59 protein-coding genes, 1 tRNA gene, 1 pseudogene and 1 riboswitch are annotated in these 54,997 nt (G+C 60.6%); of the genes and pseudogenes, 30 read left to right on the top strand and 31 right to left on the bottom strand.

Annotation, left to right across the window (positions count from 1 at the left end):
* Window positions 1-71 precede the first annotated feature (71 nt).
* The 3 genes from AAFO92_RS00305 to AAFO92_RS00295 are packed head-to-tail and all read right to left on the bottom strand — an operon-like array spanning window position 72 to window position 2,685.
* Window positions 72-986 carry a phytanoyl-CoA dioxygenase family protein gene (locus AAFO92_RS00305; protein WP_347532432.1) on the bottom strand — a complete coding sequence of 305 codons (915 nt, stop codon included), beginning with the start codon at window positions 984-986 and terminating at the stop codon, window positions 72-74.
* Window positions 987-989: 3 nt separating this feature from the next.
* Window positions 990-1,910: an NAD(P)-dependent oxidoreductase gene (locus AAFO92_RS00300; protein WP_347532431.1), complete on the bottom strand. Its 921-nt coding sequence runs from the start codon at window positions 1,908-1,910 to the stop codon at window positions 990-992.
* Window positions 1,911-1,923: 13 nt separating this feature from the next.
* Window positions 1,924-2,685: an SDR family oxidoreductase gene (locus tag AAFO92_RS00295; protein WP_347533343.1), complete on the bottom strand. Its 762-nt coding sequence runs from the start codon at window positions 2,683-2,685 to the stop codon at window positions 1,924-1,926.
* Between the two features lie 115 nt (window positions 2,686-2,800).
* On the opposite strand from AAFO92_RS00295, the gene AAFO92_RS00290 reads away from it, so the two are divergent.
* Genes AAFO92_RS00290 through denD form a run of 8 tightly spaced genes read left to right on the top strand, consistent with a single transcriptional unit; the run spans window position 2,801 to window position 10,634 of the window.
* The gene (locus tag AAFO92_RS00290) at window positions 2,801-3,838 is read left to right on the top strand and encodes an L-idonate 5-dehydrogenase (RefSeq protein WP_347532430.1); all 1,038 of its coding nucleotides are present in this window, start codon (window positions 2,801-2,803) and stop codon (window positions 3,836-3,838) included.
* Window positions 3,832-4,434: a LysE family translocator gene (locus tag AAFO92_RS00285; RefSeq protein WP_347532429.1), complete on the top strand. Its 603-nt coding sequence runs from the start codon at window positions 3,832-3,834 to the stop codon at window positions 4,432-4,434. The genes AAFO92_RS00290 and AAFO92_RS00285 overlap by 7 nt, the downstream gene beginning before the upstream one ends.
* Window positions 4,435-4,462: 28 nt before the next feature.
* Window positions 4,463-5,380 (top strand): dihydrodipicolinate synthase family protein, encoded by a 918-nt coding sequence (locus AAFO92_RS00280; protein ID WP_347532428.1) that lies wholly within the window; start codon window positions 4,463-4,465, stop codon window positions 5,378-5,380.
* Window positions 5,380-6,768, top strand: coding sequence for an FAD-linked oxidase C-terminal domain-containing protein (locus AAFO92_RS00275; protein WP_347533342.1), 1,389 nt, complete (start codon window positions 5,380-5,382; stop codon window positions 6,766-6,768). The genes AAFO92_RS00280 and AAFO92_RS00275 overlap by 1 nt, the downstream gene beginning before the upstream one ends.
* On the top strand, window positions 6,765-7,907 hold the full coding sequence (locus AAFO92_RS00270) for a fumarylacetoacetate hydrolase family protein (protein ID WP_347532427.1): 1,143 nt from the start codon (window positions 6,765-6,767) through the stop codon (window positions 7,905-7,907). Before AAFO92_RS00275 ends, AAFO92_RS00270 begins: the two co-directional genes overlap by 4 nt.
* Entirely contained in the window at window positions 7,850-8,755 is a 906-nt protein-coding gene (locus AAFO92_RS00265; protein ID WP_347532426.1) for an SMP-30/gluconolactonase/LRE family protein, read from the top strand. The genes AAFO92_RS00270 and AAFO92_RS00265 overlap by 58 nt, the downstream gene beginning before the upstream one ends.
* A 29-nt stretch (window positions 8,756-8,784) precedes the next feature.
* On the top strand, window positions 8,785-9,669 hold the full coding sequence (locus AAFO92_RS00260) for a sugar kinase (RefSeq protein WP_347533341.1): 885 nt from the start codon (window positions 8,785-8,787) through the stop codon (window positions 9,667-9,669).
* Window positions 9,666-10,634 (top strand): D-erythronate dehydrogenase, encoded by a 969-nt coding sequence (denD, locus tag AAFO92_RS00255; protein ID WP_347532425.1) that lies wholly within the window; start codon window positions 9,666-9,668, stop codon window positions 10,632-10,634. The genes AAFO92_RS00260 and denD overlap by 4 nt, the downstream gene beginning before the upstream one ends.
* A 4-nt stretch (window positions 10,635-10,638) precedes the next feature.
* Here the strand turns inward: denD and AAFO92_RS00250 are convergent, their stop codons facing one another.
* The 9 genes from AAFO92_RS00250 to tkt all read right to left on the bottom strand — a co-directional run bounded on the left by AAFO92_RS00250 (window position 10,639) and on the right by tkt (window position 20,745).
* Complete coding sequence (locus AAFO92_RS00250; RefSeq protein WP_347532424.1) at window positions 10,639-11,406, bottom strand: HpcH/HpaI aldolase/citrate lyase family protein; 768 nt, start codon at window positions 11,404-11,406, stop codon at window positions 10,639-10,641.
* 13 nt (window positions 11,407-11,419) lie between these two features.
* Window positions 11,420-12,358 carry a 2-hydroxyacid dehydrogenase gene (locus AAFO92_RS00245; RefSeq protein ID WP_347532423.1) on the bottom strand — a complete coding sequence of 313 codons (939 nt, stop codon included), beginning with the start codon at window positions 12,356-12,358 and terminating at the stop codon, window positions 11,420-11,422.
* A 65-nt stretch (window positions 12,359-12,423) separates the two neighbouring features.
* Window positions 12,424-13,263 (bottom strand): phosphogluconate dehydrogenase C-terminal domain-containing protein, encoded by an 840-nt coding sequence (locus tag AAFO92_RS00240; RefSeq protein WP_347532422.1) that lies wholly within the window; start codon window positions 13,261-13,263, stop codon window positions 12,424-12,426.
* Window positions 13,264-13,284: 21 nt separating this feature from the next.
* The gene (locus AAFO92_RS00235) at window positions 13,285-14,643 is read right to left on the bottom strand and encodes a four-carbon acid sugar kinase family protein (protein ID WP_347532421.1); all 1,359 of its coding nucleotides are present in this window, start codon (window positions 14,641-14,643) and stop codon (window positions 13,285-13,287) included.
* Window positions 14,640-15,887, bottom strand: coding sequence for a ribulose-bisphosphate carboxylase large subunit family protein (locus tag AAFO92_RS00230; RefSeq protein WP_347532420.1), 1,248 nt, complete (start codon window positions 15,885-15,887; stop codon window positions 14,640-14,642). The genes AAFO92_RS00235 and AAFO92_RS00230 overlap by 4 nt, the downstream gene beginning before the upstream one ends.
* Window positions 15,884-16,657: a TIM barrel protein gene (locus tag AAFO92_RS00225; RefSeq protein WP_347532419.1), complete on the bottom strand. Its 774-nt coding sequence runs from the start codon at window positions 16,655-16,657 to the stop codon at window positions 15,884-15,886. Before AAFO92_RS00225 ends, AAFO92_RS00230 begins: the two co-directional genes overlap by 4 nt.
* Window positions 16,654-17,304: an aldolase gene (locus tag AAFO92_RS00220; protein ID WP_347532418.1), complete on the bottom strand. Its 651-nt coding sequence runs from the start codon at window positions 17,302-17,304 to the stop codon at window positions 16,654-16,656. The genes AAFO92_RS00225 and AAFO92_RS00220 overlap by 4 nt, the downstream gene beginning before the upstream one ends.
* Window positions 17,301-18,563: a 3-oxo-tetronate kinase gene (gene otnK / locus AAFO92_RS00215; RefSeq protein WP_347532417.1), complete on the bottom strand. Its 1,263-nt coding sequence runs from the start codon at window positions 18,561-18,563 to the stop codon at window positions 17,301-17,303. The genes AAFO92_RS00220 and otnK overlap by 4 nt, the downstream gene beginning before the upstream one ends.
* 223 nt (window positions 18,564-18,786) lie before the next feature.
* Window positions 18,787-20,745, bottom strand: a complete 1,959-nt coding sequence (gene tkt / locus AAFO92_RS00210) for a transketolase (protein ID WP_347532416.1) — start codon at window positions 20,743-20,745, stop codon at window positions 18,787-18,789.
* A 433-nt stretch (window positions 20,746-21,178) separates the two neighbouring features.
* Here tkt and eda point away from each other — a divergent pair, with 433 nt between their 5' ends.
* On the top strand, window positions 21,179-21,826 hold the full coding sequence (gene eda, locus AAFO92_RS00205) for a bifunctional 4-hydroxy-2-oxoglutarate aldolase/2-dehydro-3-deoxy-phosphogluconate aldolase (RefSeq protein ID WP_347532415.1): 648 nt from the start codon (window positions 21,179-21,181) through the stop codon (window positions 21,824-21,826).
* 74 nt (window positions 21,827-21,900) lie between these two features.
* Here the strand turns inward: eda and AAFO92_RS00200 are convergent, their stop codons facing one another.
* Both AAFO92_RS00200 and AAFO92_RS00195 read right to left on the bottom strand, forming a co-directional pair.
* The gene (locus AAFO92_RS00200; RefSeq protein WP_347532414.1) at window positions 21,901-22,188 is read right to left on the bottom strand and encodes a P-loop NTPase fold protein; all 288 of its coding nucleotides are present in this window, start codon (window positions 22,186-22,188) and stop codon (window positions 21,901-21,903) included.
* A 57-nt stretch (window positions 22,189-22,245) separates the two neighbouring features.
* Entirely contained in the window at window positions 22,246-22,953 is a 708-nt protein-coding gene (locus AAFO92_RS00195) for an IS6 family transposase (RefSeq protein ID WP_347532413.1), read from the bottom strand.
* 204 nt (window positions 22,954-23,157) lie between these two features.
* Between AAFO92_RS00195 and AAFO92_RS00190 the strand changes: the two genes are divergently transcribed.
* From AAFO92_RS00190 to AAFO92_RS00170, 5 genes and pseudogenes are all read left to right on the top strand, one after another.
* Window positions 23,158-23,484, top strand: a complete 327-nt coding sequence (locus AAFO92_RS00190) for a hypothetical protein (protein WP_347532412.1) — start codon at window positions 23,158-23,160, stop codon at window positions 23,482-23,484.
* A 288-nt stretch (window positions 23,485-23,772) separates the two neighbouring features.
* A pseudogene (locus AAFO92_RS00185) lies at window positions 23,773-24,793 on the top strand (IS110 family transposase).
* A 778-nt stretch (window positions 24,794-25,571) separates the two neighbouring features.
* A complete protein-coding gene (locus AAFO92_RS00180; RefSeq protein ID WP_347532411.1) occupies window positions 25,572-25,820 on the top strand; it encodes a ParB N-terminal domain-containing protein in 249 nt (82 codons plus the stop codon).
* A 265-nt stretch (window positions 25,821-26,085) separates the two neighbouring features.
* Window positions 26,086-26,292 carry a cold-shock protein gene (locus AAFO92_RS00175; protein WP_347532410.1) on the top strand — a complete coding sequence of 69 codons (207 nt, stop codon included), beginning with the start codon at window positions 26,086-26,088 and terminating at the stop codon, window positions 26,290-26,292.
* An 815-nt stretch (window positions 26,293-27,107) separates the two neighbouring features.
* A complete protein-coding gene (locus AAFO92_RS00170) occupies window positions 27,108-28,031 on the top strand; it encodes a DMT family transporter (RefSeq protein WP_347532409.1) in 924 nt (307 codons plus the stop codon).
* 84 nt (window positions 28,032-28,115) lie between these two features.
* On the opposite strand, the gene AAFO92_RS00165 is transcribed toward AAFO92_RS00170, so the two are convergent.
* Entirely contained in the window at window positions 28,116-28,292 is a 177-nt protein-coding gene (locus tag AAFO92_RS00165) for a hypothetical protein (protein WP_347532408.1), read from the bottom strand.
* A 486-nt stretch (window positions 28,293-28,778) separates the two neighbouring features.
* On the opposite strand from AAFO92_RS00165, the gene AAFO92_RS00160 reads away from it, so the two are divergent.
* The 6 genes from AAFO92_RS00160 to AAFO92_RS00135 all read left to right on the top strand — a co-directional run bounded on the left by AAFO92_RS00160 (window position 28,779) and on the right by AAFO92_RS00135 (window position 33,982).
* Window positions 28,779-28,916 carry a hypothetical protein gene (locus AAFO92_RS00160; protein WP_347532407.1) on the top strand — a complete coding sequence of 46 codons (138 nt, stop codon included), beginning with the start codon at window positions 28,779-28,781 and terminating at the stop codon, window positions 28,914-28,916.
* Between the two features lie 405 nt (window positions 28,917-29,321).
* Window positions 29,322-29,714: a hypothetical protein gene (locus tag AAFO92_RS00155; RefSeq protein WP_347532406.1), complete on the top strand. Its 393-nt coding sequence runs from the start codon at window positions 29,322-29,324 to the stop codon at window positions 29,712-29,714.
* Between the two features lie 665 nt (window positions 29,715-30,379).
* Window positions 30,380-30,733, top strand: a complete 354-nt coding sequence (locus AAFO92_RS00150; RefSeq protein ID WP_347532405.1) for a hypothetical protein — start codon at window positions 30,380-30,382, stop codon at window positions 30,731-30,733.
* A gap of 49 nt (window positions 30,734-30,782) precedes the next feature.
* A complete protein-coding gene (locus tag AAFO92_RS00145) occupies window positions 30,783-31,574 on the top strand; it encodes a hypothetical protein (RefSeq protein ID WP_347532404.1) in 792 nt (263 codons plus the stop codon).
* A 90-nt stretch (window positions 31,575-31,664) separates the two neighbouring features.
* Window positions 31,665-32,864, top strand: coding sequence for a DUF1611 domain-containing protein (locus AAFO92_RS00140; protein ID WP_347532403.1), 1,200 nt, complete (start codon window positions 31,665-31,667; stop codon window positions 32,862-32,864).
* Window positions 32,861-33,982: an alanine/ornithine racemase family PLP-dependent enzyme gene (locus AAFO92_RS00135; protein ID WP_347532402.1), complete on the top strand. Its 1,122-nt coding sequence runs from the start codon at window positions 32,861-32,863 to the stop codon at window positions 33,980-33,982. Before AAFO92_RS00140 ends, AAFO92_RS00135 begins: the two co-directional genes overlap by 4 nt.
* A 393-nt stretch (window positions 33,983-34,375) precedes the next feature.
* Here AAFO92_RS00135 and AAFO92_RS00130 read toward each other — a convergent pair whose 3' ends face one another.
* From AAFO92_RS00130 to AAFO92_RS00110, 5 genes are all read right to left on the bottom strand, one after another.
* Window positions 34,376-35,008 carry a tyrosine-type recombinase/integrase gene (locus AAFO92_RS00130; RefSeq protein WP_347532401.1) on the bottom strand — a complete coding sequence of 211 codons (633 nt, stop codon included), beginning with the start codon at window positions 35,006-35,008 and terminating at the stop codon, window positions 34,376-34,378.
* A 703-nt stretch (window positions 35,009-35,711) separates the two neighbouring features.
* Entirely contained in the window at window positions 35,712-36,215 is a 504-nt protein-coding gene (locus tag AAFO92_RS00125) for a hypothetical protein (protein WP_347532400.1), read from the bottom strand.
* Between the two features lie 66 nt (window positions 36,216-36,281).
* Window positions 36,282-36,980, bottom strand: a complete 699-nt coding sequence (locus tag AAFO92_RS00120) for a CbtA family protein (RefSeq protein WP_347533340.1) — start codon at window positions 36,978-36,980, stop codon at window positions 36,282-36,284.
* A 4-nt stretch (window positions 36,981-36,984) separates the two neighbouring features.
* Entirely contained in the window at window positions 36,985-37,155 is a 171-nt protein-coding gene (locus AAFO92_RS00115; protein WP_347532399.1) for a CbtB domain-containing protein, read from the bottom strand.
* Between the two features lie 33 nt (window positions 37,156-37,188).
* Window positions 37,189-37,405, bottom strand: a riboswitch (cobalamin riboswitch).
* Window positions 37,406-37,550: 145 nt separating this feature from the next.
* Window positions 37,551-37,883, bottom strand: a complete 333-nt coding sequence (locus AAFO92_RS00110; RefSeq protein ID WP_347532398.1) for a DUF1636 family protein — start codon at window positions 37,881-37,883, stop codon at window positions 37,551-37,553.
* A 529-nt stretch (window positions 37,884-38,412) separates the two neighbouring features.
* Here AAFO92_RS00110 and AAFO92_RS00105 point away from each other — a divergent pair.
* From AAFO92_RS00105 to AAFO92_RS00095, 3 genes are read left to right on the top strand one after another with little or no spacing between them, the layout of a single operon-like run.
* On the top strand, window positions 38,413-38,631 hold the full coding sequence (locus AAFO92_RS00105) for a DUF3489 domain-containing protein (protein WP_347532397.1): 219 nt from the start codon (window positions 38,413-38,415) through the stop codon (window positions 38,629-38,631).
* The gene (locus AAFO92_RS00100; RefSeq protein WP_347532396.1) at window positions 38,631-39,047 is read left to right on the top strand and encodes a DUF2924 domain-containing protein; all 417 of its coding nucleotides are present in this window, start codon (window positions 38,631-38,633) and stop codon (window positions 39,045-39,047) included. Before AAFO92_RS00105 ends, AAFO92_RS00100 begins: the two co-directional genes overlap by 1 nt.
* Window positions 39,002-40,648, top strand: a complete 1,647-nt coding sequence (locus AAFO92_RS00095; RefSeq protein WP_347532395.1) for a recombinase family protein — start codon at window positions 39,002-39,004, stop codon at window positions 40,646-40,648. The genes AAFO92_RS00100 and AAFO92_RS00095 overlap by 46 nt, the downstream gene beginning before the upstream one ends.
* A 167-nt stretch (window positions 40,649-40,815) precedes the next feature.
* Here the strand turns inward: AAFO92_RS00095 and AAFO92_RS00090 are convergent.
* Window positions 40,816-40,890: transfer RNA gene (locus AAFO92_RS00090), tRNA-Gln, on the bottom strand.
* A 104-nt stretch (window positions 40,891-40,994) separates the two neighbouring features.
* Window positions 40,995-41,489, bottom strand: a complete 495-nt coding sequence (locus AAFO92_RS00085) for an SH3 domain-containing protein (protein ID WP_347532394.1) — start codon at window positions 41,487-41,489, stop codon at window positions 40,995-40,997.
* A gap of 113 nt (window positions 41,490-41,602) precedes the next feature.
* On the opposite strand from AAFO92_RS00085, the gene AAFO92_RS00080 reads away from it, so the two are divergent.
* From AAFO92_RS00080 to AAFO92_RS00070, 3 genes are all read left to right on the top strand, one after another.
* Window positions 41,603-42,589, top strand: a complete 987-nt coding sequence (locus AAFO92_RS00080) for a D-glycerate dehydrogenase (protein ID WP_347532393.1) — start codon at window positions 41,603-41,605, stop codon at window positions 42,587-42,589.
* A 60-nt stretch (window positions 42,590-42,649) separates the two neighbouring features.
* Window positions 42,650-44,431, top strand: coding sequence for a gamma-glutamyltransferase (gene ggt, locus AAFO92_RS00075; protein WP_347532392.1), 1,782 nt, complete (start codon window positions 42,650-42,652; stop codon window positions 44,429-44,431).
* Between the two features lie 156 nt (window positions 44,432-44,587).
* Window positions 44,588-45,316, top strand: a complete 729-nt coding sequence (locus AAFO92_RS00070) for an FCD domain-containing protein (protein ID WP_347532391.1) — start codon at window positions 44,588-44,590, stop codon at window positions 45,314-45,316.
* A gap of 90 nt (window positions 45,317-45,406) precedes the next feature.
* Here AAFO92_RS00070 and AAFO92_RS00065 read toward each other — a convergent pair whose 3' ends face one another.
* Window positions 45,407-45,970, bottom strand: a complete 564-nt coding sequence (locus AAFO92_RS00065) for a TetR family transcriptional regulator (RefSeq protein WP_347532390.1) — start codon at window positions 45,968-45,970, stop codon at window positions 45,407-45,409.
* A gap of 160 nt (window positions 45,971-46,130) precedes the next feature.
* Here AAFO92_RS00065 and AAFO92_RS00060 point away from each other — a divergent pair, with 160 nt between their 5' ends.
* Together AAFO92_RS00060 and AAFO92_RS00055 are read left to right on the top strand one after the other, a co-directional pair.
* Window positions 46,131-46,856 (top strand): DMT family transporter, encoded by a 726-nt coding sequence (locus AAFO92_RS00060; protein ID WP_347532389.1) that lies wholly within the window; start codon window positions 46,131-46,133, stop codon window positions 46,854-46,856.
* Window positions 46,850-47,026 carry a hypothetical protein gene (locus AAFO92_RS00055; protein ID WP_347532388.1) on the top strand — a complete coding sequence of 59 codons (177 nt, stop codon included), beginning with the start codon at window positions 46,850-46,852 and terminating at the stop codon, window positions 47,024-47,026. Before AAFO92_RS00060 ends, AAFO92_RS00055 begins: the two co-directional genes overlap by 7 nt.
* Before the next feature lie 146 nt (window positions 47,027-47,172).
* On the opposite strand, the gene AAFO92_RS00050 is transcribed toward AAFO92_RS00055, so the two are convergent.
* The 3 genes from AAFO92_RS00050 to prfA form a co-directional block, all read right to left on the bottom strand.
* Complete coding sequence (locus AAFO92_RS00050; protein WP_347532387.1) at window positions 47,173-47,739, bottom strand: DUF4167 domain-containing protein; 567 nt, start codon at window positions 47,737-47,739, stop codon at window positions 47,173-47,175.
* Window positions 47,740-47,959: 220 nt separating this feature from the next.
* On the bottom strand, window positions 47,960-48,799 hold the full coding sequence (prmC, locus tag AAFO92_RS00045) for a peptide chain release factor N(5)-glutamine methyltransferase (protein ID WP_347532386.1): 840 nt from the start codon (window positions 48,797-48,799) through the stop codon (window positions 47,960-47,962).
* Window positions 48,796-49,845, bottom strand: coding sequence for a peptide chain release factor 1 (gene prfA, locus AAFO92_RS00040; RefSeq protein WP_347532385.1), 1,050 nt, complete (start codon window positions 49,843-49,845; stop codon window positions 48,796-48,798). The genes prmC and prfA overlap by 4 nt, the downstream gene beginning before the upstream one ends.
* A 63-nt stretch (window positions 49,846-49,908) precedes the next feature.
* Between prfA and AAFO92_RS00035 the strand changes: the two genes are divergently transcribed.
* On the top strand, window positions 49,909-50,187 hold the full coding sequence (locus AAFO92_RS00035; RefSeq protein ID WP_347532384.1) for a hypothetical protein: 279 nt from the start codon (window positions 49,909-49,911) through the stop codon (window positions 50,185-50,187).
* Here AAFO92_RS00035 and AAFO92_RS00030 read toward each other — a convergent pair.
* Genes AAFO92_RS00030 through AAFO92_RS00020 form a run of 3 tightly spaced genes read right to left on the bottom strand, consistent with a single transcriptional unit; the run spans window position 50,128 to window position 52,763 of the window.
* On the bottom strand, window positions 50,128-50,550 hold the full coding sequence (locus tag AAFO92_RS00030; protein ID WP_347532383.1) for a DUF1499 domain-containing protein: 423 nt from the start codon (window positions 50,548-50,550) through the stop codon (window positions 50,128-50,130). The genes AAFO92_RS00035 and AAFO92_RS00030 overlap by 60 nt on opposite strands.
* A 29-nt stretch (window positions 50,551-50,579) precedes the next feature.
* Entirely contained in the window at window positions 50,580-51,545 is a 966-nt protein-coding gene (speB, locus tag AAFO92_RS00025; RefSeq protein WP_347532382.1) for an agmatinase, read from the bottom strand.
* Between the two features lie 54 nt (window positions 51,546-51,599).
* Complete coding sequence (locus tag AAFO92_RS00020; RefSeq protein WP_347532381.1) at window positions 51,600-52,763, bottom strand: M20 aminoacylase family protein; 1,164 nt, start codon at window positions 52,761-52,763, stop codon at window positions 51,600-51,602.
* A 62-nt stretch (window positions 52,764-52,825) separates the two neighbouring features.
* Here AAFO92_RS00020 and mazG point away from each other — a divergent pair, with 62 nt between their 5' ends.
* On the top strand, window positions 52,826-53,644 hold the full coding sequence (mazG, locus tag AAFO92_RS00015) for a nucleoside triphosphate pyrophosphohydrolase (RefSeq protein WP_347532380.1): 819 nt from the start codon (window positions 52,826-52,828) through the stop codon (window positions 53,642-53,644).
* Window positions 53,645-53,793: 149 nt separating this feature from the next.
* Here mazG and AAFO92_RS00010 read toward each other — a convergent pair whose 3' ends face one another.
* Together AAFO92_RS00010 and AAFO92_RS00005 are read right to left on the bottom strand one after the other, a co-directional pair.
* Window positions 53,794-54,267 (bottom strand): hypothetical protein, encoded by a 474-nt coding sequence (locus AAFO92_RS00010; protein WP_347532379.1) that lies wholly within the window; start codon window positions 54,265-54,267, stop codon window positions 53,794-53,796.
* Window positions 54,268-54,479: 212 nt separating this feature from the next.
* A complete protein-coding gene (locus AAFO92_RS00005) occupies window positions 54,480-54,755 on the bottom strand; it encodes an I78 family peptidase inhibitor (protein ID WP_347532378.1) in 276 nt (91 codons plus the stop codon).
* Window positions 54,756-54,997: the final 242 nt, after the last annotated feature.

Here is a 54,997-nt window from a genome sequence, read left to right as displayed (position 1 = left end):
GGACGCTGATCGCGATAGATTGTTCTTGTGCAAGCCGGCTTGCAGCACATGACCCCGTGCCGCGGTGATCGTCATGAGGTACGCCCGGATCCGGCGCTGGCAAAGGCGCTTTTGGCACCCGCCGATTCCTGGGTCCGGAAGATCGATCCGGTATCCGGCGCGGGCGGCAAGGGCATGGTGACGGGCACCTGTTCCAGTCGCGGCGCGAGACACGGGACGCCGGTGATCGTGCGGTCCTGCAGATCGTCCCAGAACCGGCGCTGTCCGAGGGCATGAAAATAGGAATTCGACCCCAGGATCGGCCAGGCGTCGGCGCGGGCGCATTCGTAGAACAGGATCATCCGCGCCCGGTCGCTCTTGTTCGGGGCCGAGCCGTGCAGGATGCGTGCATGATGCACCGTCATGCTGCCCGCCTTTCCCGTCAGGGTGACGGCCTTTTCTGGCTCGAACAACGGATCGTCGGGGTTGATGGCCCCGGCGAAAACCCCGTTGGCCGAATGATCGAGGATCGGGCCGCGATGACTGCCCGGGATCACCATCAGGGGGCCGTTCTGTTCGTCGACATCCTCCAGCATCAGGCCGAACGCCAACAGATCGTCATTCGTGTGGGGGTAAAAGGCCCAGTCCTGATGCCATTCCACCGCCCGCCCGCCGCCGGGGGCCTTGGTGTTGAGCTTCGAGGTCAGGAGCGTGGTATCGGGGCCCAGCAAGTCGTTCAGCACCTGTGTCATTGCCGAATTGCGCAACAGGTTCCAGTAGTAGGGATCCTGCTTATGCGGGATCTTGATCCGCGTGAGGCGCGGGCTGTCCGGCCCGTGCCCGGCATCGAGGTCATAGACATCGTTGCTTTCGCTTACCGTGCGCGATGCGTCGATCAGCCGTGCGGTAATCTCGCGCAGGCGGTTCAGCTGCGCGGGCGTCACCGCATTTTCGACCAGCAGATAGCCGTTTCCGGCGTAGAAGTCCCTTTGCGCCTGGCTCAGCATTGTTCAACGCTCCTTTTGCACCTCGTCTTCCATGTTCAGACCGTTAAGGCGGCCGACGTGATCCGACAGCATCGGCACGTAGTCCTGCCCTGCTCCTATCGCCTCGGCATGGGTGAAGTAATGACGCGCGGCGGCGGCCATCACGTTCATCACCCCGGCGTCGGTGGCCATCGCGTTCACGTAACGGATATCCTTGGACATGTTGGCGATGGTGAACTTGTGTGCTTCCCTGTCGCGGTCGCAGACATAGGTCATGAACGTGTCGAAGAAGCCGCTGCCCAGCCGGCTGGGGCCGATCACCTCGCGGAAGGTATGCGGCGAGATGCCGACCTTGGCGCCAAGCGCGGCGGTCTCGGAATAGAGCGCCGCATAGGCCGCGCCAAGGAAATTCATCAGCAGCTTCATCTTGTGACCCGCGCCCGTGGGCCCGACACGGGTGATCGTTCCGGCCCAGCACCCGATGACCGGTGACACCACTTCCAGATCGGCCTCGTCACATCCCACCATGGCGTCAAGCGTGCCGGCCTCGGCCTCTTTCGGGGTACGCCCGAGGGGCGCATCGACCATCTTTACGCCCTTTGCCGCCATTTCCCCGTTCAGGGCCATGGTCGATACCGGATCCGCGGTGGTCGTGTCGATGACGATCAACCCTTCGCGCGCGCCGGCAAGAATGCCGTCGGGGCCACGAATGACCGCCTCGACCTGGGGCGAATTGGACAGGCAGAGATGAATGATATCGCAGGCCGCCGCCATTTCCCTGGCGCTCGTTGCTTCCTTCGCGCCCATCGACACAAGGCTTTCGACCGGCGTGCGGTTGCGGTTGCCCATGACCCACAGATCGTAGCCGCCCTGCAGGATGTTCTTGGCCATGCCGTGCCCCATCAGGCCGACGCCGATGAAGCCGATTACTGGTTTGTCGCTCAATTCCGTTCCTCCTTCAAAGGCTTGCGGTGATGCCGCCATCGACGAAAAGCGTGTGACCGTTGACAAAGCTCGCCGCGTCCGAGGCCAGGAAAACACAGGCGCCCACCAGCTCCGCGACCTCGCCCCAGCGGCCCGCAGGCGTGCGCTTTTCCAACCAGGCTGAGAAATCCGGATCGGCGACCAGCGCGGCATTCAACGGCGTGTCGAAATAGCCCGGTGCGATGGCGTTGCAGTTCAATCCGTATTTCGCCCAGTCCGTCGCCATGCCCTTGGTCAGGTTGGCCACCGCGCCCTTGCTCGAGGTGTAGGGTGCGATCCCCGGCCGGGCGAGCTGTGCCTGCACGCTGGCGATGTTGATGATCTTGCCCGCCCCGCGTCCGATCATGTGCCGCGCCGCCGCCTGACCCACATAGAAGACCGAGTGGACATTCGTGCGCATCAGTCGGTCGAAGTCCTGGGCCTCGAAGGCCTCGAGCGGCGCGCGGTGCTGCATGCCGGCATTGTTGACCAGGATGTGGATCGGGCCGGTCTGCGCCTCGTAGCCGTCGATCGCCGCGCGTGCCGTTTCGGCATCGGTGACATCGAAGGGCAGCGTGTCCACTGCCGCGCCCTCGCGGCGCAGAGCCTTGGCAGCGTCCTCAAGCCGTTCTGCGTTGCGCGCGTTGATTACCAGCCGCGCCCCGGCCTGCGCCAGGCCCCGTGCCAGGGCCAGGCCGATGCCCATCGAAGCACCTGTCACCAGCGCCGTGCGGCCCGTCAGATCAAAGAGTTTCATCATTCCTCCCTGCGCAGGCATCCCCGGGCATTGACATTCGCGGCCGAACCCGCCTTGATAAAATGGTATACCATTTTTGCGGCGATGCAAGGTCAAGCCCGAAGGAGGCGCGGCGATGAAAGCGCTCTATGTCCATGCGGCGCAGGATTTGCGCCTTGAAGAGTGCGACGATACCGCACCCGGTCCGGGCCAGGTGCGCGTGCGGATGATCCGGGGCGGCATCTGCGGCTCGGACCTGCACTATTTCAATCACGGCGGGTTCGGCACCGTGCGCCTACGCGAGCCGATGATCCTCGGGCACGAGGTGGCAGGCGTGATCGACGCCCTTGGCGTCGGCGTTGACGGGCTGTCAGAGGGTGACATGGTGGCGGTATCCCCCTCGCGCCCCTGCGGCAGTTGCGGCGAATGCCTGCGCGGGCTGCCGAACCAGTGCCTGCACATGCGCTTCTACGGCTCGGCCATGCCGTTCCCGCATATCCAGGGGGCATTTCGCCAGACGCTCGTCGCGGACGCGGCGCAATGCGTGCCCGCCCTCGGACTTTCCGCTGCCGAAGCGGCCATGGCGGAACCGCTTTCCGTTGCCCTGCATGCGGTGCGGCGCGGCGGTGAAATGCTGGGCCGGCAGGTTCTGGTGACCGGCTGCGGCCCGATCGGCGTGCTGGTGATCCTGGCGGTACGGCGGGCCGGGGCCGCCCGGATCATCGCCACGGATATCGCCGAGAACGGGCTTGGCTTTGCCCGCGCGGCCGGGGCGGACGTAACCCTGAACACGGCCACGGACCCGGATGCGCTTGCGCCCTATACCAAGGACAAAGGCAGCCTTGACCTGCTGTTCGAATGTTCCGGCGCCGAAGCGGCGCTGGTCGGCGGCATCGCGGCGCTGCGCCCGCGCGGGACAGTGGTGCAGCTGGGCCTGTCGGGCGACATGCGCCTGCCGATGATGCAGATCACCGCCAAGGAATTGTCATTTTGCGGCTCGTTCCGGTTCCATGAGGAATTTGCCGTGGCCATCGCGCTGATGGAAAAGGGGCTGATCGATGTCAAACCCCTGATCACGCACAGCTTTCCCCTGCCGGATTACAACGCCGCCTTCGCCACGGCTTCGGACCGGTCGCAGGCCATGAAGGTGCAACTGGATTTTAGCCAATGCTGACCTTTGCCGCCGCCGTCCTGTTCCTGATCATCACGCCGGGGCCCGGAGTGATGACCACGGCGGGCTTCGGCGCGGCCTATGGTTTCTCACCCTCCCTGCGCTTTGTGCTTGGCCTCTTCATCGGCACCAACATGGTCATGCTGGCGGTGATGACCGGACTTGCGGCGATCATCCTGTCGACACCCTGGCTGCGGACGGTGCTGATGCTGGCCTCGGTGGGCTACCTGCTCTACCTCGCCGCACGGATCGCCTTTGCCGGGGCTCGGGTCGCCTTCATGCGCGCCAGACAGCCGCCCGGCATCACCGGCGGCGTCCTCTTGCAGGCGATCAACCCCAAGGCCTACGCAGTCAACACCTCGCTCATCACCGGGTTCAACTACGCGCCCGACGCCTTCCTGTTCGAGATGGTAACCAAAGCCGCCATCATCAACACGATCTGGATCCCGATTCACCTGGCATGGCTCTGGGCCGGGGTGTCGCTGCACCGGCTCGATTTGGCCGACCGCACGCAGCGGATGATCAATATCTTCATGGCACTGTCGATGCTGGGGGTTGTGGCTCTTGCGCTCTGGTCGGCAACGCGCGGTAGCGGATGAAGAGACCAACACGGAGGATGACGCGCCCATGACCCATTCCACCTATTCCGGCATCTGGCCCGTGGCCCCTACCCCGTTCCGGCCCGACGGCAGGATCGATGAAGAAGGGATGAAGCGTGTGCTCGATTGCATGATCGACCAGCAGGTAGACGGCATCTGCATCCTCGCCAATTTTTCCGAACAGTTCCTGATCTCCGATGACGAGCGCGAAACGCTGACCCGCCTGTCGCTGGAACACGTGGCGGGCCGGGTTCCGGTGATTGTCACCATCAGCCATTTCGCCACGCCGATCGTGGTGGAACGGGCGCAGTTCGCCAAGGATCTGGGGGCTGATTTCGTGATGATGATGCCGCCTTATCACGGTGCACTGCTCAAGGGCACGGCCCAGCAGACCCTTGAACAATTCCGCGCCGTGGGCGAGGTCGGCATTCCGATCATGTTGCAGGACGCGCCGCTGTCAGGTGTCGATTTGCCGGTACCCCTGCTGGTGCGCATGGCACAGGAGATCGAGCAACTGCGCCTCTTCAAGATCGAATGCCCCCAGGCCGCCGCCAAGCTGCGGGCACTGATTGCCGAGGGCGGCGCGGCCATCGAAGGTCCGTTCGATGGCGAAGAAGCGATCACCCTGCTTGCCGATCTCGATGCCGGGGCGACCGGCACGATGACAAGCGCCATGATCCCTGACCTGATCGGCCCGATCGTGCGCGATTTCCTGGCTGGAAAGCGGCAGGCGGCCATGGACGGTTATGCCCGCGTGCTGCCCGCGGTAAACCACGAAAACCGGCAATGCGGTTTCCGCGCGGCCAAGGCGGCCATGGTCGAGGGCGGCGTGATCGCCTCGGATTTCTGCCGCCATCCGATCCCGCCGCTGCATCCGGACACGCGGGCGTTGCTGATGGACCACTTGCAACCGCTCGACCCGTTGGTGCTGAGATGGGGGAAATGATGGTGATCGACGCGGCAATTCACGAATTGCAGGCGCTTCTGGGTGAACGGCTGGTGACGTCCGAGGCGGACCGGACCCAGCACGGGCGCAACGAAACCTATTATCCCGACACACCACCCGATGCGGTGGCCTATCCGGAAACCACGGCAGAGGTCTCGGCCATCTTGCGCATCTGCAACGCGCACCGGATTCCCGTGACGGCCTATGGCGCGGCAAGCAGCCTGGAAGGCCAGCATCTGGCGACAGCTGGCGGTCTCAGCCTCGACATGACAAGGATGAACCGCGTCTTGGGCGTAAGGGCCGAAGACCTCAACGCCACTGTCCAGCCGGGCATCACCCGCAAGCGCCTCAACGAAGAACTGCGGGCCACCGGCCTGTTCTTTCCGGTCGACCCCGGTGCGGATGCCACCCTCGGCGGGATGGCCGCGACGCGCGCCAGCGGCACCACCGCCGTGCGTTACGGTACCATGCGTGAAAATATCCTGGCGCTCGAGGCGGTAATGGCCGACGGCACGGTGATCCGCACCGGCAGCCAGGCGCGCAAGAGCGCCACCGGTTACGACCTGACCCATCTGCTGATCGGCTCCGAAGGCACGCTTGGCATCATCACCGAGCTGACATTGCGCCTGCAGGGCATCCCCGAGGCGATCACCGCCGCAACCTGTCGTTTCGCGTCCGTCGAAGATGCGGTGAACTGCGTCATTCTTACCATCCAATCCGGCCTTCCCATGGCCCGGATCGAGCTTCTGGATGAAATGATGGTCAGGGGGTTCAATGCCTACGCCAAAACCGACCTGCCCGTAATGCCGCATCTTTTCCTCGAATTTCACGGCAGCCCGGCGGCGGTGGCCGAACAGCGCACGGCCTTCGGAGAGATCGCTGCCGAGTTCGGTGCCGAAGGCTGGCAGACCGCCGACAGCACCGAGCACCGCAATGCGCTGTGGGAGGTGCGGCACAAGGCGCATTATGCCAGCGCGGCCTTGGGCACGGGCGGGCATATCTGGCCCACGGATGTCTGCGTGCCGATCTCGCGCCTGGCCGAGGCGGTGCGGCAGGCCCAGTCCGATGCCGTGCAGCGGGGGCTGACCGCCACGATCGTCGGCCATGTGGGCGACGGGAATTTTCACGTGGGCCTCAGCGTCGATCCCGGCAACGCCGCCGAAATGGAACAGGCCGAGGCGTTCACCAGCGCGCTGGCGAAGTCCGCGCTCCGCCTTGGCGGTACCGTTAGCGGCGAGCACGGCGTCGGTCTTGGCAAACAGAAATTCATGGACGATGAACACGGCGCTGCGCTGGACTACATGCGCATGGTCAAGGCCGGGTTCGATCCCAATAACATCCTCAACCCCGGCAAGCTGTTGCCCCCGCAACCCAGGAGCCCGAAATGATCCCTGCCGATGGAAATGCCCTGCTGGTCGGCCGCGTGTGGCGGCCCGGCGTCGGCCCGGCGCTGGTACGGCTGGACGATGACGCGGTGACGGACATCACTCACTGCCGGATACCCACGATGCAGGCGCTGCTGGAGACGGACGATCCCGCCGCCACGGCCCGTGCCGCACCGGGCGAGACTCTCTGCACCCTGGCCACGCTCGAGACCGCTTCAACCGAAACCGCGGGCGGGAATGATCTGCGCCTTCTCGCCCCGCCAGACCTGCAGGCGATCAAGGCCGCAGGTGTCACCTTTGCCGAAAGCATGGTCGAGCGGGTGATCGAGGAACAGGCAGCGGGCGATCCCGACCGGGCCGAGGCAATCCGCGCGCGCGTCAGCGCGGTGATCGGCGACAGCCTCTCGGGAATCGAACCGGGATCAGCGCAGGCGATGCAGGTCAAGACGGTTCTGCAGGAGGAAGGTCTCTGGTCGCAATATCTCGAAGTCGGCATCGGGCCGGATGCCGAAGTGTTCACCAAGTGCCAGCCCATGGCCGCCGTCGGGTCAGGCGCGGCGGTGGGGCTGCACCCGGTCTCCCGCTGGAACAACCCCGAACCCGAAATCGTTCTGGCGGCAAACGCAAAGGGCCGGGTCGTCGGCGCCACGCTTGGCAACGATGTCAACCTGCGCGATGTCGAGGGGCGTTCGGCGCTGTTGCTGGGCAAGGCCAAGGACAACAACGCCTCATGCGCCATCGGCCCGTTTCTGCGCCTGTTCGACAACAACTTCGGCATCAACGACATTCACAGGGCCGAACTGACCATGCAGGTCGTGGGGCAGGATGGCTTCGCACTCGACGGCCATTCCTCGATGACCAAGATCAGCCGCAAGCCCGAGGACATCGTCGGCCAGACCATCGGGCCGCATCACCAATACCCCGACGGCTTCTTTCTGTTTCTTGGCACGATGTTCGCCCCGGTGAAGGATCGCGACGGGGCCGGGCAGGGCTTTACCCATCACCCGGGTGACGTGGTGACAATCAGCGAGCCATCGCTGGGAAGTTTGCGCAATACCGTGCGGCTTTCCACAGAATGCCCACCGTGGGATTTCGGCACGGCCGCGCTGATGCGAAACCTTGCGGGACGGGGGCTCTTGTGAACGCGCCTGCGATCTTCGACGATACCCGGTGTGCCTTGGGGGAAGGCCCGCTGTGGCACCCCGGGCGCGGTCAGTTCTTCTGGTTCGATATAAATGCCCACCGGCTGTACACTCGCACCGGAGAGGACCGACAGATGTGGCAATTCGACGAACATGTCTCGGCCGCCGGGTGGGTTGACGATGACCGGCTCCTGGTCGCCTCGGAAACGGCGCTGATCGACTTCAATCTCGAAACCGGGAAGCGCCGCACGATCTGCGATCTTGAGGCGAAGAACCCGGTGACACGGTCGAATGACGGGCGCGCGGACCCATTTGGCGGGTTCTGGATCGGGACGATGGGCAAGAACAAGGAGCCGGGGGCCGGCGCGATCTATCGCTATTTCCGCGGTGAATTGCGGCGGCTGTTCGCGCCGTGGTCGATCCCCAACGCGATGTGCTTTGCCCCGGATGGTGCTTTTGCCTATCTGGCCGATACCCCGACCGGCCGCATCTGGCGGCAATCGCTGGATGATGAAGGCTGGCCCAAAGGCGAACCGGAACGGTTCCTGGATTTGCCAGCAGACCGCTACCGCCCGGACGGGGCGGTGGTGGATACGGGCGGAAACATGTGGTGCGCGCATTACGGGCATGGCAAGGTTACGGTATTTTCGCCCGCGGGCGAAGAATTGCAGCACTATGATTTTCCGGCGATACGGACCACCTGCCCTGCTTTTGGCGGATCCGACCTGCAGATGCTTTACGTGACCACTGCGCGGCTAGAGATGAACGACCCGACCGGGCAGGACGGGTGCACATACTGCCTGCGCGTCGACGCGAAAGGCCAGGAAGAACATCGGGTGATCTTGTGACCAGATCTTTCCTGGCCATAGGTGAATGCATGGTCGAACTGGCCGATGCGGGTGGCGGGCTTTACCGGCGCGGTTTTGCCGGGGACACGTTCAACACCGCCTGGTACGCCCGCCGCCTTTTGCCTGCCGAGTGGGTCGTGAGCTATGGCAGCTGCATCGGCACCGATGCGGTTTCTGACGAAATGAGCGCCTTCATGGTGGCAGAGGGGATCGACATATCGGCCCTTCGGCGGCACGAAGACCGCACCGTGGGCCTTTACATGATCAGCCTGAACGCGGGCGAGCGCAGCTTTTCCTACTGGCGCGGGCAGTCGGCGGCGCGGATGCTGGCCGACGATCCGGACTGGCTTGCGCAGATCCTCGCGGGGCGCGATTTCATCTATTTTTCCGGCATAACCCTGGCGATCTTGCCGCCACAGGCCCGGCTCAGGTTGTGCGATGCCCTGGCGACGGCACGCGCAAAGGGCGCGCAGGTGGCCTTTGACACCAACCTGCGCCCGCGCCTGTGGGAGGACCGTGATACCATGCAGGCGGGGATGCAGATGGGGGCGCGGGTGGCGGATGTGGTGCTGCCATCCTTTGACGAGGAAAGCTGGCTGTTCGGCGATGTCACGGCGGCGGAGACCATCACGCGGTATCGCGCGTGCGGCGCGCAGATCGTGGCGGTCAAGGATGGCGGCGGCGCGCTGACGCTATCGGATGCGGACGGTACCCGCACGCTGCCCGCGGTGGCGGTGCGCGATGTCGTCGATACCACTGCCGCCGGCGACAGTTTCGGCGCGGCGTTTCTGGCCGGTCTGGCGGGCGGGCAAATCCCCGATGCCGCTGCCCGCAGCGCGATGGAACTGGCGGCAAAGGTCGTTCAATCGCGGGGCGCGCTTGTCCCGGAGATATTTCAAGGAGGAAACCCATGAACATCCTGATCATCGGCGGCGGCGGTGTCATCGGCCAGAAACTGGGCCGGGCGCTGGCAGCACGCGGAGAGTTGCGCGGGAAGGCGATCGCGAAAATCACGCTTGCCGATATCGCCGATCCGGCACCCATCGCCAACAGCCCCGTACCGGTAGAGGCCATGACCTGCAACATCGCCGATCCGGCCTCGGTGGCGGGCTGCGTGACGGCAGAGACAGACGTGATCTACCTGCTGGCCGCAATCGTATCCGCCCATGCCGAGGAAGATTTGGATGCTGGGCTGACGATCAACATGATGGGCACCCTCAACGTGCTTCAGCGCGCCCGCGCGTTGGGAACCAAGCCGGTGCTGGTCTTCACCTCTTCCATCGCGGTCAATGGCGGCGAGGTGCCGCAGCCCTTTACCGATCACACGGGCCTGAACCCGCAGACCTCCTACGGTGCGCAAAAGGCGATCGGCGAGTTGCTGGTCACCGACTTCTCGCGCCGAAACCTGATCGACGGGCGCGGGTTCCGCCTGCCCACGATCTCGGTTCGGCCGGGCAAGCCCAATCGCGCGGCATCGGGCTTCATGTCGTCGATCTTTCGCGAACCGCTGCAGGGGCAAACCGCCAACTGCCCGGTATCCCCGGATTTCAACCATTACTACCTTTCGCCGCGCAAATGCGTCGAAAACCTGATCAAGGGGGCCGAGCTGTCCGCCGAAGACCTGGTCCTGAACCGGTGTATGCCGATGCCCGGCCGGGTCTGGACCATCCAGCAGATGGTCGATGCGATGACCGCGGTTGCCGGGCCGGAACCCGCGCGGCTGATCACCTGGGAAAAGCAACCCGAACTGGACCCCATCCTTGACGGCTGGCGCATGGATATCCGCGCCGCCAAGGCCGAAAATCTGGGGCTGGAAGCCGATGCAAGCTTCGAGGATAATATCCGCTATTTCCTCGAGGACGATCTGCCCGGCGCGTGACGCCCTATTCCCTGAATGCCTTGCACGCCTCCAGCCGCACCATGGCGCTCCGGCGCAGCAGGCCCAGGTCGATATCGACGGCGGTGAACACGCAACCGGCGCTCACGACGTCTTCCAGCAAACCCTGATCCGGCGAGAGGAAGCCCGCAGGCTGTCCCGCCGCGCGGATACGGCGGATACCGTCAAGGATGGCCGCGTGAACCTCCGGATGTTTCGGATTGCCCGGATGACCCAGGCTTGCGGCAAGATCTGCCGGACCGATAAAAAGCCCGTCTATCCCCGGTACCGCCGCGATGTCTTCCAAATTATCCAGCGCCTCACGAGTCTCGATCTGAACGATCAGGCAGATCTGATCCCTTGCCTTGACGAAATAATCCGGCTCGGCCCCGAAACCCGTGGCCCGCGATACGCTGCTTACCCCCCGGATACCACCCGGCGGATAGGTCACCGCAGACACGGCACGTTCGGCCTCCTCGACCGTTTGCACGTATGGAATCAGGATGTTGCGCGCCCCCACATCCAAAAGCCGCTTGATCTCGGCCACGTCGAGGCAACTGGGCCGCACCATCGGTTCGATCTCGCAGGCCGAAAGCGCCTGCAGCATCGCCATCACGCCGGGTTCGTCATTGGGGGTGTGTTCGCAATCCAGCAGGATCCAGTCATACCCCAACTGCCCCAGCATCTCGGTCACCATCGGCTCGCGCATCATGCTCCAGATTCCAATCTGCTGGCGGCCTTCTGCAATGGCGCGTTTGAAACGGTTCTCCTTCATCTGTGGCCCTCCGTCAGTTCACGGCCGTCAGCACGGGTTGACCCGCGTGATGGGCCGCCACATTGTCGCGTTGAAGCTGTCCCATAGCCGCGCGCGTCTCTACTGTGCCCGACCCCTGATGCGGCTGGATCACCACGGTCTCCAGCTTGTAGAAGCGCGGGTCGATATCCGGCTCGTTCAGGAACACGTCAAGCGCCGCCCCCGCGATCCGCCCCTCCTCCAACGCGTTCAGCAGGGCGCTTTCGTCCACAGTCGAGCCGCGTGAGATATTGACCACCACGCCGCGCGGGCCAAGCGCGTCGATCACCTCTTTCGAGACGAAATTCTCGGTGTCCGGACCGCCGACAAGGGCGATCACCAGGTAATCCACCGCCTGCGCCAGCGAAACCGGATCGGCATGATAGGTCCAGCCCGGCGTGGTTTTCTCGGATCGGGCGAAATAGTGGATATCCATCTTGAACGCTGCCAGCCGGTCGGCGATCTCGCGCCCGATCCGGCCCAGGCCGACGATGCCCGCACGCCCGCCCGAAACCTTGCGGTTCAGCCGGTATTCGCCCCGTGATTTCCAATTGCCGGACCTTGCCCATTCACTGGCCTGTGCCATTTCGCGGCCCTGCATCAGCAACATCGCCACAGCCAGATCAGCCACGTCGTCATTCAGCACATCGGGCGTGTTCGTCACCGTGATCCCGCGCTCGCTTGCAGCAACGACGTCAATCGCATCGTAGCCGACGCCGTAATTGGCAATCAGCGCAAGGTTGGGCAACAGGTCCATTTCTGCCGCGCCAACGGCATGATGTCCCTTGTAGGCCAGCGCAGTGAACGCCTCGCACGTGGCCCTGTCGAACCCGGACAGGTCAGCGGGATGGTCCAGGAACACCGGATCGAACGCCTCTTTCAGGGCGGCGTGGTCACTATCGCTGTAGGGACCGATAACAAGAGTGGCGGTCATGATCTCTCCTTTGAAACTGGGGGGACGATGCGGTGCCAGGCAGTGGCCGTCACACCGGGGCCGGTCTATCCCGCACAAATCTCCCTGACGGATTTCTTCACGGCTTCCGGGCTGAACACCTGGTCCAGCCAACCTTCCTGGAAGATCACCGATTTCGCCTTGTCGATCGCCATCAGCGCCCCGTCCGAGAACTTGCCCTCCGGAAAGATGCCGAAGGCGATGGCCAGCTCGATCTTGAGATGTCCCAGCACAAAGTCATGCGCCGCTGCTTCGGGTACGCCCATTGCAACCGCCCGGTCCGTTGCCTCGCGCAGCGCCAGCGACAGCGTGGCCGCCACGGTTTCCGACAGCGCCGGTTCCAGCACCGCGATATTCTCAAGGGTGCAGCGATGTGACCGGGCAACCGGGGCATAGATCACCTTGGCGATCTCCTCGCAGAGCGCGTAATGTTCTTCCGGCCCTTGGATCAGCGCGCAGACGATCCCCTGCGGCGCGGCGATGCCGCCGAAATAATCCTTCTGCGCCTCGACGCTGTCCTGCACCTCGAGGATATGCGGATGGCAAGGATGGGTGCAAAAATAGGTCACGTCGTCGCGCGCCGGCATCTCTCCGGCATAGGGCGCGGCCGCGTCGAGCACGATGATGGCCGTACCCGGGCGCAGCTTGTCGATGAACGCGTGCGCGATCTTGCCGATCAGGCGGTCGGGCACCGCCATCAGCACCACGTCGGCACCTGCCAGGGCGGTATCGTGGTCTACTGCATCCAGCCCGGTTTCGGCCTTGAGCCGCGCTTGGCCTTCCTCCGAGATTTCCACCGGGTCGACCTCGAAGCGCGACGCCTTGAGGTTGGTGGCAAGCCTTACACCCATCTTTCCGCCCGCGCCCAGCAATGCAACTTTGGTCATCTTCCTTATCCTTTCCGATATCTATCCGGCGGTTCCGCCGCCACGCTTGATCCAGCCGAAATAATCCGGGCTGCCCATCTGCCCGCCCTTGAGCGCCAGTTGCAGCCCGGCCATCCCGGGCTCGTCCGAATGCGCCTGTAACAGCGCCGCGCCGGGGATTGTCGGCGCCAGCGCCGTGAAGGCATAAAGCCCCAGTTGCCGTGCCGCGTGCCCCGAGGTGTCACCGCCCGAGATCACCGCCCGCCGCAGCCCGGTTTCACGCAATAGCCGCGCCAGCAGCCGCCCGAGCGCCGCACCGATCCGGGCATTGGCCTCGTCCCCGGCAAGTCCCGCTCGACTGACCGCGGCGCGCATCCGCGCCACGCCGGGATCATCCGGCCCGCGTGCTGAATGAATGAGAGGATCGCGGCCGTTCGACAATGCCGCCAGCGCTTCGTCGAAGGCCCGTTCCTCGGCCCCCGCATCGGCAAACACCACTGCCGCGGCATCCAGCGCGATCGGCGCAAACCCGTTCTGCGACGCCCAGTCGATCTGCGCCGCAGTCACCGGCGAGACCGAGCCCGAGACAACCGGCATCTGCGCCACAGGCCCGGCAGTTTGCCACAGCTCCTGCGTGGCAAGCGCGCCGGTCTCGCGCCAATGCGCCACCAGTGCATATTCCACGCCCTGCGAGCCGATGGCGAGGCGCGGCCCGGTTCGGCCCTCCCAGATCAGCGCGCCGCATCGCGCCATCTCGGCCTCGCGCAGTGCGTCGAGGCAGATCACCTCGGCGCCGCGATCCAGTTCGCGTTCCAGCGCCTTGTGGGCATCCGCCGAAAAATCCTCCAGATCGACCAGGCCAAACCGCCTTGAAGTCTGCCGCGCCAGGTGCCGCGCCACGTCCGATTCATCCATCGGCGTGACCGGGTGCCGGGACATCACCGGATGCCGGTCGAGCCGGAACACGCCCTCGGGCGCACCCGCAAAAAGATGCCCGAACGCCTGGTACCTGCGCAATGCCGGGGCTGCGACCAGACACGGCGCCCAGCCGCCCACTGCCGCCAGGCCCAGATCGATCGCCGCGCCGATCGAACCGACATGCGGCGCGCTGTCGAGGGTTGAGCACGTCTTGTAATGCACCACGCCCGCACCGGTTTCCTTGAGGAAGGCGAAGGCCGGGGGCAGATGCCGCGCCATCCAATCCGGTCCGTGGCTGCGCGCTGTCGAGGCGATACCGATGGCGCGCGCCTGCGGAAAACGGGCCAGAAGCGCCGGCGTCGGAATGTCGAGGAACAGGACCGCGGGGAGCCCGGCGAATTCCAATACTTCCATCACCGCCGCGGATCCGGTGAAATCGTCGCCATACCAGCCGATCAGCACGCCTTGGGGCAAACCGTTCATCCGCCATAGGCCTCCAGCGCCTGTGCCAGGGCGGGATGGTCTTTGGCATAGTCCTGCGCAGGAATGCCCGCCATCGCGGCCTCCCACGCCGCGCGCAGTGCCTGCACCCCTGCCACGGGCCCGCCGGGATGCGCCATGATCCCGCCGCCCGCGGCATAGATGCAGTCGGCGCTTCCAAGGCGTCGATAGGTTTCTTCGGGCTGCACCGCCGTCTGGCCCGAGGAAAACACCGGCATCGGGATACAGGGTTTCTCTGCGAACATCGGCGTCAGCAGTGATCTGGCCGAGGCGATGACGCTATCATCGGGTTCGCTGAACTTGTTCCGCAACCCGTTCACATGCAAATGGTCTGCCCCTGCCAGCCGCCAGAATTTCGACCAGGCGGCATAATCCCAGCCCAGCAGCGGCGCGCGGCTCAGATAGCCCCAGCCGTTGCGATGCGCGTGGATCGGCAGCGCACTGTGACGGGCCAGCGCGATCATCCCCGCCGGGCCCACCGAATTGAGGCTGGCCATCACACAGGTGCCACCCAGCTCCTGCACCAGATCATGGCGGCGGCGCATATCGTCGATCTCGCCCGTGAGGTTGAAGGCATACATCACCTTCTTGCCGGTCCGGTCGGCATGATCGTTGATGACCCGCATAACGGCGCGCGCACGGTCGTCAAACGGGCAGTTCGGCCCATCGGCCTGCAACTCGTCATCCTTGATGAAGTCGATCCCGGCGCCGACGAGCATGCCCACCAATTCGGCGGTTTCCCCGGCGCTCAGCCCGACCGAGGGTTTTACGATGGTGCCAATCAGCGGCCCGGTTTCCACACCGGCCAGCTCGCGCGTTCCGCCGATGCCGAATTTCGGGCCGGGATAGGCCGCGGCGAAACATTCGGGCAGGCGCAGATCGAGAATGCGCAACCCGGAAAGCTGCCGCAGTTCAAAAAGGTTGCCCGCGACCGTCGCCATGAGGTTGAGCAAGTCCGGACCAAGCGTGCCGATAGGCCAGGACAGCGTCACGCGGGCCCGTGTGTAGGTCTCGCCCGCCGCGCCGCCGGGCAGGGCGGGGGTGGCGGCGTCACCCACCACCTCCAGCGCCTCGACCCGTGCGCCCGCGCGGGCGTGCAATTCATCGGTTTCGCCGGGCACCTTCACGAAGGTTCCAGAGCTTTGCTCGCCCGCCATCGCCGCGGCGGCATGGGCCGGCTCCATCGGCGTTTCGATCAGGTAATCGGCTTCGATCCGTTCACTCATGGCGCGCCTCCCCGCATGGAATTCAGCCAGCCCAGGGTAGTCTCGGTCGCGCCGCTTGGCTTGTATTCCGCCCCCAGCGGTGCCTGCCAGCCCAGCGCTGCGATCACCTCGAACACGTGGCTGAAATTCACCTCACCCCGATCAGGCGGGCCGCGTTCGGGCACCGAGGCGAACTGGATATGTCCGATATGCGGCAGCAGGCGCTGCAGGCGATGGGTCAGATCACCTTCCATCAGTTGCACATGGTAGCAGTCGAACATCAGCTTGAGATTAGCCTTTGCTACGGTTTCGATGATCGCCAGCGCCTGCGTTGTGGTGTTCAGGAAGTATCCCGGCGCATCATAGTGGTTCAGCGGTTCGATCAGGATCGTGATACCGTGGGCCGCAGCCTGATCGCAGGCATAGCGCAGGTTGCCCACGAAACAGGTTTGCGCCGCGCCGCCAGAGGCAATGCCGGCCATGACGTGGATATTCCGCGTTCCCGTCGCCGTGGCGTATGCTATGGCCTCGTCAATCGCCCTCTTTGCCTCGGCTTCGCGCCCTGCAAGCGCGGCGAGGCCGTTTTCCCCGGCCAGGACATCACCGCGCCTGGTGTTCAGCCCCAGCATCAGCAGGCCGGTGTCTTGTAACGCCGCTGAAACCGCGTGGGCAGGCGTGTCATAGGGCCAGTGGCATTCTACCGCATCGAATCCGGCCGCCCCGGCTGCCCGGATCGCGTCGGGCAAGGGGCGGTCGGCCCAGAGAAATCCCAGATTGGCCGAGAATTTCAATCCTCCCACTCCACATCGAATGCCGTGACGACGGCCTGCACCTGTTGCGGCGTCAGCATCTGCGCATCGGCGCCGCGCAGCAACAGCGCCAGCTTGGCCGTTTGCTCCAGCTCCTCCACCGCGTTGCAGGCGGCTTCCACGTCCTTACCGGCCACCACCGGCCCGTGATTGGCCAGCATCACCGCCGAGCGTTTGCCCGCCAGACCGCGCACCGCCTCGCCCATTGCCGGATCACCCGGCAGGAAGAACGGCAAGAGCTTTACCTTGCCCAGCTTCATGATTCCGTAGGGTGTCATCGGAGGCAGGAAATCCTCCGGGTCCGCGCCGGGCAGCATCGACAAGGCGACCGAGTGGCTTGAATGAAGGTGCACCACCGCCCCGGCGCTGGACCGCGTGTCGTAGAACGCGCTGTGCAGCGGCATTTCCTTGGTGGGCCGGTCGCCGCCGATCAGGCGACCGGCCGTATCGAAATGCGATAACCGCCCCGGATCGAGCCGCCCGAATGACGTGCCGGTGGGCGACACCAGCAGCCCGCCATCGGAGGTCCGGGCAGAGATGTTGCCGGTCGACCCATGGGTGAGCCCGCGGTCGAACATCGACCGGGCCAGTTCGCAAATTTGCTCTCGCAGCCGCGCCTCTTCGCTCATGACGCCTCCAGTCCGGCCAGCGCGTCGGCAAAGAACGACTCGGACCCGAAGTTCCCGGATTTGAGCGCCAGCGCGATGGCATTGCCGCCTGACCGGGCAAAGCACCACGGCACCCCTGGCGTGATTTCCCGGCCCACATCCAGCCGGTTCACCCCAAGCGCCTGCGTCACCGCGCCCGAGCTTTCGCCCCCGGCGACGACAAAACGGCGCGCACCCGCGCCCAGTGCGAACCGGGCACAGGCGGCCAGCACCTGTTCCACGATGTCTCCGGCACGCGCCGCGCCGAGCCGCCCTTGCGCCGCGCGCACGGCATCGGGTGCAGCGGTGGCATAGATCAGCGGTGCGCGACGTAAATCCTGACTTGCCAGCCAGTCCAGTACCTCCTGTGTCCCGGCCTCGGCCAGTGTCAGCGGGTCAAGCTGAAACGCAGGTGCGCCACTGTCCAGATAGGCCGCCACCTGCCGGTTGGTCATGGCCGAACAGCTGCCTGAAAGTACGATGGCGGTTGCCGATGTTCCTGGTGGCTCCGGGCGTTCCGCCAGCGCGCCAACGTCTGCGCAAAGCACCGGCAACGGCATCGCCAGGGCCGAACCGCCGGTGATCAGCGCCATGTCGCGGCTTGCCTCGGCAATCACCGAAAGATCGTCATCGGCGACGGCGTCGACCACCACATGCCCCACACCCGCATCCGCCAGCCGTGCCAATGCACCGCGCACAGCCGTCGCGCCACGGGCGACGGTCGGCCGGTCGACCAGCCCGACCTTGCCGCTGACCTGGGGCTGCAACAGCCGGACAAGGTTCGAATCCCGCATCGGCGTCAGCGGATGATCCTTCATCGGGCTTTCCGCCAGCGGCTCCTGCCCCACGAACAAATGCCCCATGAACACCGCGCGCCCGTTTTCCGGGAAGGCCGGGCAATAGATCGTCTGCTCTGCGCCCAATTCGGCCATCAACGCCTCGGCCACCGGGCCAATATTGCCCTCGGGCGTCGAATCGAAGGTCGAGCAGTATTTCCAGAAGAACCGTGCGGCCCCCGCCGCCTTGAGCCAGTGAAGCGCCTGACATGCGCCGGAAACTGCGTCTGCCGCCGGCGCGGTGCGGATCTTGAGCGCGATCACCTCGAATGGGGCGGTGTCATCGGGCGGGTCGGTTGGCGCCCCCATGCGCAACGACACCCGCACACCGCTGCGCGCCAGAAGCCCGGCCAGATCCGTCGCCCCGGTAAAATCATCCGCGATGGCACCCAGGACAGTCGTCATCTTGTTCTCGTCACCGGCTCGTGCGCCTTCCTGCTTGTTATGGGCGATCTGTCAAACGGCGATCACGCGAACCGGCCTAACACGATTTGGTATACCAAACAATCCACCCAAATGTCTGTTCCGGGATCGGCGAGGTCAATCCGCCTGCCCCGTCCCGGGCCTGACCCGCAATCTCTTTTTCCCGCCCCCAGAGCCCTGCGGCGGTTTCCTCTGAATCCGATTGCTACAGCAGATCCCGGCCGGCCTGAACGATCTGCGCCGCGGTGATGCCGAAATGCGCGTAGAGGTCCGGCGCCTGCGCCGAGGCGCCGAAGCCTGTCATGCCGATAAACCGGTCATCGGGGCGCAGCCACCGTTCCCAGCCGAATTTCATTGCCGCTTCGATCCCGATACGCGGGGCGTCACCCAGTACTTCAGCGCGATAGCTCTCGTCCTGCTGCTCGAAGAGCTCCCAGCAGGGCATCGACACCACCGCAGCCGCGATACCGGCGGTCTGCAATGCGCCCTGCGCCTGCACGGCCAGCCCAACCTCGGTGCCGCTGGCAATCAACGTCAGATCCCGCGCGCCATCTGCATCGCGCACTACATAGGCCCCCTTGCGTGACAGGTTTTCCTCCCGATCCTTGCGAACCTTCAGCGCATCTTGCCGCGACAGTGCCAGCATCGAAGGACCGTCCCGCCGCTCCAGCGCGATCCTCCATGCCTCTGCCGTTTCCACCGCATCGGCCGGGCGGAAGACATACATGTTGGGCATCGCCCGGAAACTGGCCAGGATCTCAACCGGCTGGTGCGTCGGCCCGTTCGAGCCCACACCGATGGAATCATGGCTGAAGACGAAGAGCGCCGGCAACCTCATCAACGCCGCCATGCGCATCGCCGGACGCTCGTAATCGGCAAAGGCCAGATAGGTGACATTCACTGGCCGCAACCCGCCATGGGCGGCGATGCCGTCGGTCATCGCTCCCATCAGATGCTCGCGCACACCGCAATGCACATAGCTCCCGCCCCGTGTGCTCGCGGCATAGGCCGTGCGGCTGCGTTTATGGTTGGTGGGCGCCTCCAGATCGGCGCAGAGCACCATCGTTTCGGGCAGGGCATCAGCCAGCGCGTCGCACACATCCCCCGATGACAGGATCGTGGGGCGCGACCTATCCAAAGGAACCACGTTCGACCCCATGGCGCGCCATGTCCCCTCCCAATCCTTCGGGAATTCACCAGCCTGCCATCGCCCGAATTCCTCGCGCTCGGGATGTATGGCCAGCCGCGCCTGCCACGCCGCGCGGGCCTGGGCACCCCGAGCCATGGAACTGGCCCAATCGTGCCGCACCGCTTCGGGCACCTCGAACGGCGGATGCGGCCAGCCCCGTTCTGCCCGTGCCGCCTGGGCATCCGCCGGCGTCAACGGCGCGCTGTGCCCGCCGCGCTGACCCTGCAACCGCGGGATACCGCGCGCGATCACGGTGCGGCAGGCGATCAGCGACGGGCGCGGATCAACCTTGGCCGCATCAATCGCGGCAGAGACCGCCGCGATGTCATGCCCGTCAACCTCTGCCACATGCCAGTGCGCCGCCCGGAACCGCGCCGGAATGTCCTCGCTGATCGCAAGGCCGGTGTCGCCATCATCGGTGATCTGGTTGTCATCCCAAAGAAATGTCAGCTTGCCAAGCCTGAGATGCCCGGCCAATGACACCGCTTCCTGACCGATCCCCTCCTGCAGACAACCATCGCCGACAAAGGCCCATGTCCTGTGGTCCACCAGTTCCGGCCCGAACCTGTCCGCCAGCCGCGTCTCCGCTAGCGCCATACCCACGGCACAGGCAATTCCCTGACCCAACAATCCGGTGGTGATCTCGATCCCGGCATCCTGTTCGATCTCCGGATGTCCGGCACAAACCTCATGCAATTTACGAAACGACTTCAACGCCTCTGTCGTCACTTTCTCATACCCGGATAGATGCAGCAGCGCATAAAGCAGCATCGAGCCGTGCCCGTTCGACAGCACGACGCGGTCGCGATCGGGCCAAAGCGGGTTTTCAGGGTCAAGCCTGACATGCCGCGCATAGAGCGTTGCCGCAATCTCGGCCATGCCCAGAGGCACGCCCTGATGTCCCTCTCCGGCATTCAGGATGGCATCAAGCGCCAGAAAGCGAATCGCATCGGCCATCTTCTGAATGTCAGCCATTTCAAACCTCCGGTCGCAGCACGGCCTCTCTGGACTACCCGGTTTTCCCGCGCGGGATTATTAAGTTATTCTAACGTTCTATTGGGTCAAAACTAAACCTTGGGGCAGCATTACCCGTTGTCGCTATAACGGCGTCTGGCCTATGGTGGATCTCGAAAGCGCGCCTGCCCGGTCGCGTCCCGTGCAATTACCATGCGACCCGGAATGTTCAGACCGATGACCGCAGATGCTGAAAATTCCCGCGCACGCCACGACATGGCAGGCGCGGGGTTGATCGGCAGAGGTAAACAGCACACCGCTATGCCTGAAATGCACATGGCCGAGCGGCAGGCTTGGCGCATCACCAGACCGTACGCGCCCTAGAGCTATCTGCGGTCGGCCGGTCGGACCGCGAATGCCTGCGCCGGACAAATGACATTTTCGGAGATCAGCCATGACACCTCAGGACGCCAGCCGCCGCCTACGCGAACTCTGCAATCTTGCGCCTGTCATCCCGGTGCTGGTGATCGACGATGCCCACCACGCCCGTCCGCTGGCCGAAGCGCTTGTCGCTGGCGGGCTGCCCGTGCTGGAGGTTACCCTGCGCACCCCTGCAGCGCTTGATGCGATCGGCGCAATGGCCGATGTGCCAGGCGCAAGCGTCGGGGCGGGCACCCTCGTGTCGCCCGAGGACATTCGCGCCGCCAAGTCCGCAGGCGCACGTTTCGGCGTGTCCCCCGGTGCGACGCAAGAACTGCTCGCCGTGTGTAAAGACGAAGACATGCCGCTTCTTCCCGGCGCTGCCACCGCCAGCGAGGCCATGTACCTGCTCCGGCGTGGCTATGACATGCTCAAGTTCTTTCCGGCCGAAGCGTCGGGCGGTGTATCAGCCCTCAAGGCCCTCGGTGGCCCGTTACCGCAGATTACATTCTGCCCGACCGGCGGTGTCGACCCGGCCAATGCAGATAGCTATCTGGTGCTTGATAATGTTGCCTGCGTTGGCGGCAGCTGGATTGCCCCCAGGGCTTTGATTGCCGCCGAAGACTGGGACGGTATAGAAGCTCGCGCGAGAACTGCGGCGCAACTCGCTTCAACCCCGTAATCCATGGCGGGGCCTCATCTCGTTCCCAAAGCCCCAGCCTATCACATCGACCACCAAGTTCTGCCCACTCCCGACTACGGCCCGGAACCGGCCCAGTTCGTGCGCTTACCTGCGTCTTTGCTGGAATCCCTGTCTGCCAAATGCGATTGATCGGGTTGCGGAAGCTCGAACCCCGCTTGGATGATCTTCTCCAGATGGTGTGCGCCTTCTGGCGGAAACCGACGTGCGACAGCTTGTTCAGTTGTTTCTCGGTCATAGGCCAAGAGATACATCACATTCGGAAGGCGTCCTACCGATTTGACCAAGCGGAAGATGACCAGCGCCTCCTCCGGTGAAAGGCGATCCAGATCATCAATGACCACAAGGTGTGCTGTCAGACTAATTCGAACCAGTCTCAGTTTGACACGGACTACGAGTTCTTATCCGGAACAAAGTTGGCGCCACTCGGCGAGAGCAGCGGCTCGGTTGAGCTTGAAGCTATCTCTGCTGGAAAGGGCCCGTTCCTGGTTGAAATGATTGTGGACTGACGAGTGAACCGCGGTGAATTTCTGTAAACTTCGCATTTGTCTGAACCGGAGCATGGCCCGCTCTCGTCGTCGGAACGGCAGGTGAGAATTCTCCACCCGATTGTTCAACCAGCGTCCCGTTTCCCGCTTCGACGCATTGCCAATAGCCCTCATAGCGGCGCCATAGGAACGCAACTTGTCCGTCACAATTATCTCTGGCTGGCCGTAGCGCTTCAATAATTTTCGCAGGAATTTCAATGCGGCTTTGCGATCCCGGCGTTTCGTTACGTAAGACTCCAACTCCTCGCCTTCGTGGTCAACGGCCCGCCACAAGTAATGCGTCTCGCCGTTGATTTTCACGAAGACTTCATCCAGATGCCACTGCCAGTTCGAATAGGCACGCATTCGGCAGATCCGGTTTCTGCGGATCTCGGCCGCGAAAATCGGACCAAATCTGTTCCACCAGAACCTCACCGTTTCATGGCTGATTTCAATACCGCGTTCGTGGAGCAGGTCCTCAACGTTGCGGAGAGACAGCGGGAACCGAACGTACATCATCACCGCCAGGCGAATGATCTCAGGGCTTGTTTTGAAGTAACGAAATGGGGAGCGTTTTGTCATTCAAGAACGCTAAGCAACCGCCCTGCCCGTCTCAAGCCAGTTTTGTCTGACAGTGCCCGTTGTTTACCTTGCTGACACGAGAGTTACGCCGACCCAGCTAGTGAGACAATTGACCAACTATCCAGTTCCGGGCCTAAAGAGCGTCGTAATTGTTGATCAATCTGGTGCATTACTACCAGCACTAAAGTTTGACTAGGTAGCGACATGACCATGGACATTCACATACATAGCAAGCTCTCATTGGCCGAGACATCAGAGGCTATATCAGATGTAGTTGAGAAATTAGGTAATCAATACGGAAATCGTTTCTGGTTTTCTAAAGTTTTTGAAAGCAGCAAATTGACAAAAGAACTCTTGTCTGAAGACTTTGACTTTAAGGCAGTTTGCGGATTTGTTGTTACCGATGTGACTAAGGAGTTTGAAGGTTTAGATGTCATCGCTCGGTCGCTACGAAATACTCTGAAACAGAAAAATTCAATTGTTATATATGCAGAAACTGGGGAACTTTTCCCAAAAGAAGATTACACGTGAGTTTTGTATCTTCAATTCATGGGTCGTGACTTGCCCCCCTATCCTGGCTTTGAATGACCGCTCTGGCGACACATGCTGCTTCACGGCGAAAACCATGTTGCAACCGCGAGCGAATGCTGCGTCAGCAAACACCTGGAAGGGAAACGGCAGGTCTGTCCGCGTTCCGGACATTCTCTACGCCGAAGACCAAGGTCTGCTCTGCGGATGGGGTGGATGACGTCTGCACCTAACTGTCGCGCAATGCGGCAGACTGCAGAAGTCATCTTCTGACAGGAAAGGAGCCCCATCATGGAAGTTACGACAGTAGGATTGGATCTTGGCAAGGATGTTTTTCAGATCCAATGGCATTTCGGCCGACGGCACGGTTGTTTTCAATCGTTCGATCCGGCGCAGACAGTTGCTCAAGTTCTTCGAGACGCTGCCGAGCTGTCTTGTCGGTATCGAGGCCTGCGGCTCAGCCCATCATTGGGCGCGAGAGTTGAGCGCCATCGGCCACGACGTGCGTCTGATGCCCGCGGCCTACGTCAAACCATACGTGAAGCGCGGCAAGACCGACGCTGTCGATGCGGAGGCGATCTGCGAAGCCGTTACCCGACCGACCATGCGATTTGTGGCAGTTAAGTCGAAAGAACAACAAGCCCTGCTGACCATGCACCGGGTGCGCCAGCTTGTCGTTCGTCAGAAAACCCAGATGTTGAACGTGATCCGGGGTCTTCTTCGAGAGTTCGGTCATGTTATCGGGAACGGGCCGGTGGCGGCAATGCGCTTCGTCAAGGCGTTCCAGGCCGATGATTGGCCGGACATTCCTGACGTGGCCAAGAGCATGCTCAAGACGCTCTGCGACCAGGTTGTTGATCTCGATGATCGGGTGACCTTCTACGACAAGCTGATCGAATATCATTCCCGGATCGACGAACGCGCCAAGCGGATCAGAACAGTTCCCGGGGTTGGCCCCATCACCGCCTCGACCATTGTTGCCACCATCGGCGATGGCAAGCAGTTCAAGAACGGACGTGAGTTTGCCGCCTGGCTCGGGCTCACGCCGCTGAACAGGTCGAGCGGTGGCAAGGAACGCCTGGGCCGGATCAGCAAGAAGGGCGATCGATACATACGAAGGCTGCTGGTGATCGGCATGACCTCTCAGGTGCAGCGCGCTCGTGGCTATCTGGAACGTGTGCATCCCTGGATCATGCAGCTTTTGGAACGCAAACCCATGCGCCTCGCAACCATTGCGATGGCGAACAAGACTGCCCGCATCATATGGGCGATCCTCACCAAGGAAACATATTACCGGCAATCAGCAGCATAAGCGGAGGAGCTGAACAAACACGAATTGCAAGACGGATGCCATGATGGCACGTGCGGTCATCCGAGAACCCGGGAACCCGAGCTTTGTCCTGAACTTTCAGGTTCGCGTCGCCGATTGGGACCAGGTTCACGGAACCCATCAAGGCCAGCGACACTCACGAATGCCGCGATCAAAGGCCGGACACAGGACTGTACTGACCAGCCGCGCAATCAGAGCATTTTTTCCTTGCAAAGCAGACGTCATCCACACAGGACAAAGCGGACTTGTGCAGCTGCCGATATTGCTGACGCAGCATTGCTTCGCACATGCGGCGCACACATCGCTACGTTGCAGCCGATATCGCCAGACCGGTCATTCAAAGCCGGGGTGGTAATCATCACAGAATCATGATGGGCGGTACGACTGTGTCAGCTGCCATGTATCAGACCGGGAATGTGGACGATTGCTTCCCTCGTTCTGGCAGGCGGCACCACCGCTTACCGATGGCATCCGCCCGGACGGCAGTGCGATTGGATCGGGTATGCCCCGTTGGTCCATGTCGCAGTAGAATCTCAACGCACTTTTCGGCTATCTTTTTTCACGCTAAGGGCTGACGGCCCTTTCTCGACATTGGATCGGCAGCAAAACTACTCAGTTGGCTGTTGCAAAGCCGTACTTCGTTCGAGATGAAGCATTAAACAAATGAACGCAATCTACCGAAGTCCCTGAACTAATTTCGGAAATAGAAGGCCTGCTGAAAAAGCTGCGTCGCGATCGCAGGCCGTGCTATGACTTTGCCATGTTGCAAAAACGGACCTTTCGAATTGCCGAAATCTATGTGCCCGTGAAGCGCAAGAAAACGCTGGACCCCGCGAAAGTCGAGCAGATTGCGGAAAGTATTATCGAGGTCGGTCAGACGACGCCAATTCGGCTCCGGGCTGACAAGGACAGGTTTGTGTTGCTTGAAGGTTTACACCGGTTGGAAGCGCTCAGAGCGCTTGGTGAGGACAGCGTCGAGGGATATCTTGTTCAAGCGCGTATACACTAGGCGCATTTAACCACACATACCAACGCGGTTTTATGCATTTTGGATGAAGAGAACGATGGCAGTTAGCGATCAAACCGCAAATCCGAGATTGTTCCGTGTGAGCTGGTACCTCCTTGCATTTTGTCGTGAACAAGCGCATGGAGCATGAGTTATCGTTTTTCTTTCGAACCTCTGCTTTCGCTAACCCGTTTCAGTTGATCGATTAAGACCAACTTTGCCGGGCTGCCGCATTCCGCGGGCAGCACTAGAAAAGGAGATCACGGATATGGCCAATGGCACCGTGAAATGGTTCAACACTACAAAAGGTTTCGGCTTCATCGCTCCAGAGGATGGCGGTAAGGACGTATTCGTTCACATATCTGCTCTTGAGCGTTCCGGGCTGACCGGACTGGCAGACGACCAAAAAGTGACCTTTGACGTGGAAGATGGCCGGGACGGTCGCGCATCCGCGACCAATCTCGCTCTGGCCTAAGTAAAAGCGGAAGGGTGTTCGTTGGATCGCCCTTCCGACTTAAAATTGAAATTTGCCTGCGTCGAATAACAGGGTTTGGCAACTTTCAAATCATAGTGTTCACACCAATGTCTGAAAGTTGACTTGCCCGATATGGCTGCCAAAAACACGCCTTTCCAACCGGCTAAGTTGGATTCCAAGGCTGACAGAACGGATCGCGCGGCGCGAGAGATCATCCGCGATGCAGCGGATGCCCTTCAGGCAAAGACTGAGCGACTTAGAGCCAAACGGCTCGAAAGAGATGCCGATCAAAAGATACAGAAGAAGCCGCCAGCAGGCTAAGGCTTACAACCTCTTCCGCAACTTCAACGCAAGCCGCAGCTAGTTCGATGTCTGGTAGTGCGGATCGACTGCCGACATTCATCCCGGAAATGTGTTGTTAACCGTGATGTGGGAAAAGTGCGGATGCTACAGGTTTGGAAGATCGAAGTCCCCGCGAAAGCTACCAACGCCCCCTCTACTCATGGTTGGGCGCTAGCGCATACTGCTGAAGAAGCGAAATCGCTTTCTGGCTTTGAGAGTGCGATCATCGAGCAAAAGCCCGAACATATTTGGATCGCGCCAGAGCGTGTCATATGGGAAAAACGGCTCGCCAATTAGGCCTCTCATTTTTTAGCTATAGCATGCATACCCCCTCGCAGTTATCGTCATCGATTGCAGAGTGCGGTCCGAATCCGACAAATCCTGTCGCAGGCCTTGATGTCAGGAGCGTCATCCTGGGTTACCGCTGGGGACAATGTTCTTGACGAAAACCCGTGTCGGCGGCGCGCGCGCCGATGACCGCCCTGTCCGACACCTTGCCGCAGCCTTCGCGTCGCGCTTGGGCGATGGAGCTTATGGTCGTCAGCTCCGTCGGCATTAGCTTCGGCGGGTTGGTGATCCGAGCGATCGAGGCCGCGGATGTCTGGCAGATCAATTTCTACCGCTCGATTGCGCTGGTTGTCATGGTCGCTTTTATCATGGTGCTGCGCCACGGCTGCGACTCCTTTGCTTGTACCCGCGGTATCGGACGACCCGGCCTGCTAGCTGGGATACTACTGGCCAGCGCGGGCATTTGCTTTCTGCAGTCGATCACAACCACCACTGTCGCAAACACGCTTCTCATGCTGAGTGCGATCCCGTTCTTCACAACCGCATTGGCAAAGATATTCCTGGGCGAAAGGCTAATGCGCGCAACTGCGATGGCGATGTGCGTCGCAGCTCGAGGGATCGCTGTCATGGTCTCAGGCGGGATCAGTACAGGCTCGCTTTACGGCAATATGATGGGGCTTCTGACTGCGCTCTGTTTCTCGTGCTACGCGATTATCGTGCGCCGTTATCGTGGGATTGAGATGTTGCCTGCGCTGATGGTGTCAGGCAGCGTCATCATAGCAATTGCACTGGCGTTGCGGTGGGGCAATCTAGCAATCCCCCTGCGCGACATACTGCTTTGCATTCTGCTAGGTGGCATTCTATCTGGGATGGCGAATGCACTGTTCATCGCCGCCTCGAAACATCTTGTAGCCGCAGAGCTGACGTTGTTCATGCTGTTGGAGTTTGCTCTCGGCCCGGTCTGGGTCTGGCTTTTCATCGCTGAAACTCCGACAAGAGCGACCATTACCGGCGGCGCCATTGTGATCAGCTCAGTAGCGGCGCGCGCCGGGCTGGAACTACTCCACACCCGAAATCGCCGGAAATGTGTCGTTCAGCCGCCGCTCTGATTCCAACTGACATTATGCATCGTGGACAGCCCGTAGTTCACCACCAAGCGTTCAAAGAGCATGAACCGCGATATAGAGAGCAATTTACTTCTTATCTCTGGCGGATTTTTCTTCTTTGGTTAGCTTGTTGTTCCACACATTGTTGCTAAGGCCCAGTTCGTTTGGCATCGGTTTGGTTTTACCAATGCTGACTTTGCCACCCTTGTTCAGGAACTCCTGAATAAGAGCATCGTCGGTAGTCTTTTTGGGGATATGTTTCATAAAGGCGAGCCTAGCCTTCGCTACCCGCGCAAGCAACAAATGTTGTTCGATGACGCGACACCTCTTCAAGAGTGTTCGACCGATTATTCGTTTGAGCTTTGACTTTGTGATGTGTTGGGTGTAGCGATAGCCTGTGGTTAAACAATCCGTTGTCGCAGTGCTGCCGATGTCGGGAAACCACGGTCTTTCGAAACATGTAGCATATTTTCTGGGCCCACCAGGGCGCAGATATCAGCGTGTTGTCATACCCCAGTTTCGCAGCCCGGGTAAATCTCTGAAAAGAAAGTCCGGCCAAATTGGAAAACCGCACACTCAATGAAAAATTGGGGAGGCGTTTGAAATCAGAAAATTCGTCTTTTCGATCACCGAGTAACAAGTTCCGAAATGCCATTCTTGCGGCGATCGTTTTGACCACGACCGGTATCGTTATCCTGCTAAATCTACCTTGACCTAGCTCACAAAACCCGACCAACGAGGAATGTATTGATGTCATTCAACGACTTATTCTCCAAAGAAGCTGAAATAAAGAAAGCTGTAAAAGAAGCCAAAAATAAGGACACCCCCTCTGCAGAACCAAAAGACAAAGAAGACCCCAATGATCAGCAAGGCAAAGTTGCAGACTAGAAACTAGCGGCTCAGGTACTTTGTGGAGTTAACCGGGTGGGCGAGTGACCGCAATGGATAATAACTTGTCTTCAGCTGATATTGCATTGCTTCAACTGCTAATAAAAGCGGGGCCCCATACATTCCCTCTGGTGACGGATGAGGCTGACGACCGCGCAACGCTCCATGCTGAAAGTTTGGTATCTCGGGGCTTGGTTGAGCGAGCTGCCGCTTTGCCGAATACTGGTACGACATACCAAATTACTCTGAAGGGCCGTTTCGTGTTCGATAGAATTCTGAGTATCGGCTGAACGTTAAGAGACAACAAGACAAAGTTTGAAAATCCTTTAGCGACCTGGCGGACACCTAGCAGCAGTTGCGTGACCATGAACTACTTGATGCGGAGCTGACCGGAGGAAACAGAAATTGAAGCCTTTTGCAGATGTTTCAACTATGACCGCAACCGAAACCCGGACTCTGATAAAAAATGCATTCAAGCTACCTAGATTCGCTTCGCAAAATGAAATGATGATTGGCATTCGAATTCTTGAATCAGTTGCGAGAAATGGATTAGACAAGATGCCACCTCAGAGGTATCCGAGCCCGAAAAAGAGTCCTGAAATCGAGGCAAGGCGTCAGCGCATGGCTGACATACTTTCAGACATACCCTTGGGTAGATCGGATTTCAGCGAATTGTTTCCCGACATGACGCCCGGCAATATTCGCGATGACTTGGCACATCTGCAGCGGATCGGTTTGGCGATCAGGATCGGCACCGGAAACCAAATCAAGTATATAAAACAGTGTCGAGAGCTATAGTATTTATACGGACACATGACCTATCCCGTCTAATTTCGGCGGTTGGTCGGCGACGTAGTCGCAGTGATACTTTTGCTTAGTTGACACCCTATGACCTGAGCCCGCGTTTTCCTCTGACTGACGAAGAAACCAGTTAGCCGGCGATTTGTTAGAGTGGAATGAGGTGTTTCCGGCGGAAGTTACAAGCAATTCGGGTTATGGCGATTGAAAACGGCCGTTTGAATGACTAGGTTAAGACTACAAAGTTGCCTCTCTGGGTAGGCTCGGAACACAGCCTGCACGTTCGTGGCAATCCGCTATCACAAAAATTTAATGGTCGTTCCCCTTGCCGGGGTTCGGTTTATGGAAGGGTCGCCTGTGACCTCGCGCACGACCACGTCGACCGTGACTTTTGTCTATCCATTTGTTTTGCCCGGGTACTCCAATGAGTTGCCTGCTGGTACCTATGAAGTAATTGCGGAAGACGAACTTCTCGCGAACCTTAGCTTCACAGCATATCGCAGGATAGCCACGCATATTCGGATCTAGGGGGCCTACGGCACTGGCCGGACCGAATTGCGGCCGGTAGATCAGCATGACCTGCGTATGGTTCTTTCCCAAGACCAGATCCGCATAAACCAAGAAAACAACAGCGAAGCGGCGCTTTCTCCGCAGGAGGTAATTAAATGACTTTTCCAGAATGGACCAAACCCGGCATCTATGGCGCCATGATAGGCGCCGTTGCCGTGTCTATCATTGGCTTTAGCTGGGGCGGCTGGATGACCAGTGGTGGTGCGAACAAGATGGCAAAAATGATGGCCGTCAAGGAAGTGACGCAGGCCATGGTGCCCGTGTGCCTCCAAATGTCCGCAGCGGACCCGCAGCGGGTATCAAAACTAGCGACCATCCAGGAAGCAAAAGGCTACAATCGCCGCAATGCGGTTATGGAAACCGGCTGGGCGACACTCCCGGGTAGTGAGGCACCGAACCGCGACCTAGCGGAGGCGTGCATAGACGGGCTTGAACTTGATGCTTCATAATACAGAGAGGGCGTCGCCGCCCACCATGGCGTCGGGCACGGCAAACTGCATGCTGCCCGCAATATTCAGCAACAAAAACATTATGAGGCTTTTTGCTTGCACAATTTGCGCCCTGCTCGCATATGCAATGCCGTCTTTTTCTCAGTCTGGTGGTGGGTCGATGCCCGAAAACGCCCATGCCAAAAACTATGGCGAGGGATGGGAATGCGATCTTTCATATCGATTGGCAGGGAATCGATGTCTCGCCATCATTGTGCCGGAAAACGCGTACGCCACCAACCGATCCTACGGCGTGGGATGGGAATGCCATCACGGCTTTCGGGAAGTGAATGGGAACACCTGTGTAGAAGTTACTATTCCTTCAGGTGGTTATCTTGATGCATCCGGGCAGCAGTGGAAATGTCTGCGCGGATTCCGCAGGGTCGGCGAAACCTGCGAAGAAATTAAGCTGCCGGAACACTCCTATCTGTCCGAAGATTCCTACGGCACAGACTGGAATTGTGATCGTGGCTTCCAGGCCAACGGAAATGAATGCGTTGCCATCATAGTGCCAGAAAACGCCTATCTGAATTCAAAAGGTTACGGTGCGCCCTGGACCTGCGAGCGTGGGTACATTGAGGCCGACGGCAAATGCGAAGCCGTTGTCATACCCCAAAACGCTTACTTCTATGACGCGAGCTATGGCTCAGGTTGGAAATGCGACCGCGGATATGAAGCGATTTCTGAAAACTGCGTCGAAATAATCCTTCCTGAGAATGCGCATCTCGACCGGTCTGGCAATCGGTGGTCGTGCAACAAAAACTTCCGACGCTCAAAAGGCCGTTGCCGTCTGAACAACTGACACGCTGGACACAATCACCCTATACGCCGCGCCAGGTTCCTCGGGAACGGGATACAGCGTGCATGAAATTCAATCAAAAAAGGACGAAATATGGACATCGAGCTCAAAATCTCAGATTCAAAAAAACGAAATTCAGGAGGGGCACAAGCCCCGCCATCCGCAGAGGCTGGAAGTCCAACGATCGCATCCAGAAACTTTATCTCAGAGGCACCAACCGCCATCGTCTATTGCGAAGGAAGTTTCGGAGATATCGATGGAAAGACCGCCAATGGGCTTGTTCGACATTCACAAGCATACCGTATCGTGTCGGTTATCGACAGCAAACACCAAGGATTGGATAGCGGGCAAGTCCTTGATGGTATTATCAATTACATCCCTGTATTCTGCGATCTTGTAGCAGCCGTCGAGCATCAGGCAATCATCCCCGACACCTTTATTTACGGTATGGCCCCATACACCGGGAGGCTGTCGTCGGAAGATCGAGGCATTGTCCTGGAGGCCATAGATCTTGGCATGAATATCGTCAGCGGATTGCACGAATATTTAAGCGAAGATTCAGAGATTTCCATCGCTGCCAGGGTGCGAGGCGTCACTATTCGGGACATCCGCAAACCGCGCCCGAGCAAAGACATGCGCCTGTTTGACGGCAGTATCGCGGGGGTCAAGGCGATACGGATCGCAGTTATGGGAACCGATTGCGCGATCGGGAAACGCACAACTGCTACGGTGCTTGCCCGCGCCCTGAATGAGAAAGGCATCAGGACGGTACTCGTCGGCACGGGTCAGACCGGTCTGATGCAAGGTGCACGATATGGTATTGCGATGGACGCGGTGCCGCCCCAGTTTTGTTGTGGAGAGCTGGAGCGGACCATTGTCGCGGCGTCTGTCGCCGAGCAGCCCGAAGTCATTCTGATCGAAGGCCAGGGAGCGTTGAGCCATCCGGCTTTTTGCACTTCCGCCTTTATTTTACGCGGCAGCCAGCCCCATGCGGTTATTCTCCAGCATGCCCCGCGACGGGTCCATCGCTGTGATTTTCCAGACATGCCGATGCCCGATCCATCAGATGAAATAACCCTCATCGAAGCGTTTGCGGATACCAAGGTCATTGGTTGCACCCTCAATCACGAAGGCATGACGGCTGACGAAACCGGGATGGCCATCAAGGAGCATAGGACGAAACTCGGTCTGCCGGTCACCGATGCCTTGAGCCAGCCAGTGGATGAACTGGTTGCCATCGTGCTGAAGGCTTATCCCCATTTGCAAAAACAACCTGTCGTGGCCACAGGATGACGTCACCGCGCATCGACGTAGATCTGGAAAAAATTCGGCTGAATGCGCAATGCCTGGTCAACAGGCTGAGGCCGCGAGGTATCGGTGTGACCGGCGTGACCAAGGCTGTCTGCGGCCATCCTGATATTGCAAAAGCTATGCTGCAAGGCGGCGTGGTCGGATTGGCCGATACGCGCATCGCGAATGTGGAACGGATGCGTCGGGCGGGGATTACCTGCCCGATTTCGATGCTCCGCACACCGATGTTGAGCCAGATCGACCGGATCACGAAGAGTTGCGACGCCAGCTACAATACCGAGATTGCCGTGATCGCATCTCTGGCTGAAGCGGCGCGGCGCGGAAACAAGGTTCACAACATCATTCTGATGGTCGAAATGGGCGATATGCGTGAGGGGATCGCGCCCGGCGACCTTGAAACGATTGCGCGAAACGTTATCAGAATGCCCGGCGTCGCACTGAAGGGTATCGGCGCAAACTACGCCTGCCTGAACGGCATGATCCCGGATGATGGTACGATGGCGGGTTTTTCGATGCTGGCGAATGACATCGAAGGCGCATGCGGTCCATTTATTGAAACGGTTTCAGGCGGCAATTCCGCAAACCTACCATGGGCGATGAGCTCTCGAAAACCCGGCCGTATCAATGATCTGAGACTGGGCGAGGCGATCCTGCTTGGTGTTGACCCGATTTCGGGCCAACAAATCGGAGGATTGTATCGTGGTGCATTCACGCTCACTGCTGAAGTGATTGAAGCCAGATCCAAACCAGAGCCACCGACTGCGCCGATCGCTGAAAGGGGCGCCTCAAGGTTACGGCTTGTTCCTGATTGCTGCGACAAGAAGCGTTCGATACTCGCAATTGGACATCAGGATATTGATATTTCTGGTCTTGTGTTTCCACCAGGCGTCAGCCTGGTTGGCGCAACCTCCGATCATCTGGTGGTGGAAACCTACGATCACAAACTGCAGGTCGGAAGCGAAGTGAGCTTTCAATTGAACTACAGCGCCTTGATGCGGAGCATGAGCGCTCCAGGAATCGAGAAAGTAATGCGCCGCTCGCGGGCTTCGCTCAAATCTAAGCCCACGAAGCTCAATCGCTCTGACTTAGCCCTGGTTTAGATCGAAAGGAGGAAAAAGTGACCAAACAAACTCTGGAGGTAAATTCGACGGTTCAGGCAATCAATGATGTTCCCAAAGGCCGCCCTTGCCTGCGGTGCCGCGAAGTCTTTGACAGTACAGGGTTCGGGGACCGAATTTGCCGTCGTTGCAAGGGAAGCAAGCAATGGCGGGATGGCATTCCACCGATCTTCGGCTCGCCCAGCAAACGCTGAGTTTCCTCAGAATGCAATTCAGTTTCTGGGCACGCTTCCTGAGAAAACACGGATTGTGCAATTTCTCGGTCGTTCATACTTTGCGCAGCATTCGTTATATTGGGTTCGCAATCATCCCAGACCCGCAATCCAAATATGATTGGCGTTTGCAGGCGAACGGCGCTTGCCGTTCGCCCAATCCTCATATGTCGATTTTCTCGGCAATGCTCAGCGCATCTTCAAGTTCGACACCCAGATACCGCACTGTGCTGTCGACTTTCGTGTGACCTAGTAGGAGCTGAACCGCGCGCAGGTTTCCGGTTTTCCGGTAGATCTCAGCCGCCTTAGTGCGACGAAGCGAGTGCGTACCGTATCCGCTCGGCTCCAGACCAATCGACGTCACCCAATCGCGCACCAACCGCCCGTACTGTCGGGTAGAGATGTATGGGCGATCGTGAAACCGGCTGGGGAACATGAAGCGGCAGCCGATCATTTCCGGCGACGCAACCCAATTGGCCACGGAATCGCGGGTGTTTTCAGTCAGTTCGAACTGCACAGGCCGCTGTGTCTTGCTCTGGATCACCGACACTCGTTCGCGAACGTGCTCGGCTTTGACCAGGTCAGTGACCTGGAGTTTCACAAGATCACAGCCGCGCAACTTACTGTCGATGGCAACGTTGAAAAGCGCGACATCGCGAAGGTTCTCCGCGAGCTCAAGCCGCGCACGGATCGCCCAGACCTGTTTCGGTAAGAGCGGGCGCTTCTGTCCGACAAGACGGCCTTTGTTCCAGGCTCTGCGTTTCGGGGTGACAGCGGGAAGTTGGACTCTTGGCATGTTTTGCCCTCCATCCAATCCCTCCCAGACCCAAACATCAGCACCGCGCTGACACTGGAATTCTATCTTGTTCTGGAATGTCGGCTTCACAGGTCAGTTCAGCGGCAACGTCGCCGCGACCGCGTCAGGCCGGTGTGCCCCCCATAACGGCCATTCATCCATTATCTTCGAATGGGGGTTTTCGTACCTGCCGTCTTCAACTTCGCTGCATTCCTAACGAATGGCCGTTCTTCACGCCGCACAGAGGCGCTGAGAATGATACGGTCGCAGCGATTTTCGTGCTGCGTGCGCACGCAGCAAGATTTGGACACTTCTCCTATGGGCTCTACATGATGCTTCGCCGCTTGATGCACCAATGGCCGGGTTCGGATTGCGCAGCCGTCCACTTCATCTGCACCGAACGGAGAAGGAGCGGACGAACCGGCTTTTGCTCGCGCAGCTATTGCTGGCGCAGCAACCACTAGCAGGAGCGGCACACCCATCGTTGCGTTGCAGCTGAGTCGCCAATCCGGTCATTCGCGCGCGTCGATTCCCTTGAACCAAGAACGCACTTTCTCCGCAACCAGGCTAGACCGTCGAGATACGGGTAAGGATCGCACATAAGTCTGGATGTAGCAGGGTCAAATCCGGTCTGCGAACATCACGCAATGCTGGGGCCGCGTGGCCCCTGCAAATGATGTTCGATCTGGATATGAAATGCCGCTCAGGAGCCGTCATCGTCTGCTTGAACGATCAGCTTGGCCTCAACCGGCACGCCTTCAACCATTAGCGGGCTGTGGCTGTTGCCATTGAGGGAGACTTTTACCTCAACATCGCCTTCCGGCAGCGATGGAAGGTGTATCCAATTGGCATAAAGGCGCCCCAGCTTTTCGCCGTTGATATAGACATGCGCGTGACCTTCTCCGCGCATGTCTGCAGAGGAGGCGTTTTCCGGTGCAAAGCGAAAGTTATGCGGCGTTACACGCAGGTTCCAGCCCGTCATCGGATCCTTAATCATCTGGATCGCCACACTGGGGGTATCGCTGTCGGCTGGCAGGTTAGTGGCAGCGGAGTGCTTATGGGCTGCCATCTCTGTAGTGCCGTCATGTTGCGCCGGGTCAGTGTGGTCATGGCCGTCAAAGGTGGTACCGCTGCCGGCGGCGATCACAAAGCCGCCGCCACCACCAAAGATCAGTCCGATGGCAAAGAGGGCGAGAGAACGGGACATCTTGTCCTCCTTGAAAATTGAAAGCCCCCACCGGTGCGGCCGGCGGGGGCGCAATTGAACAAGAGATCAGGCCGCAGCAGCCGCGCGTTTGCCTTCCACCTGCCAGAAGTAGCCGGCAAAACTGCCCAGCAGTACCCAGGCGGCCATGCCGATGCCAAAGGCCCGGGCCGCAAATAGCGCCCCGATCTCGGTTGGAACCGGACCGGCGAAGCTGTCGGGCTCAGGTGCACCGATGATATGTGGTGCCAATAACAGTCCTGCGGCGGCCAGATAGCTCATCAGATTGCCGCCAAAGGCAATCAGCCACATGGCCACGCCTGCCGTAGCGACAGTGAACGTCCACCATATTTGGCGTGTAGCGACATCGGCTGCGGCCACGCCGGGCACTTCCGGAGCCAGCGACAAACCAGGTGCAAAGTGAAATGCGACAAAGCCAGCCAAACCCCACAGCAGGCCTGTGCGGCCGTTGATCTCATGCCCCCGGCGCTCGGCCATCGACATCAGTGCCACCAGGACCAGAGCATAGCCGGTGTAAGTCAACATCGTGAAGATGATGCTCAGGCCGTCGCGCATCGGCTCAGCGAACATGCCGGGCAAATCGGGGTGCGCGGTCACGGGATCAGCGCCAAAATGCACCAATTCGCCGCCCTCATAAAGTTCGGCGTGGAGAAGTACGGGCTGCACGAAATTCAGCTGCAGCAGGGCGGCAATCAGCCCCGCTGCAGCACCAGCGAACAGCGCGCTGGTCAGAATACGACTGAACATGGCCTTAGTGGCAGGGGAAGCCAGTTGCGTGGCGCACATCGTGAGCAGCGTCATGCAGGCCAGAAGCCTGAACATGGCCGGTCACTGTGATAATACCGAGACCCAGTATAAGGGCAAACACTGCCGGCAGCATATTTGAGCGTACAGCGGATGCCTTAATCGCTTTTGTTGTCATTTTAGTTCTCCTTGCCGTCACACCCGACGGCGCAAATTGCGTTTATTACACGGCCGGTCTCCTGACTCGCGGGTCGCTGCGGTCTTCCCCCTTCCCGGCGCCCTTACGCCAGTGGTATTGGAAGGTCGCTCGCCGCTCACAGTCGCGGGGGCGGTTGAGGCTTCGGTGCCGCGATTTGGTCCACCGTCCTCATTCCCGTTTCAGTTCCAGTGCTTAGGCACTTTTGAACACCGTATTGGTTATTCCTGTCTCAAAAGGCAATGGCTGGTCAAGTACGAAACCGCCGTACAAGAGTTCAGCAGCGCCATGTTCAATGGAATTTTGTCGCTGCCTTTAGAATTCGACAAACTAAACTCTATCGCTGGAGCTTCTCCCGGTGTGTCGCGGGCGGGTTACTACAAATCTGCCGGAATGCGGGCAATGGCCTTGAATCGCAGCTTTCCCAATGGCCGTACATCGGCAAAGTTGCCGTCTGGGCTGTCTCGATACATACGGATGAACGTCAAGATGTTTGGCAGATCTAGAGCAGAAATCTCACCGAATAGATATGCGGTCTTGCCGTCCTGTCGTACAGCCAACGTCTGTGGACGCAGGCAACCGGACATGCAGTCCACCTGCTGCAATCTTGCCTTCACCTCCGACGTCTCCAGCATTGAGGCGACTTGATCAAACAGTGCGGGGTCAGCGTCGCGGCAGGTTCTGCATAAAGTAACTGTTGGTTGGGGCATGCGCCGGGCAGATCCTTGATTGAACGATCCTCTTTGAGATTCAATATCCGCTGGTCACTTACTAGCTTGACTTCGAAACTCGATTCATTTTGACGCGATGCATTGGGAAAAGTCCATATGTGGGCGATCAGCATGTTCGCCAGAGCAAGTTCCCTTAGCCGTCGCGAATGCTCGCTGTGTCCTGCGACCCTAGCCTAGCCTTAAAATCTTTGTCGTGTCCGGGATGGATGGCAAGTGTCTCCGCTGCCGCGCAGCGTCATGAACCGAGCGAACGCAGCGACTTTCGTGCTGCGCGCGCTCGCAGCGTAAAATCCCGATTGCCGAGTTGGGCTCTCACCGGACCTTTGCTGCAGCAGTCGACAATATCTGCTTAATATCGTTTCCGCACATTTGGACTGGACTTCCTTTGCACCGCGAGCATGTGTGGGATGGACGGTTAGGAGGGGTCCTTCTGTAACTTTGCCCGGTTTCCCGGGCCTGTCTCAGTAGAAGACTGCGGGTTGTTCGCAGTTGCAAACTGGAGATAGAAATGACCAACAAGAACCCTCAAACCAAACGCACACAGCTCCTGAAACTCGTGAGCCGCAAATCCGGCGTTTCCATCAGTACGATCCAAAATAAATTCAACTGGCAGCCACGCACGGTTCGCGCAGAGATCTCACGGCTGCGTAAACAAGGATTGGTTTTGACCTGCGTGCCCTCACCAAATGGGCCAGTGTATCGGGCACAAACAACTGAGCGCGCCTGATGTCGGCACTGTTGGATGCCAGTGTCCAGGACATCGAAACCTGGGAACACACTAAGTGCTTGACAGCCTGGATTGCCCTGACAGGCGCCACGCCAGCTTCGCGTCTGTCATCGCGGTTTTTGCGCAAAGCCCTGAGCTTTGAATTGCAGTGCAAGAAGTTGGGTGGGCATTCCGGGGCGATCCGGCGACAATTGCGAGCGGGAACAAAGTCAACGCTAGTGCCCACCCAGGCACTCACACACGGCACGCAGCTCGTTCGACAATGGAACGGGCGGAGCTACCGGGTCCAAGTCATCGCAGATGGCTTTGAGATGGATGGTCAGCGCTATTCCTCTCTCAGCGCCATTGCCAAACGTATCACGGGCGCCGAATGGAGCGGGCCGCGGTTCTTTGGCCTGAACAAGCGTTCGGCATGAAGCGGATACGTTGCGCCATCTATACCCGCAAGAGCTCGGAAGAGGGGTTGGAACAGGATTTCAACTCACTCGATGCACAACGCGAGGCCTGCGAAGCCTATATCGCCAGTCAAAAGCATGAAGGCTGGGAGCTTTTGCCCGATCACTACGACGACGGTGGGATCTCGGGCGGGCATCTTGAACGCCCTGCCCTCCAGCGGCTGATGGCGGAAGTGGATGCAAAGCAGGTCGATCAGATTGTCGTTTACAAGATTGACCGGTTAACCCGCTCACTGGCGGATTTTGCCAAGCTTGTAGATCGTCTGGATCAGGCGGAAGCATCTTTCGTCTCGGTGACCCAATCCTTCAATACAGCTACAAGCATGGGACGTCTGACGCTGAATGTATTGCTCAGCTTTGCCCAGTTTGAGCGCGAAGTCACAGCCGAACGCATCCGGGACAAGATCGCAGCGTCCAAACGCAAAGGGCTCTGGATGGGAGGGAATGTACCTCTGGGCTATGAGCCGGACGGGCGAACCTTGCGGATTAATCCCGATGAAGCCGAAGTGGTTGGCAAGATCTACGATCTCTATGATGACTGGGGCGCCATGAACATGGTACGCGAGGCCGCGGCCCGGCTGGACCTTCGGTCGAAAGCCAGGCGCGCGCCCGACGGCAGCTTGCGCGGCGGCAACCTCATGTCCCGCGGTCAGCTGCATCACATCCTGACAAATCCTATCTATGCGGGGCGCATCCGGCATAAAGGAAAGGTTTTTGACGGTCAGCATCCGGCAATCATCGAATCGGCGCGATGGGATGCAATACAGGAAAAACTAAGCGGCAGTGCCGCAAAGGCACGTAAGACAAAGCAGCATCGCGATCCTTCTCCCCTTGCCGGCAAGATTGTTGACGAGCTTGGGGAGCGGCTCACACCCAGCCATACGAAGAAGGGCGACAAGCGGTATCGCTACTATCTCTCTCAGAAGCTGGTGACAGGTGTTACCCGCGCAGATGATAAGCAGCGGACATGGCGAATTCCTGCCGGGCAGCTGGAAGGCGCAATTGCAACCGCGGTGCAAAACCGTATCACGCAATTTTCTGAGGCCGCCAACGTCCATCAGTTTCCCGGTATCGAAACACCGGTGCCCGATGCAAAAGCGGTGTTAAATGTAGTCGAACGGGTTCAGGTCGCACCGGGCCAGCTAACGGTCGATCTGAATGCTGGCGTTGTACAAAAACTCATCGGAGCAGAACTGGATTGCGATCCGGGCGATCTGACTCTGGACTTGCCATTCACTGAGCGCAGGCGTGGCGTTGAGATGAAACTGGTAGTTGGCAACGGTGCAATGGCAGTTGATGAGAAACTGCTCAACAACATAGTTCGGGCCAATCATTGGTATCAACGCCTGAAAGAGGGACAGAGCTTTGAGACCATCGCTGCCGAAGCGGGAACCTCAAAACGCCGGGTCCAACAGGTCATCGACCTGGCATTCCTCGCACCGGACATTGTTCGTGATATCACCAATGGTGCCCAGCCCATGGGGCTGACATCAGACTGGTGCCTGCGTCACGACCTGCCTTCGGACTGGCAAGCGCAACGTCAGCGCATCTCAACTCTCTGAAATCCCCGCTTCGCGTATCGCGGAAATCGGCTTTCCAGACGAACGGGCTATCAGCGACCTATTTCCCGAAGCATTTGCGTCTGCGCAGACCAGCCTCACGCACAACCCACGGAAACCACGCAGTTAATTCACCGAGTGTCTGGTATCGTGGGTTTTGTGAGAATGGTTGGCTGGGGTGGTAGGATTCGAACCTACGATACACGGTACCAAAAACCGCTGCCTTACCACTTGGCTACACCCCAACGGTGCCGCGCTAATTACTCTGGACCTTGGTCCGGTTCAAGAGCGGAAAAGAAAAAAATGCTTAAAACCGGGCCAAGGCGACAGTTGCGCTGAATGTGCCCGATCAGTCGACGATTTCGTCCGCCCTGACACCCCAGAGGCGTTCTTTCGGCGCCCAGCCCTTGTAGCCGGCCGCCGAGAGGCGGCACCAGGTGGTGTCGCATTCCAGCACCCGTGCGATGACGCCGAGTTCAAGCCGGGCGACGACCAGTGCCTTGTCAGCCGGCTGCGACAGAAGTTCAAGCATGTCGTGTTCCACGATCACCGTGCGCGCACCGGACAGCAGGGAATAGTGGATCCAGCCGCCGACCCCGTCACGATCGCGGACGCGCCGCCAGTGCCCATGTTCGGCGGTAATTTCCAGGGGCACGTCCTTGCGGGTGAACACCCAGTCGATCCTGTGCGTCAGGCTGGGACCGCGGCGCACATTGCCTTCGCTTGCCTTCAACGACACATAGCGCGGCAGCGGCAGGTTGGTCACCGGGCCGCGATCCTGGCCCTGCACCGCGTTCCCCGCCAGCAGTGTCGCAACCACGGCACTCAAGAATACAGATTTCATTGCCTGCAACCGATTTCCGCTCAAACATTTTCGTCGGGGTTCTTGTGCCTCGACCTTTCCTGCGTCACTCTGGCACCAACGCGCCGGAATTGCAAAGGACAAGGAGAGGCCGAATGCCAGCTGCACGCCTGAGTGTTGTCGTAACGCGACGCCTTCCCGACGCTGTCGAGAAGCGCCTGGGAGAGCTTTTCGACGTGACACTGAATACCACCGACGCGCCGATGAGCCGGGCCGATCTGGCGAAGGCGCTGAAAACTGCGGACGTGCTTGTTCCGACGCTGAATGATCGTATCGATGCGGGGTTGATCGCGCAGGCCGGGGACCGGCTGAAACTGATCGCGAATTACGGTGCGGGCGTGGACCACATCGATGTGCATACCGCGCGCCAGCACGGCATCCTGGTGTCGAACACACCGGGCGTCTCAGCGGATGATGCGGCGGATATCACCGTGGGGCTGATCCTGGCGGTGACACGGCGGATGCCCGAAGGCCTGGCGGTGATGCAGGCGGGCAATTGGGATGGCTGGGCGCCGACCGCCCTGTTGGGTGGGCGCATCGCCGGGCGCCGGCTTGGCATTCTGGGCATGGGTCGGATCGGCCAGGCGGTGGCGCGGCGGGCAACCGCCTTCGGAATGCAGATCCACTATCACAACCGCAAGCGTCTGCGCCCGGAAATCGAAGAGGATTTCGGCGCCACCTACTGGGAAAGCCTGGATCAGATGGTGGCCCGCATGGACGTGATCAGCATCAACTGCCCGCACACGCCATCAACCTTTCACCTGATGAATGCGCGGCGGCTGAAGCTGATGAAACCGGACGCGGTGATCGTGAACACATCGCGCGGAGAGGTGATCGACGAGAACGCCCTGACACGGGCGCTGCGCGCGGGCGAGCTCGCCGGGGCGGGGCTGGACGTGTACGAGAACGGCGCCGACGTCAATCCGCGGCTGCGGGCGCTGAACAATGTGGTGCTCTTGCCGCACATGGCCTCGGCCACGCTGGAAGGGCGGATCGAGATGGGCGAGAAGGTCATTCTGAATATCAAGACCTTTGACGATGGCCACCGCCCGCCCGATCAGGTTGTGCCGGCGATGTTGTGACGAATGCCGTAGGCAAGGTCGTTTGACAGCCAAGGCGTCGGGAAAGGACAGTTTTCACCCATGTTGTTGCGGATAGGTCTGATCGCCCTCCTTGCCCTGACTGCTCCGGCGCGGGCGCAACAGGCAAGCGATACCGTGGCGCCCGAAGCTGCGGGGGCGGGCAGCCTGGCCACCTCCGCCGAGGCACGGGCGTCATTTGACGCAAAGGCCGCCGGCCGTCCGGTCGAAGCGCGCAACTGGATGATCAGCGCCGCCAACCCGCTGGCAGTCGACGCCGGCGCAAAAATCCTGCGCGCGGGCGGCAGCGCGGCGGATGCGATGGTGGCGGTGCAGGCGGTGCTGGGTCTGGTGGAACCGCAAAGCTCGGGACTGGGCGGCGGTGCGTTTCTGGTCTGGTATGACGGCGCCAGCGGCGACATGACCACGCTGGACGGGCGCGAGACCGCCCCCCTGGCGGCGACGCCGCAATTGTTTCAGGACGCGGATGGCGAACCGTTGCAGTTCTTCGACGCGGTTGTCGGCGGGCGGTCCGTGGGCACCCCCGGCATCCCGGCCCTGCTGCACGCCGCCCATACGCGGTGGGGGCGCGCGGAGTGGGCCGGGCTGTTCGACGATGCCATCGCCCTTGCCCGCGACGGTTTCACGGTCAGCCCGCGCATGGAGGCCATGGTTGCAGGCGATGCCGAAAGGCTGGCGCGCCATGAGGTAACCGCGGCGTATCTTCTGCCGAACGGCGCCCCGGTCAACGCAGGCGACAGGTTAACGAACCCGGCTTATGCGGACACGCTTCGGCAGCTGGCCGATCACGGCACGGCGCCGTTCTACACCGGCGATATTGCTGCCGACATCGTCAACACTGTCCGGGGAGAAACCGACAATCCGGGCGTTCTCGCCAAGGTCGATCTGGCGATTTATGCGGTAAAGGAACGCGCGCCGGTCTGCGCGCGCTACCGAGTCTGGCAGGTCTGTGGCATGGGGCCGCCGTCGTCGGGCGCGCTGGCGGTCGGGCAGATATTGGGTCTGCTCGAGGGCACGGACATGGCCGCGCTTGGCCCGCGCTCGCCGGAGGCGTGGCGCCTGATCGGGGATGCCAGCCGCCTCGCCTTTGCCGACCGGGGCCGTTACGTAGCGGATAGCGATTTCGTGCCCGTGCCCACCGCCGGTCTGGTGGATCCCGGCTATCTGGCCGCACGGGCCGAGTTGCTTGGCGGCGATGATGCCCTGCCCGAAGTGTCGCCCGGCACGCCCGAGTTCGACCATTCGCTGAACCGGGCCGATGATGCGGCGATCGAGATGCCCTCGACCTCGCATATCTCGATCGTCGATCAATATGGCAATGCCCTGTCGATGACCTCGTCGATCGAAAACGCCTTTGGTTCGCGCCTGATGGTGGGGGGGTTCCTGCTCAACAACCAACTGACGGATTTCTCGTTCCGCAGTCACCGCGACGGCATCCCGATCGCCAACCGGGTGGAACCGGGCAAGCGGCCCCGCTCGTCGATGGCGCCCACGATTGTACTGAAGGACGGCAAGCCCGTTCTGGTCGTCGGCAGCCCGGGCGGCAGCCAGATCATCGGGTATGTCGCCAAGACGATCATCGCGCATCTGGACTGGGGCATGGACGTGCAGGCCGCCGTCGCGCTGCCCCATCTGGTCAATCGCTTCGGCCCCTATGAACTTGAGATCGCCACCGACGCGCTGGACCTTGCCGTACCGCTCCGGGAGATGGGGTATGAGACCAATGCCCGCCCGCTGACATCGGGACTTCACGCGATTTCGATTGGCCAGACCTTGCTGGGCGGGGCCGACCCGCGCCGGGAAGGGATCGCCATCGGAGATTGACCCGGGCCGATTTTCGGGCCCTCGCCGTAAACTGCCGGTATCACCCATGCCCGCTGGGGTTGGCCAATCGGACAGTGAACCAATTTGGCCTATCTGGCTTCCCCAACCGCACCGGTCAAGCTATGCTGGCAGGGATTTCAACCGGTCAGTGCAACGATGAACAGAAAGATCCCTGAGACAGCGGCATCCATCGCCACCTCGCAGCCAATCGGCGCGACGGTGCAGATCGTGGTCGATACGCTCTTTGCCCGCATCAAGGCCGAGGAATATCCCATCGACACCCGCCTGCCGTCAGAACGAACCCTGGCTTCCGAACTGGGCGTGGCCCGCAACACGGTACGAGAGGCACTGGATGTGCTGGAAAGCCAGAGCGTGATCCGGCGTCGCGCGGGTTCGGGCAGCTTTGTCACCTATCAGTCCAGCACGCCGCAGGGCGCACCGACGGACTCGGTCGCGGACAAGACCAGCCCACTCGATCACCTGGTGGTACGCGGCATCCTCGAACCCGAGATGGTGCGCCTTGCGGTGGTCAACATGACACCGCGGATGATAACCGAACTGTCCGAAACGCTTTCGCAGATCGAGACCATCCAGACCGACATGGACAAGTTCATCGAGCTTGAGGAAAAGCTGTATATGCAGATCGCCGAGGGCACCGGAAACCCGCTGCTGGCGTCGTGCTACAAGCTGTCGATCGACACGTACCGGCAGAGCTTCCGCACCAAGCTGCGACGCCGCAACCTGACGCCGAAACGCATTCAGGATTACCAGAAACGCTATAACACGCTGTTCAACGCCATCGCCTCCCGCGATGTCGCTTCGGCGGTCGAGTTCATCAAGCTGCATCTGGTTGAAGAACAGCAGTTGCTGTTACAGGAATTCTAGCGCCCAGCGGGCGCCGCCTGATGACACAAGATCAGATTTGACCACAGACGCACCAAAGGCCGCCTTCAACGCGTCGCATTCATATCCAATCTAGCGGCGCACCAACTGAATCAACTGGTCAATTGTCTGGGTCAGGTGGTCGGGCTTCCCGATGCCGCGTGCGACCATCATGGCACCTTCCACGCCGGACACGAACGCCTGCGCAAACCTTTCAGGATTGATGTCGGGCCTGATCTCACCGTTTCGCTGGCCATCTCGCAGGACTGCGCTCAGCCATTCATGATGACCCTCGAAGAAACGCTCGACTTCGGCCCTGACGCGCGGGGGAAGCGTGGTCGCATCAATGGCCAGTACGCCGCCCAGACAAACCCGGCCTTCATCCTTCAGGATTTCCACAAAGAGATTTCCGTAGGCAAAGAGCATCCCGGGCGCGTCGGCGGCGGACAGACCGTCCAGCGTCTTTGAACACCATTCACGATAATCCCTGGCCGCGGCCTCTGCCAATGCGGCCTTGGTGGGATAGTGGTAATGTATGCTGGCACTCTTGATGCCCACCTCAGCGGCCAGATCACGGAAGCTAAAGCCGTTATAGCCACGCTCCATCATCGCCTTGCGCGCGACGCTTAGAATTTCGGACGCCTTGTCGTTCTGCATTGTCCTGTCAGCTCCCGCAAATCTACCAAGTACTAGATAGGGGATTGACAGCCAGGCGGTCAAGTGGCTACACGTCCACCTATCAAGTACTAGATAGGTTAATGGCTTCATGTCGAAATCTCATTCAGCGCAACGATCGCGCCTGTCAGGATCTGCACCAATGACAAGAGCCTCTATCGAGAATCTGGCCATGCTGTCGGTTGCGCTGTCCGGTCTTGCATGGGGTCTTTTCTGGATACCATTAAGGGCTCTGGATGAGGCCGGCATCGCCGGTGTCTGGGCCGTCGTACTGTTTTATGTTCTGCCAACGCTTCTTCTGGTGCCCATCCTGTTCTTGCGCCGGCGTCAGATCATGGCCGGGGGACCGACCCTTCACTTTGCCGGAATGCTCGCAGGGGTTGCCCTGGTTGGCTACGCGGGCGCGCTTGTGTTTACCGAGGTGGTGCGAGCCCTTCTGTTCTACTATCTCACGCCGATCTGGAGCACGCTACTGGCGCGAATCGTACTGGGAGAGGCCATTACCCGGCGCCGTTGGGGGACGATCGCCCTAGGGCTTTTCGGGTTATTGCTCATATTGAAGGTCGATGCAGGGTTCAGCGGTGGCCTCAACGCCGGAGACTGGATGGGGCTCATCGGCGGCCTGGTCTGGGCAATGGCGGCCGTCTGCATGAAATCGGACGAAACCGGCAGCGGCGCCGATTTCACACTATCCTATTTCGTCTGGGGAAGTGTTGCCGCGCTGTTGCTGGCAGCTCTGCCAATCGAGGGCTCGCAAGCGGCGCCGGATTGGGAAACCATCGGCGATGTGCTCCCCTGGATCGTGCCGGTCGTGCTCGTCTTGGTCATTCCCCCGGCATTTGCCATCATGTGGGGGCAACCGTGCTGAGCCCCGGTCTGCTTGCCATTCTGTTCATGACGGAAATCAGCGCTGGCACGGTGACGGCGGCGATCTGGGCCGAGGAGCCGTTCGGATGGCGCGAAATATCCGGCGTGATCCTGATCACCGCAGCCGGCGTGTTCGAACCGATCCTAAAGATGTCGCGCCGTAAACCCTGAACCGAAAAGACATCCCGGCGATACATAACGTTCAAGATGCCGGGTTCAGGACGGTCCTTCTGCAGCCCGCCGCGCCGGATTGGCGCGATCAGAACTGCATCGCGGCCGCCACTATTGCCGCTGCGGTGGTTGTCAGAAACGTCGTCCTACTCGGCCGCTTCCGGGGCGTCGGGCGCATCATCGCCAGTTTTGTCGCTGCCCGATTCGGAGGCGCTGTCTTCGACGGGTTTCGGCGCCCGCGGTTTGCGCTGACGCTTGGGTTTGGCCGGTTGCTGGCTTTCGGGGGTTTCGACCAGGCCGCTGTCGCTAGCGTCATGTTGATCCATGACGTCGGGCTGCGGTGTTTCGGACGGATCACCACCGGACGCGTTCGATTCGCGTTCCTGCCTCTTGGCACGCTCGCGGTCACGCTCCTGCTGGCGTTCGCGGTTTTCGCGTTCCTGCTGTTCGCGGCGGGCTTCCTGTTCCTTCTGGGCAGCGCCCAGAAGCCGCAGGTAATGCTCGGCGTGCTGTTGGAAGTTCTCCGTGGCAACCCTGTCGCCCGACAGCTGCGCATCGCGGGCCAGCTGATTGTATTTCTCGATGATTTGCTGCGGGGTGCCGCGCACCTTGCCCTCGGGCCCCGAGCTGTCAAACACCCGGTTTACGACATTGCCAACCGACCTGTTGTTGCGGTTGTTCTTATTCCGCGAACGTGACTTCGATGATCTCATGTTACTTGCTGTGCAGCCCTATGCTCAATGTGTCCGTTGATCCGACTGGCACCCCTTGCGCCGATAAAAATGAACCGGATCCGACATGTCTTGGCTTGAAATCAAGCGGGACCGCCCAAGGGCATCCTCCGTCTTGATGTATCATCCAATAAACATGCCAAGGGCCGCTAGACAAGAGCTAAGAGCGGTTTTTAGCCGTTTTATGCCCATTTTAGCCGGTTTATTGTGTCTTTTGGGGCTGTCCGCCGTGCCAGACGCCGCGCACAACACGGTCCCGGCCGTCCAGATCCGGCAGGATTCTCACGTCCCGGAATCCCGCCGCGCGGAACATGCCCGAGACCGCTGCGCCCTGCGTCCAGCCGATTTCGACCATCAGATGACCCCCTGCAACAAGATGCACGCCCGCCCCTATTGTAATGGCCCGATATGCGCTCAACCCGTCGCCCTCATCGGTCAGCGCCATGCGCGGCTCATAGGTGAGTTCCGGGGGAAGCACCGCCATCTCCTCCGCGGCGATATAGGGCGGGTTCGAGACGATCAGATCGAACGTGCCTCGCACTTCCGAAAACCAATCCGATGCGATCAGGGCCACCCGATGGTCCAACTCGAGCGCGGCGGTATTGCGGCGGGCAACGGCCAACGCCTTGTCCGACAGATCCGTGCCGACACCCGCTGCGTCAGGCCGCGCGGCCAAAAGGCTAAGCAGAATGCACCCCGATCCCGTTCCCAGATCGAGCACGTCGGAAAAGGGCACCTCAAGCGCCGCAATCACCAGCGTTTCGGTTTCCGGACGCGGGTCCAGGGCGTCCCCACTGATCTCAAAGCGGTGTTCATAGAAATCGCGATATCCCAGCAGATGCGACATCGGTTCACGGTCGCAGCGGCGGGCAACCAGCGTGTCGAACAGCCGTTCCATACCGCCATTCATTGCGTCCTCGTAATCGACATGGCGCCGCGGAAAAGCTGCACGCCAAAGCAGACGCGCTTCGCGTTGGGGATCCGGAATACCATGCTTGGCCAAAAGGCGTGCACCCCGGGCGATGGCCTCGGCCTCACTCACCCATTCATCTCCGCCAGCATCGTTGCCTGCGCATCGGCGGTCAGGGCGTCAATCACCTCGTCCAGATCACCGGCCATGACCTGGTCCAGCTTGTAAAGCGTCAGGTTGATGCGGTGATCGGTCATCCGGCCCTGCGGAAAATTATACGTGCGGATGCGCTCGCTGCGATCCCCGGTGCCCACCTGCGCGGCGCGGTCGGCGCTGCGTTCGCTGTCCGCGCGCTGGCGTTCCATGTCATAAAGCCGGGTCTTCAGCACCTGCATGGCAATCTCGCGATTGCGGTGCTGGGATTTCTCGGAACTGGTCACCACGATGCCCGTCGGCAGGTGGGTGATCCGCACCGCTGAATCGGTGGTGTTGACGTGCTGCCCGCCCGCACCGGAACTGCGCATCGTGTCGATACGAAGGTCATTCGCGTCAATCTGAATGTCCACATCCTCAGCCTCGGGCAGCACCGCCACGGTTGCGGCACTGGTATGGATACGCCCGCCGGATTCGGTCTCGGGCACCCGCTGCACCCGGTGCACACCGGATTCGAACTTGAGCCGGGCAAAGACGTTTTCGCCCTTCACATGGGCCACCGCCTCCTTGATGCCGCCCAGTTCGCTCTGCTGTTCTTCGATCAGCTCGAAATTCCAGCCATGCGCCTCGGCATAGCGTTGGTACATCCTGAGAAGATCACCGGCAAAAAGCGCCGCCTCGTCCCCGCCGGTGCCCGGGCGGATTTCAACGATGGCAGGGCGCCGGTCGGCCTCGTCCTTCGGCAAAAGCGCCAGTTGCAGGGATGATTCCATCTCCGGCTGGCGGGCCTCCAGCGCGGCCAGCTCCTCGGCGGCCAGGTCACACATCTCCGGATCGTCCAGCAGGGACCGCGCAGCTTCGATATCGTCGACAAGCTGACGATAGGCGCGGATTTCCTCGACCACGGGCCGCAGATCGGCATATTCCTTGCCCAGTTGCGCAATATCGCCTGCCCCTTCGGACATCTGCGCCTCGATAAACTCGAAGCGCCGGGTGATCTGCTCTAGTCGGTCCAAAGGTATCATGGCGGCTGATGTCCCTCATCCGGGGCAGTTGGTCAAGGGCGCAGAACGTGATATAATCACGCCATGAGATGGCTTTGCACACTCCTGATCGCCGCCAGCCCGGCGCTGGCGGATGTAAAGAGCAATGGCAAGACGATCGACTGCTACTGCACCGATCGTCAGGGCGAACGCGTGGAACTGGGCGAGATGACCTGCCTTCAGGTCGATGGCCGCATGTTCATGGCACAATGCCAGATGTCGCTGAACGTGCCCATGTGGCGCGAGGTATCCGAGGGCTGCCTGTCATCCTCCCTGCGCCAGAGCATCCAGCCAGCCGTCGATACGGGCGGCGTTGACTCCTAGATCTGACACCCCGAAACGCGCGCGCCCGTAGATCTCAAGCCTGCGGTCCCGGCGCACGACTGTGGTGAAATCGGGAAATCCGAAAACGGCGCTGCGGGTGACATAGGTGATCATGCCTTCATCCACGGACCCGGCCAGATGGCGCGTGCGCGGCGTCTGCCGGATGATCGCGTCCAGCCGCGCCAGGGAGTCCCCGTCCGCGTCGATCATCCGGATTGCCCCGTTGAGTCGCTTCTCGATTAGCGCCAGATCAGGCCTTTGATGCCAGCGCGCAACATCCACCGGCGCAATCCGAACCCACCCGATCGCCGCCCCGAGGACGATCAGGAATATCACCAAGCCAATCAAGAACCAGCCTTTCATCTTGCCCCAAATACTCCCGCCGGAGGCCCCTACCCCTTGCGCCGGGTCCAACCCCAGAGGCAGATCAGCTCCATCGCCACATGCGCCCCCGCAATCGCCGTGGCCCCGGTCGTGTCGAAAGGCGGCGACACCTCGACCACGTCACCGCCCACCATGCTGATACCGGCGATATCACGCAGGATGATCGACGCCTGCGCGCTGGTCAGCCCGCCCCAGACCGGCGTGCCGGTACCGGGCGCAAAGGCCGGATCAAGCCCGTCGATGTCGAAGCTCACATAGGTGGCGTGCTCGCCCAGTATGGATTTGATCTTGCGGGCAGCCGCCACGGGTCCGCTCTCATGCACCTCGCGCGCGTCGATGATGTTGAAACCCATCGTGTCCGGGTTATGGGTTCTGATCCCCACCTGGACCGACCGCGCCGGGTCGATCAGGCCCAGCTTCACCGCCTTGTAGAACATCGTGCCGTGGTCGATCCGGTCCATGTTGTCATCCGCCCAGGTGTCGGAATGGGCATCAAACTGCAACAGCGATAAAGGCCCGAACCGCTCGGCATAGGCCCTGAGGATCGGGAACGAGATATAGTGATCGCCGCCCAGGCAGATACTGGCGGCCCCGGCGTCGAGAATTCCCTTGATATGCGCCTCCAGCGCGCCCGGAAATTCGCTGACCATCGCATAGTCGAAGGCCAGGTCGCCGTAATCCACGATCTTCAATTCGCTCAACGGATCATATCCCCACCCGTACGGGGCGTCGGGGCTCTGCAGGGCGCTGGCCTCGCGAATGGCGCGTGGCCCCAACCGGGTACCGGTGCGGTTGGTCACCGCCTGATCGAAGGGAATACCGGTTATGGCAAGATCGACACCCGTCAGATCCTTGGTATAGCGGCGCCTGAGGAACGAGGTCGCACCGCCGAAAGTGTTTTCGTTGCTCAGGCCCCGCATGTCTTCGCGTGTGAAAGCGTGATCGACCTGATGTTTTGCGTCTTCCAAAGCCATTCTGATGCCCTTTTGAGGATCGGGGTGGGTGGGTGGGCGAGCCTCAAAAGGGCATCATGCCACCGGTTGCGCCCGCTCGACAAGCCGGGCAAAGAACGAGGCGCCCACCGGCGCCACCGCATCGTTGAAGTCAAACCCCGGATGGTGCAAGGCGGGGGCATCCCCCTGCCCCAGGAACAGATAGGCGCCCGGCCGTTCGTTGAGCATGTAGGAAAAATCCTCGGCGCCCATCTCGCGTGTCCGGTCGGTCACGACCTGGCCCTCACCCACCACCTCGCGGGCGACCTCCGCGGCAAACGCGACGCGGCCCGCATCGTTCACCGTCGCGGGATACCCTTCCTCGATGCGCAGCTCGGCACTGACACCAAAGGCTGCCGCCTGCCCATCGGCGATTTCGCGCAGCCGGGTCCAGACCATCTGCTGAACGTCCGGGTCGAAGGTGCGGATCGTGCCGTTGATATAGGCGGTGTCGGGGATGACGTTGTCGACTGTACCGGTGTGGATCTGCGTCACCGACACCACCAGATCGTCCAGCGCGTAATGGTTGCGGCTGACGATGGTCTGGATTGCCTGCACCATGCCCACGGCGGCCACAACCGGATCGCGTGTATCATGCGGAAAGGCCCCGTGCCCGCCCCGGCCCTGAATGTCGATGTGAAACGTGTCCACCGCCGCCATGATCGGCCCCGGACAGGTCTGAAAACCGCCCGCCTCGGCACCCGGCAGGGTGTGCAGCGCGTAAACCTGGGAGATGTCATGGCGATCCAGTATACCTTGCTCGACCATCACCCGGCCGCCGCCCGGTCCTTCCTCGGCGGGCTGAAAGATCAATGCCACTCGGCCCGAGAAATTGCGCGTCTCAGCCAGGTATTTGGCCGCTCCCAGCAACATGGTCGTATGTCCGTCATGACCGCAGGCATGCATGACACCGGGGTTTTCCGACGCCCATATCGCGCCTGTTGCCTCGTCGATCGGCAGGGCGTCCATGTCGGCGCGCAATCCGATCACCGGCCCGTCACCACGCCCGTCAATCATCGCCACCACGCCGGAGGTGGCAATCCCGGTCTCGATCTCGGTGATACCGAATTCTCGCAGCCGCTCGACCACGTAGGCAGCGGTCTGATGACAGTCGAACCCCAGCTCGGGATGGGCATGCAGATGCCGCCGCCAGCCGGTCATTTCATCGGCAAAACCGGCAATGCGATTGATCACCGCCATGTCTGGACTCCGCCCCGATTGCTTGTCACCTTCCACTCAACCCCAAAGAGGATGGAACCGCAATGCCCGATGACGCCCTGATCCATGACGCCAGCCAGGCCATGCCCCGCCTCGTCGAGATCATGCGCCGCCTGCGCGACCCCGATAGCGGCTGCCCCTGGGACATCGAGCAGGATTTTCGCACCATCGCCCCCTACACGATCGAAGAGGCCTACGAGGTCGCCGATGCGATCGAACGCGCCGACTGGAACGAACTGCGCGGCGAATTGGGCGATTTGCTGCTGCAGGTCGTCTTTCACGCCCAGATCGCGCAGGATCGTGGCCTGTTCCGGTTTGACGACGTGGCCAATGCCATCGCCGACAAGATGGTCGACCGCCACCCGCATGTGTTTGGCGACGAAAGCCGCGACAAATCGGCCGAGCAGCAGACCCGCGACTGGGAAACGGTCAAGGCGGCCGAACGGGCGGCAAAGGCCCAGAACGGGACGCTCGACGGGGTCGCCACCGGTCTGCCGGCGCTCCTGCGCGCGGTCAAACTTCAGAAACGCGCCGCCCGGGTCGGGTTCGACTGGCCCGATGCAAGCCATGTGCTGGACAAGATCACCGAAGAGGCCGCCGAGCTGCGCGAGGCGGCGAACGGGCTGCCCCAGGAGAAGATCGAGGAGGAATTCGGCGACCTGCTCTTTGTCATGGCCAACCTGGCCCGGCACATGAAAATCGACCCCGAAGCCGCCCTGCGCGGCGCCAACGCCAAATTCACCCGCCGGTTCGAACGGATCGAGGCGTTGCTGGCCGAACGCGGCAAATCCCCGTCACAATCCGATCTGGCCGAAATGGACGCTCTCTGGGACCAGGCAAAAGCAGAAGAACGCAAGGCCTGACATTGCTCTAGCGGCGCGCGTAACGCCGTTGGCGAAGCGGAAAGATTGCGCCGCCGCCCGTCGGCCCCGCGGCCGTCATGACGCGGCGGCTGGCCACAACCTTAACAAGAGGCCCGCCTCCGGGCGGAGGCGGGTTTCTCATCAGTCACTTATTTCTGTTTCAGCTTGGCAACCTTTGGTGCCGCTTCGGCCGCCGGCACTTCGACCAGCTTGGCGCCCCCGACAACAAGGCCGATTGTAAGGGAGCAGCGCACATAGGATGTGCCGCCCTCCGGGACGGATACCGTCAGTTCCTTTTCCGCCAGCGTCCGCGCCGTCAGTCGGTGCGTTCCCGGCGCCACCTTGACCGTAGTCGCGCGGCCCGGCGTGCAGGTTGCGGCGTCATTGCCGTCGACAAAGACCTTGGGTTGAACCGCAAAACCCGCATAGGACGTCCGATAAATCACCAGCTTGGTGTCACCATCGCCCCCGGCAGCGGCCGTGACGGGTTGCGCCGCATTTGCCTCGGCAGCTGGTTCGGCACTTGCTTGTTGAGGGGCCTCTTGCGGCTGGTGAGTTTCGGCGCAAGCGCCCAGAAAAAATGCTCCCAGGAGCGCGGCTGTTCCCGACTTAATTACACTCATTTATCGTACATTCCCTTGTTTGATGCATAGCCGACAGGCTGCCTAGGTCTACACCTCATACGGGTAGAGGTGTCAAGCGAGCCGGCAACAGATTACGGTGGCCCGCCAATAGGTTGACGTAAGGGAACCCCGTCCCGGCAGCGCTTCCACCGCATCAACCGGCATTGCCGTGGCTTTCAGATGTCACGATCGTCGAACGGGCTTTCGCCCACCTACCCGCACCAGATCCGGGTGATCACCCCATCCTCATCCAGATCCACGTTCAGCCGGTCAATCCGGTGGTCCATCGTCATCGCCGATCCCGGCGGCAGGACGCGCAGGGGCCGGCCGTCCTCCTGGAAATCGCGCGCCTCATACGGCAATCCGACGAGCAGTTGCAATTTCTCCGCGCCACAGGCGTCGTCACCTGTTGCCTGTCGCGTCGGGGGCGTTTCCTCGGGCAGACAGGCAACCAGCGTCAGCAGAGAGATGAAAGCGACGGTGCGCATGCGACAGTTCTCCTCGGTTTTGCGGCAAAGCTTCAGGAAAGCGTCGCGGAAAGGCAAGCATCAGGCGTTGCAGCATTGAAATACTGCAGTGTTTCGCCCAAAGTCCCCGCAAATCAACTGGGAGGACCTATATCATGCGGACGAGAGCTGCGGTTGCCGTTGAAGCGGGCAAGCCGATGGAAATCATGGAGGTGAACCTTGACGGCCCGAAGGCGGGCGAGGTTCTGGTCGAGATCAAGGCG

Origin of the sequence: Roseovarius sp. CAU 1744 (genome assembly GCF_039839345.1) — a bacterium.
GTDB lineage: Bacteria > Pseudomonadota > Alphaproteobacteria > Rhodobacterales > Rhodobacteraceae > Roseovarius.
This window is presented reverse-complemented; position numbering and strand designations above follow the sequence as displayed.

Coding starts and splice junctions, on each gene's coding strand:
- AAFO92_RS00305 (WP_347532432.1), bottom strand. CDS start 986: ATGCTGAGCCAGGCGCAAAGGGACTTCTACGCCGGAAACGGCTATCTG.
- AAFO92_RS00295 (WP_347533343.1), bottom strand. CDS start 2,685: ATGAAACTCTTTGATCTGACGGGCCGCACGGCGCTGGTGACAGGTGCT.
- AAFO92_RS00290 (WP_347532430.1), top strand. CDS start 2,801: ATGAAAGCGCTCTATGTCCATGCGGCGCAGGATTTGCGCCTTGAAGAG.
- AAFO92_RS00285 (WP_347532429.1), top strand. CDS start 3,832: ATGCTGACCTTTGCCGCCGCCGTCCTGTTCCTGATCATCACGCCGGGG.
- AAFO92_RS00280 (WP_347532428.1), top strand. CDS start 4,463: ATGACCCATTCCACCTATTCCGGCATCTGGCCCGTGGCCCCTACCCCG.
- AAFO92_RS00275 (WP_347533342.1), top strand. CDS start 5,380: ATGGTGATCGACGCGGCAATTCACGAATTGCAGGCGCTTCTGGGTGAA.
- AAFO92_RS00270 (WP_347532427.1), top strand. CDS start 6,765: ATGATCCCTGCCGATGGAAATGCCCTGCTGGTCGGCCGCGTGTGGCGG.
- AAFO92_RS00260 (WP_347533341.1), top strand. CDS start 8,785: ATGGTCGAACTGGCCGATGCGGGTGGCGGGCTTTACCGGCGCGGTTTT.
- denD (WP_347532425.1), top strand. CDS start 9,666: ATGAACATCCTGATCATCGGCGGCGGCGGTGTCATCGGCCAGAAACTG.
- AAFO92_RS00250 (WP_347532424.1), bottom strand. CDS start 11,406: ATGAAGGAGAACCGTTTCAAACGCGCCATTGCAGAAGGCCGCCAGCAG.
- AAFO92_RS00245 (WP_347532423.1), bottom strand. CDS start 12,358: ATGACCGCCACTCTTGTTATCGGTCCCTACAGCGATAGTGACCACGCC.
- AAFO92_RS00240 (WP_347532422.1), bottom strand. CDS start 13,263: ATGACCAAAGTTGCATTGCTGGGCGCGGGCGGAAAGATGGGTGTAAGG.
- AAFO92_RS00235 (WP_347532421.1), bottom strand. CDS start 14,643: ATGAACGGTTTGCCCCAAGGCGTGCTGATCGGCTGGTATGGCGACGAT.
- AAFO92_RS00230 (WP_347532420.1), bottom strand. CDS start 15,887: ATGAGTGAACGGATCGAAGCCGATTACCTGATCGAAACGCCGATGGAG.
- AAFO92_RS00220 (WP_347532418.1), bottom strand. CDS start 17,304: ATGAGCGAAGAGGCGCGGCTGCGAGAGCAAATTTGCGAACTGGCCCGG.
- otnK (WP_347532417.1), bottom strand. CDS start 18,563: ATGACGACTGTCCTGGGTGCCATCGCGGATGATTTTACCGGGGCGACG.
- tkt (WP_347532416.1), bottom strand. CDS start 20,745: ATGGCTGACATTCAGAAGATGGCCGATGCGATTCGCTTTCTGGCGCTT.
- eda (WP_347532415.1), top strand. CDS start 21,179: ATGACACCTCAGGACGCCAGCCGCCGCCTACGCGAACTCTGCAATCTT.
- AAFO92_RS00195 (WP_347532413.1), bottom strand. CDS start 22,953: ATGACAAAACGCTCCCCATTTCGTTACTTCAAAACAAGCCCTGAGATC.
- AAFO92_RS00190 (WP_347532412.1), top strand. CDS start 23,158: ATGACCATGGACATTCACATACATAGCAAGCTCTCATTGGCCGAGACA.
- AAFO92_RS00180 (WP_347532411.1), top strand. CDS start 25,572: ATGTTGCAAAAACGGACCTTTCGAATTGCCGAAATCTATGTGCCCGTG.
- AAFO92_RS00175 (WP_347532410.1), top strand. CDS start 26,086: ATGGCCAATGGCACCGTGAAATGGTTCAACACTACAAAAGGTTTCGGC.
- AAFO92_RS00170 (WP_347532409.1), top strand. CDS start 27,108: ATGACCGCCCTGTCCGACACCTTGCCGCAGCCTTCGCGTCGCGCTTGG.
- AAFO92_RS00165 (WP_347532408.1), bottom strand. CDS start 28,292: ATGAAACATATCCCCAAAAAGACTACCGACGATGCTCTTATTCAGGAG.
- AAFO92_RS00160 (WP_347532407.1), top strand. CDS start 28,779: ATGTCATTCAACGACTTATTCTCCAAAGAAGCTGAAATAAAGAAAGCT.
- AAFO92_RS00150 (WP_347532405.1), top strand. CDS start 30,380: ATGACTTTTCCAGAATGGACCAAACCCGGCATCTATGGCGCCATGATA.
- AAFO92_RS00145 (WP_347532404.1), top strand. CDS start 30,783: ATGCTGCCCGCAATATTCAGCAACAAAAACATTATGAGGCTTTTTGCT.
- AAFO92_RS00140 (WP_347532403.1), top strand. CDS start 31,665: ATGGACATCGAGCTCAAAATCTCAGATTCAAAAAAACGAAATTCAGGA.
- AAFO92_RS00135 (WP_347532402.1), top strand. CDS start 32,861: ATGACGTCACCGCGCATCGACGTAGATCTGGAAAAAATTCGGCTGAAT.
- AAFO92_RS00130 (WP_347532401.1), bottom strand. CDS start 35,008: ATGCCAAGAGTCCAACTTCCCGCTGTCACCCCGAAACGCAGAGCCTGG.
- AAFO92_RS00125 (WP_347532400.1), bottom strand. CDS start 36,215: ATGTCCCGTTCTCTCGCCCTCTTTGCCATCGGACTGATCTTTGGTGGT.
- AAFO92_RS00120 (WP_347533340.1), bottom strand. CDS start 36,980: ATGTTCAGTCGTATTCTGACCAGCGCGCTGTTCGCTGGTGCTGCAGCG.
- AAFO92_RS00115 (WP_347532399.1), bottom strand. CDS start 37,155: ATGACAACAAAAGCGATTAAGGCATCCGCTGTACGCTCAAATATGCTG.
- AAFO92_RS00110 (WP_347532398.1), bottom strand. CDS start 37,883: ATGCCCCAACCAACAGTTACTTTATGCAGAACCTGCCGCGACGCTGAC.
- AAFO92_RS00105 (WP_347532397.1), top strand. CDS start 38,413: ATGACCAACAAGAACCCTCAAACCAAACGCACACAGCTCCTGAAACTC.
- AAFO92_RS00100 (WP_347532396.1), top strand. CDS start 38,631: ATGTCGGCACTGTTGGATGCCAGTGTCCAGGACATCGAAACCTGGGAA.
- AAFO92_RS00095 (WP_347532395.1), top strand. CDS start 39,002: ATGGAGCGGGCCGCGGTTCTTTGGCCTGAACAAGCGTTCGGCATGAAG.
- AAFO92_RS00085 (WP_347532394.1), bottom strand. CDS start 41,489: ATGAAATCTGTATTCTTGAGTGCCGTGGTTGCGACACTGCTGGCGGGG.
- AAFO92_RS00080 (WP_347532393.1), top strand. CDS start 41,603: ATGCCAGCTGCACGCCTGAGTGTTGTCGTAACGCGACGCCTTCCCGAC.
- ggt (WP_347532392.1), top strand. CDS start 42,650: ATGTTGTTGCGGATAGGTCTGATCGCCCTCCTTGCCCTGACTGCTCCG.
- AAFO92_RS00070 (WP_347532391.1), top strand. CDS start 44,588: ATGAACAGAAAGATCCCTGAGACAGCGGCATCCATCGCCACCTCGCAG.
- AAFO92_RS00065 (WP_347532390.1), bottom strand. CDS start 45,970: ATGCAGAACGACAAGGCGTCCGAAATTCTAAGCGTCGCGCGCAAGGCG.
- AAFO92_RS00060 (WP_347532389.1), top strand. CDS start 46,131: ATGACAAGAGCCTCTATCGAGAATCTGGCCATGCTGTCGGTTGCGCTG.
- AAFO92_RS00050 (WP_347532387.1), bottom strand. CDS start 47,739: ATGAGATCATCGAAGTCACGTTCGCGGAATAAGAACAACCGCAACAAC.
- prfA (WP_347532385.1), bottom strand. CDS start 49,845: ATGATACCTTTGGACCGACTAGAGCAGATCACCCGGCGCTTCGAGTTT.
- AAFO92_RS00035 (WP_347532384.1), top strand. CDS start 49,909: ATGAGATGGCTTTGCACACTCCTGATCGCCGCCAGCCCGGCGCTGGCG.
- AAFO92_RS00030 (WP_347532383.1), bottom strand. CDS start 50,550: ATGAAAGGCTGGTTCTTGATTGGCTTGGTGATATTCCTGATCGTCCTC.
- speB (WP_347532382.1), bottom strand. CDS start 51,545: ATGGCTTTGGAAGACGCAAAACATCAGGTCGATCACGCTTTCACACGC.
- AAFO92_RS00020 (WP_347532381.1), bottom strand. CDS start 52,763: ATGGCGGTGATCAATCGCATTGCCGGTTTTGCCGATGAAATGACCGGC.
- mazG (WP_347532380.1), top strand. CDS start 52,826: ATGCCCGATGACGCCCTGATCCATGACGCCAGCCAGGCCATGCCCCGC.
- AAFO92_RS00010 (WP_347532379.1), bottom strand. CDS start 54,267: ATGAGTGTAATTAAGTCGGGAACAGCCGCGCTCCTGGGAGCATTTTTT.
- AAFO92_RS00005 (WP_347532378.1), bottom strand. CDS start 54,755: ATGCGCACCGTCGCTTTCATCTCTCTGCTGACGCTGGTTGCCTGTCTG.